We start from the raw sequence: 45,247 nt of genomic DNA on the forward strand, positions 1-45,247 counted from the left end.
TAGGAGTCGACCTGTCAGACAGGGGCCGCCCGCATCCGCCCGCCGGCTCCACCACCCCGAGAGGCTGTCGCAGGGCCGGCGGACAGAACGAGGAGGCCGCGATGGACGTCACAGCCACATATATCCCCGCCGCAGCCCTCCACACCCGAGCGCTCAACGCGGGTGTCCACGGACGTTCACCCCTCTTGCACCACGGACTAGCCGGAGCCAGAGGTATTCGACACGCCCACGCCCCTTGCTCCTTCACCGGCTTTGGCTTCACCGTACTCCCCGCCTGACTCAACGATGGAGGCCCTGCACCGCCTGGCTGCCATGGGCTTGCGGTCCAGCTCACGCCCGCAGCCGCCGTCGCCCAGACGACCGTGATCACCACCGTGCGCAGCATCACCGCCCGTCGACGCCCCAGTGACGCTTCCCCGCCGGCCAGACGAACGCGCCGGGATGCAGCGCTGTCCGGCTCCCGACCGGCCTGCCCGACCACCGAGTCGTCACTCCGTCAGCCTCGGATACCTGCCTGCCGCAACAGCAGGCAGGCCGAGCATCAGGCCCCCTCCATACGGCCGGCCCGGGTTCTTCGCCTGCCCGGGCCGACTCACGAGGTCTTCGTACGCCCCCACCACCGACTCGCCAAAGCGCCACGGCGCCCAGCGCGCCCACATCATCCGGTTGCCGGTGCGGTACCGCGGCGTGCCCGCCGACTCCACGCGGCTCACCGTCCTGCCAGGGCACGCCTGGAGAAGACGGCCGCAGTAGTCGTATCCAGTCGGGTACAGGGCACTCGGGCTGTACCGAAGTGCCACGCACGAGTTGCACGGGAACAGCCGGGAGGACCCGCGGGCGCTCCACGTGCTGGGCCGGCCGGGGGGCGGGGAGCTGCTGGCGGCCAGGGTGATCCGGCGGGCCATGCGGCCGGGGACGACTCACTTCTTGGTGGGCGACGGCTGCAAGGCGGACGTTCGCGTCACAGGGCGCCGTGCTGGCCGCGCTACAGCTCGGCCAAGCGGCTGACGTGCCGTTTCCTCCAGGCCGCTGCGGGCACTGAAGATCCATGCGCGAATACCGCCGACCACTCGCCGACCGCACCGCATCGCTGCTGTTCGAGGGTTACGCCTGGCTCCCGGACCGGATGCGGCGTGCTGCGGGCCCCGTCGTCCGCGCCCGCGTCCTCGGCCGTCATGCGGTGGCTCTGCGGGGACCGGACGCGGTGCGATTCTTCTACGACGAACGCCATGTACGGCGTCACAAGGCCATCCCGGAGCCGGTCCTCAGCACCCTCTTCGGCCACAAAGCGATCCACACACTCGATGGTGAGGCGCACCGTGTCCGCAAGGCGATGTTCCTGTCGCTCCTCACCCCGCCGGCCCGTATCGCCGACTTGGTGGAGGAGGTGACCTCGGCGTGGGACAAGGCGGTGAGGTCATGGAAGGACCGACAGGCCGTGGTGCTCTTCGACGAAGCCGCAAAGGTCCTCACCGCCGGAGTGTGCCGCTGGGCCGGTGTGCCGCTGGAGCCGGCCACGACGCAGACGGTGTCTCGCGATCTGGTGGCGCTGGTCGACGGTTTCGCCACACCGGGGCCGCGCCACTGGCGTGCCCGCAAGGCACGCGGTCGCTGCGAGGCGACGTTGGCCGGCCTGGTGGACGACGTGCGCGCCGGCGCCACCAAGGTTTCCGAGGGTTCGGTCGTGGCTACGGTGGCACAGCACCGTGACGCCGATGGGCGACTCCTCGACGCGCGGACGGCCGCGGTGGAACTGCTCAACATCATCCGCCCCACGGTCGCGGTCAGCTGGTTCGTCGCCTTCGCCGGACACGCCCTGCACCAGTGGCCCGAGAATCGCGAGCGGCTGAAGGCGGGCGACGCGGCGTACACGGCGGCTTTCGTCCACGAGATTCGACGCTTCTACCCCTTCGCTCCGGTCACCGGAGGCCGCGCGGCCGCCGACCTGACCTGGCGGGGCGAGCACATCCCTGCTGGGGGCCTGGTCCTGCTCGACCTGTACGGGCAGAACCACGACCTGGAACTGTGGGGCGACCCCTATGCCTTCCGTCCCCAGCGCTTCCTGGAACGCCCCGTCGAACGTGACGAGCTGATCCCCCAAGGCGGCGGGGACCCGTCCACCGGCCACCGCTGCCCCGGCGAAGCCGTCACGATCGCGCTGCTGGAAGCCCTGAGCATCCGGCTCGCCCGCCTGCAGTACGAGGTGCCCGCCCAGGACCTGACCATCCCCCTGCGACGCATCCCCACCCGGCCACGCAGCGGCTTGCGCATCACCGAAGTACGTCACGCCGATACGTGACGCATCCCGCACACGGGCGCCAGGCGACGCCGGGCGATTTACCGATGCGGATTACCCGCAACGGCCGGCTTACTTCCGGGGGCCGGTTGTCTTCAGGCTGTGGCTGCGCAGTTGGTGGCCTGGCGCCAGGTGGTGAAACGGTGGGTCGTTTCGGTGCGGTAGTCACGGGTTGTGAGCAGGTGGTGTCGAGGGCGGAAGCGGGGTGGGATGCCGCTGAAGGCGGACGGGGATCTCTGCGCGTGCCCTGGTGAGGTGAAGCGCCGTATGGCGCGTTCCCGCCGCCTCGTTGGCTGGTGGCTGTTCTCGGCCCGCTTGTTCAGGTATTTCGAGGACCGGTGCTCGGCCGAGGGCATGACCTCGCGGTGGGCGGCGCCGTAGGAGCGCAGCTTGTCGGTCACGATCACCCGGGGCACGTACTCGTACTCCTTGAGCAGCCGGCGGAAGAACCGCTTGGCCGCCTGCGTGTTCCGCTTGGACTGGACAAGAATGTCGAGGACGTTGCCGTCCTGGTCGACCGCGCGCCAGAGGTACTGGAGCCTCCCGTTGATCTTGAGGAAGACCCGTCCGTGTACCACTTGTCGCCCGGCCGCGGACGCCGGCGCCGCAGCTGGTTGGCGTAGGCCTGGCCGGAACCTGGCGCACCACTGCCGGACCGTCTCGCTCGTACGAGACCGTGACGCCCCGCTCGAACATGAGTTCCTCGACCTCCCGGAACGAGAGGGGGAAACGGTGGTACACCGCACACCGCGAGCACTGACCTCGCCCGGATACCGAAACCCTTGTACGACGGTGGCATTCCATCCACGAACAGACCCTCCCCAAGCCGATCGACCCGAAGACCACCTCACGGAGCCCGACCGCCAAGTCGACGGTGCCCTTCGGTGTTCTTCGGGAGGATCGGCAGGTCGAGTGCCGCGGACAGGTCGCGGGCCCGCATCGGACGACCGGCGTCGGCGAGGGCAGTGAGAATCTGCTGGCAGGCCGGATGGTCCGGCACGTCGGAGCGGGGTGTCTCCTCGACGGGATCAGGTCGGGGAATGAGGTGGCCCCTTGAGCGTGGACACCCTGACAACCGGATTGAAGGATGGTCACGCGGAGGTTCCGGTGAGCCGGGGATTGCCCCAGATGAAGTTTCTGACCTTGCAGTACAGCGGGTCGCCGACCAGGTCGACGCTCTGCAGCGTCAGCCGCTCCCCGCCGGTGATCCACATCGACCTTGACGACGCGGTCGCGGGTCGCGGTCCAGGTACCAGCCAGTTTCCCGTCGACGCGCACACCGAAGGTCCCCACAGCGTCCGGATCGTCGGGGCCCGCGATGATGCCCAGCGTGGCGGTGAACTTGGTGTACTGGCCCTTCAGGGCGTATTCCGTCCCGCCGTCCAGAGCGTCTCCCGACAGCCGGCAGCCACCTGCGAGGCTGTCGGGATAGTCACGTCCGTCCAGGCGGAACGATCCCGGCTCCAGCTGCTCGGAGCCTTCCTCGGCAACCATCGCCGACAACAGCCGGGCGGCGGGCCGCGGGGGCGCGGTGCTGCGGGAGGCGGAAGGTGCTGCGGGTGGCGTCTGCTGGGGTGCGCCGGCAAACGGCCTGGTGGGCCGGACGGTTTTGGGTGCACCGTCTTTGGCCGCGGGGGAGTCGTTGTTCTGCGTGCCCAGCCACACGCCGAACGCCAGGATGATCACAGCGGCGAGGAAGGCACCCAGCACCGCCGCCCCCCGACGGCGCGGGCCGCCTGCGGACTGGGCTGCCGGGGGTTGGTGCGGTCCCCCACCGGCAGCCCCGGCCCCCCTGGCCGGGGCTGCCGGGCAGGTGGTGCGTGCTCTCACCGGCCTGCCCGGAAGGCAGCGCATGCTTATCGGCGTGGGCTTGGCGCAGCGCCTGGAGATAGCGGGCCTGGCAGGCATCCAGCTCTTTGACCGTCGCCTTGCGGCGCCGGACCAGCTGGTCCCTCCTTGTGGCCAGTTCGGTGCTCTGGGCGCGCAGGCGCTGTTCCTCGGTGCGGTTGGCCGACAGGGCGGTTCAGTTCCCCCATGCGGGCGCGGATGTGCGTTTCCTGCTCGCGTACGTGCGCCAGCTCCCCGGTGACGGCCCGCAGCCGCATCTCCAGGTCATACAGGCGCAGCAGCAGCGAGTTCTGGTCACTGCCGCTGGGGGTGCCCAGCAGGCCCAACCTGTGGCGGTAGTCCTGGAGGGTGCCCGCGGTGACGGTGTGCAGGGCCTGCGGAGTCAGATCACTGCGCCGGGCGACTTCCTGCAGGAGTGCTTCGACCACATTGAGCGGAGGCATCGTCCGCCCGGTGGTGTAGCTGCGGATGCTTTCCGCATAGGCCGGATACTGGCGGCCGAACTCACGCGCCCCTATACCGGCCAGGCCGAGCAGGTGCTTGAGGCGCTCGCCGAACTCTTTCCTCAGCCGGGCCTTCTCCTCCAGCCCCAGCCCGCCCGAGGGAGCATCACCCGGCAGAGATCTGTCATCACTTGACACCGTGTGCTCACCCTTACCACCGAACCATGCCCAAGAGGCCGGACCTTGGGAATTGTGGTGCACTCGCGCACAGCCCCGCACCCCCTTCACAGTTACTCCCACGCGCCCCGCCACCGGGGCACCCCGCCTGCCTTCAGGCCGGCGACGGGAGAACCGGGGCCGGCCGTATGCGCCCCTGGAACGACGCACACGGCCGGTTACCTGCGTCAGACGAGAGAAGACCCTTCATGAACGACCACACCAACCCAGACACCGTCACCCTGATCGTCCTGGCCCTGGAAGGCATGCCCGTGGACTTCTCCGGCTGCCCCTACGGTCGGCCGTTCGCCTATCACCGCCTGGACAGCATCGGCGTACGCATCGAACTCGTCGATATCAGCCGACAGGTCGGCTTTCTCAACAGGTGGCATCCGGGCGGAGAGCCGATGCCTGCCATCGACGAGATATCCAGAGGCTAGGGCCGATCCGGCGAATCATGTGACCAGCCGGCGTTGTCTCGTTGGGGGCGGGGCCTTGTCCCTGTCGACCCCTCACGCAGAGGCTGCGCCGACGCAGAACTCGTTACCCTCCGAGTCGGCCATCACAACATGGTGCCCGTAGAACTTCTCCAAGATGGTCCCACCCGCCCGCACCAGGCGTTCGGACTCCGACTTGATCCGCGCCCATCGCTCGTTGGAGCTGCCGTGCCCTGGCGCCCGGACGTCGGTGTGGAGCCGGTTTTTTGCCGTCTTGGGTTCGGGGACCTTGCGGCGAGGCGGTTTCACGAGAGGAAGCAAAAGTCCGGCGCCAGCGCCTGCCCACACCAAGGAGGGTGGCGCCGAATGCCCGAGGACCTTCACTCCAGCCACCCTGACCTGCCGTTTTACGCCCGCGCCCCGGACGTGACCACTACCGCCTCGCCCCTTCATGACGCCAGTGAGGGGCTCATAGAGCCAGAGGAACCCAGGGCCCGATGAGCGAAGAGTAAAAAAGGCGACGGAGCATACATGTGCTCTTTGGCGCCTGCAGCCTACGGCGCCACAGAGGAATCACCGGAAACCTTTCGCTGTGGTGGGGCACGATGCCTCACCCTCGCCCTGCCGGACGGGAACTACCGATGCACGGCAAGGGTGGTGCTGGCCAGCTGCGACGTGGCCGTTTGTGCCCGGCGTCCGCGGAGGGGAATACGGTTCGCTCGGGATCTGTAAGGGGGCGCAGCGCTCAAGGGCGCCTTTCCCCACTGCCTCTCCGCCGCGGGGCCTGTGCGGCGAGGCCCGCCCACCTCGGGAGCACCTCCACCCCTGCCCGTGATCCGGAGGGGTTTTTGCCCGGTTTCTTGGGGAAATCGAAGCGCCGTGGACCATTCACAGGCACCCGTGCTCGACGCGCTGGCCGCGTACCACGCAGAGAACCAGACCCCCTTCACCCCGCCCGGCCACAAGCAGGGGCGCGGGGCTGACCCACGCGTGCGCGCGGTCCTCGGTGACGCCGTGTTCCGCTCCGACGTGCTCGCCACCAGTGGCCTGGACGACCGGACCTCTTCAAAGGGTGTCCTGGCCAAGGCCCAGGAACTCATGGCCGATGCCGTCGGGGCGCAGCACACCTTCTTCTCGACCTGCGGCAGTTCCCTGTCGGTGAAGGCGGCCATGCTGTCCGTGGCCGGGCCGCACGAGAAGCTGCTCATGGGGCGTGACGCCCACAAGTCGGTGGTGTCCGGCCTCGTACTAGCCGGGATCGTGCCGATCTGGGTGGACCCCCAATGGGATGCGGAACGCCACCTCGCCCACCCGCCGTCCGCCGATGCCTTCCGCGCAGCCTTCGCCGAGCACCCCGACGCGCGGGGTGCCCTGGTCACGACACCGACGCCGTACGGCACCTGCTCCGACCTGCCCGCCATCGCCGAGGCATGTCACGAACACGACGTGCCGCTCATCGTCGACGAGGCGTGGGGCGCCCACCTGCCGTTCCACCCGGACCTGCCGACCTGGGCCATGGACGCCGGCGCGGACGTGTGCGTCACCTCCGTCCACAAGATGGGCTCCGGGCTGGAACAGAGCTCGGTCTTCCATCTCCAGGGCGACCTGGTCGAACCCGAGGTTCTTAAAAACCGCGAGGACCTGCTGGGCACCACCAGCCCCTCCGTGCTCGTCTACGCGGCCCTCGACGGCTGGCGCCGTCAGATGGTGGAGCACGGCCACGCGCTCTACGACGACACGCTCGCCCTGGCCAAGACCGTACGGGCACAGATCGCCGAGATCGACGGCATGCACGTCCACGGTCGCGACGACTTCTGCGGGCCCGGTCGCGCGGCCGACCTCGACCCCCTCCAGGTCATCGTCGACATCAGCCGTCTCGGCACCACGGGCTACCGTATCGCCGACTGGATCCGTGAACACCATCAGATCAACCTGCACCTGTCCGACCACCGCCGCACCAGTGCCCAGCTCAGCCACGCGGATGACGCCCGCAGCGCCGACGCCCTGGTCGCCGCACTGAGCGACGTCGCCGACCACGCCGACGGGCTGCGGCCCACACCCCGGGTGGAGGTACCCGACCCGGCCGGGTTGCGCCTGGAGCAGGTGATGTTGCCGCGTGACGCCTTCTTCGGCCGGGTGGAGCAGGTGCCGTGGGAGAAGGCCGTCGGCCGTGTCAGCGCCGAGATGCTCACGCCCTACCCGCCCGGTATCCCGGCCGCGCTTCCCGGCGAGAAGCTCAACTCCGAGATCCTGCACTACCTGCGCAGCGGCGTCGATGCCGGCATGGTCGTACCCGACGCGGCCGACACCGAGGTCAAGACCGTACGTGTGAGTGTCGAGGACTGACGCCCGGCCACCGCCGCCCCGTTGCGACTCCAAGGACCGCCGGGCGTTATACCGGGCCGTCACAACCCTGCGGCAGCCTTCTGCCGGAAGGACGCCCAGGCCCGCTCCGGCACGTCCGTACGCAACAGGACGTCGGCCGCCGTGCACGCCAGTGCCTCGGCCGCGGCCAACATCACTTGCCGCCCGCGCGGTCCGGCGGCCGCCTGCGCGAACTGGGGCGTGTGGTCCGAGGCGTCCGAACCCATAATGGCGACGAACGGGTGGATCGCGGGCACCTTCGTGCTGACGTTGCCGATGTCCGACGACCCCAGGTACACGCCCGCCGCGGGCCCCGACAACCGGATGCCCGCCCGGCCCAGGTGGCGGGCGAAGAGCCCGGACAGCACGTCGTTGTCCCGGAAGTGCTCGTAGCGGCCGCCCACATCGGTCACCTCCGCCCTCGTACGGGTGGCCAGCGCCACGCCCTGTGCGCACGAGCGCAACTCCTCCACCAGCTCCTCCAGCGCCGAGCTCGTCCCCCCGCGCAGCCCGAACAGGCCCTCCGCGTACTCGGGGACGATGTTGGTGGCCCGGCCCCCGTCCGTCACGATGCCCTGGATGTGCGATCCGGCGGGCAGCCGCCTGCCCAGTACGCCGAGCGTGTTGAAGAGTTGGATCAGCGCCCCCAGCGCGTCGATCCCCTCCGTGGGGCTGCCGGTCGGGTGCGCGGCCCGCCCGTGGAACCCCACCCGGACCTGCGCGCTGGCCGTCAGCGGCGCCCACGCCCAGTCGTAGACGCCCGGGTGGAACATCAGCGCTGCGTCCACCCCGTCGAACAGGCCCGCCTCCACCTCCGCGACCTTGCCGCCGCCGCTCTCCTCCGCCGGCGTCCCCACAGCCAGCAGGGTCCCCTCGATCTCACCGAGCGCGGCCCGCACGGCGAGTGCCGCACCGAGACCGGCCGACGCGATCAGGTTGTGGCCGCACGCGTGCCCGAGCAGCGGCAGCGCGTCGTACTCCATCAGCAGGGCCACACAGGGCCCTTCGCCCCTCGCGGCAGCCCGGCCCGTACGCGCGACGAAGGCGGTCGGCAGCCCGGCCGCCCCGCGCTCCACCCCGAAGCCCTCCCGTTCGAACTCGCCCGCAAGCAGGCCGGCCGCCCGGTGCTCCTCGTAGGCCGTCTCCGGTTCGCGGTGCAGCGCGAGGCTCACCTCCCACAGCCGGTCCGCGCGAGCGGCCAGCTCCTGCCTGATGCGGACGTACAGGCAATCCATGGTGCGTGACACGTAAGCCTCCTCGAGCCGGGGCGGTCGCTGCGCATCCACACGTATGCCACCAACTCCGGCGCCTGATGCCTTGAAGTGGCCGCAGATCGCACGCCGCCACGCCCGGCCGCTGCCCCGCCGCCGCTGACCTGCCGTGGGTGAGGCTCAGCGCAGCCCGACCGACCCACACCACGCCGCCAGGGCTACCTCAGGAGCTATTTCCTGGTCAGCTCCAGCACCTCCGCTCGGCTGCGATTGCCGTGGTCGGCGGCGATGAAATGGTCGCCGATCCGCAGTGAGAACGTGATCATGCAGCGGACCTCGACAATGTCCTCATCGGGGCAGAAGGAGGCGGACGTGACGGCCTTCGTGGTACGCCGGTTCGTCGACCGCGGGCTCCTGGCCGACCTGAGCGCGAACCCGGACGGGACGCTGCGCCACCCCGGCCAGGTCGCGGAGGTCTGCCGGCGCGAGGATCTGGCACACCTGGTCGCCGCCGGCACCCCGCTCGGACCGGAGCAGGCCGCCGCCCGGCTCCGGATGCGCCGTGCGGACTTCGACCACATGGTGGTGCGGCTCGGATGGGTCTGCTCTCCGCAGTCGATCGAGGTCCGTTTCGGTACGAGCCGGGCCGGGGCCCTCGACGTCGCGCTCTGCACCACGGCGTCCGTCGACGCGGCCGTCCCCGCCCACCCCGAGGTCGAGACCCAGAGGCCGGCGGCCATTACCCCGAGACCCTCACCTCCTCCAGCAGCGAGAAGGTGACCAACGGCTACGACACCTCGGGCAACATGACGTCGCAGATCGACACCACCAGCGGCTCCGACGGCGCCAGATGGACCTACGACTACAACCCCAAGACCGGCACGATGGACTGCTCCGGCCTCCCCGGCCAGCGTTGCTCGGCCACCGGCCCCCGAGAGCAAGGGGCCGGGGCCGACGGACTCTGTGCAATGTCGCTTTCCATGCCCTGTACGACGACACGGCGAGTACCCGGGTTCCCCCTGCGCGCAGGGGCCGCATGGCGTGCTCCGGCCGCACGTGCCCGCTCTGCTCAGAACTCCCCCGCCCCACTCAGCAAAGACCGCGGCAACGGCTACGGCCTGGTCCCTGAGTACCTGGTCGGCCGGGGATGCGACAAGGACGGCTTTACTCGGCAGTAGCGGGTTCCGGCACACATTCCGTGAAACACCTTGCGGGTCCTACGACGGCCGGAGAAACGAGGCGCACGACCAGCACCGATCGGAGGGTGCACCAGCCCGGTGAAACCACACCCAAGACCACGTCACGAAATGCGTACCAGAACTGAGAACGGGGTTCTGGCTCACTTTCCGTGGAGGGCTGACTGAGTGTGAGAAATCGTTGCCATACCGATCATGGAGTCTGTCGATCGAACGGGAGTCTCGATCGGGTGATCGCGGGCCTTGCCCGGCATGAGAGCAGAGCCTGGCGGTATGCGGGGAAAATCCAGGGGAGCGGACGGCCGCGCGCTGCTACGGTCGGGCGCCATGAGCTGGCTTCCCGATGACTTCGTCCACCCCGTCCTGGTACCGCTGCCGGGCGGTGGTCATCACCTGCGGCCGATCCGGGAGGTGGACACCCCGCTCGACTATCCGGCTGTGATGGGTTCGCGCGAGCGGCTGTGGACCATTTTCGGCCCGGCCTGGGGCTGGCCCGCGGACACCATGACCTACGAGGCCGACCAGGCCGACCTTTTGCGGCACGAGAAGGAGATCGCCGCGCACCAGTCCTTCAACTACGCGCTGTTCGACGCGGCGGAGACAGTTCTGCTCGGCTGTGTCTACATCGACCCGCCGGAGAGGGCCGGCGCGGACGGCGAGATCTCCTGGTGGGTGGTGGACGAGCTGGTGGGCAGCAAGGTCGAGCAGGCCCTCGACGCGCTGGTGCCGCAGTGGATCGCCGCCGACTGGCCGTTCGAGCAGCCGCGCTTCCTCGGCCGTGAGATCTCCTGGTCGGACTGGCTCGCCCTGCCGCAGCATCCCGACACGTAAGTGGTTGTTACCCGTACCGATCTCGAAGGCTGTCGGTCGAACGGGAGTCTCGATCGGGTGACTGCGGCGGTTTCCGCGCGTGGAAGCAGGGCCTCCTGGTAGCTCGGGGGTGCGATCCCATTCCGAGTGGTTCCCGGAGGCCCTGTTGTCTTTGTTGTACGTGCCCGGGCACGTTGACTTCAACTTGCCCGCCGTGTCGTGCGATTGCCTCGCGCATGTGTACGGCAACGCGGCCGACCATCCGGACCGGGTGCGCCGGTATCCGTCGGACATGACGGACGCGGAGTGGGCGGCCGTCCGGCCGTTGCTGCCGGTGCCTGCCTGGTTCCAGGGGCGGGGTGAACGGCCCGAGGGCTACTGTCATCGGCAGTTGTTGGACGCGATCCGCTACCTGGTCGCGGGCGGGATCTCGTGGCGGGCGATGCCCGCGGACTTCCCCGATTGGGGCCGGGTCTACGCCTTCTTCCGCCGCTGGCGCGAGCACGGGCTGATCGCCGAGTTCCACGACCGGCTGCACGGGACGGTCCGTGAGCGCGAGGGCCGCGAGGCCGAGCCCACGGCGGGGATCATCGACGCGCAGTCAGTGAAGGCCGCGGCCTCGGTGCCGGCCGCCTCACGCGGCTACGACGGCGGGAAGAAGGTGCCGGGCCGCAAGCGGCACATTGTGACCGACACCCTCGGCCTGCTCCTGGTCGTCGCGGTCACGGCTGCGAACATCGGCGACCGGGACGCCGCGGCGGGCCTGCTGATGCGGCTGCGCCGTATGCACCGCGACATCACCCTCGTGTGGGCCGACGGCGGCTACACCGGCGGCCTTGTCGGCTGGTGCCGGGACAAGCTCGCTCTGACCCTGGAGATCGTCAAGCGCACCGACGACATGGCAGGGTTCGTGGTGCTGCCGAGGCGGTGGGTGGCAGAGCGCACGTTCGCGTGGCTGATGCATTCACGCCGCCTGGCCCGGGACTACGAGACCCTGCCCGCCACCAGCGAAGCGATGATCCGGTGGTCGATGGTCACGCGGATGAGCCGGCGTCTGGCGCGGCCTCGGGCCACCGACCGGCACTGAATGCCCCCGACGCCTCCAGGAGGAGCCACCCGCGCTCCGCCAGGCGCCGGGCTTTCGACCGCAGCCCCTCGACCTTCGCCGACGTCGCGTCAAGGCCCAGCTCCACCGCGATCTCCTTGGCCCGAAGCGGTCCATGACCCGTGGATCGCTGCTGTTCCAGCACGCCCAGAATGCGCTGATAGTCCGGCGCCAGAACCGTCACCGGCAGCCCTTCCCGCCAGGGCGGCACCGTCGAGCCCGGCACCGGCGCGAGCGACAGCACCGCTTTCTTCTCGGCCTCGGTCCCGGCGGTGGTCTCGGCAGCCGAGGCTGCCAGGGCCTCGACCAGCTCTTCCCGCGCGATCACCCGCCGGTCCAGCTCGATCTCGGCGGCCTCCAACACCTCAGCCAACCGGGCGACTTCCTCCCGTAGTCCTTCCACCCGCACACGGGCCGCTGTCTCCCGCTCCTCCAGCATTCCCAGCACCGACGCCATCGCGCACCCCTCGCTCACGGAGCGGAAACAAGACGCCGGATGCCTCTCTCATTCCGAGCTACACCATGCCTGACCAGCAGAAATCAACGGATCACGTTCGGTTGAGATACGGCTTCTGAAGTCAGTGGCGGAGCTGACCCGGCCGAACATCTGAGCCGAGGCGTACTCGGTCGGCCCCGGCCGTCGGGCATGATCTGCTGGACGGGACGGCGCGGGGGGCGCGCCCTTCCGGAACACCGACTGGGGGGACACGTTATGGAGTGGGGAACGCTGGTCGCCACACTGGGTGGCGGTCTGATCGCGATAGCGGGCACGGTTCTGGCCGACCGCCTGCGCACCCGTCAGGAACACCGCCGCGGCCTTCAGGCGCGCCGCCGGGACGTCTACACGGATTTCATCGCGGCGGCGGGCGCGGCCCACACCGAGCTGCGCCGCCTCGCGCAGAGCGGCGCCGAGGCGACCGGCCTGGAGGAAGCAAGCCGCCTGGCGCTGACGGACGCCCGCATCTACGAGGTGCGCGAGCGCCTCTTCCTCGAGGCCAGCGCCCGGATCGCGGGAACGGGCCAGACCATGTTCGAACGCCTCCGCGCCCTCCGAAGGACGGTCGCCGCGGGCGCCGGTGTCTCGACCCCCGCATTCCACGACATCTACCACCCCTACCTGGACGCCGTCTGGGCCTACCGCGAGGCCGTCCGCAACGAGCTGGAGGGCCACGCCCTCACCCCGACCGACTTCGGCTGGTCCGCATGGGACGGCCGCGAGCGCTGCCCACACTGCGGGCAGCGCGGGACGGACACGGCGCCCGAGCAGCGCTGACCCCGCCCCAGCCACGATCGCCGGGAACAGCAGCTCCTCCAGCCGGAGCACCCTCGCTTCGGACGGTAGGAGCGGCCTCAACCGTCACCCACGGTGCACGCCTCACGGAAAGTGAGCCAGAACCCGAGAACGGACAGCAGATGTTCACCACTTCGGGAGGCGCCACCGTCTGGCACTGTCCGATTGCAGCACGGTCACCGGACAGGTCGGAGATTGGGCATCGGCGCCTTCTGCCGGACGACTAGAAGAGGCGGGCACGGGCGCGGGCGGGCCGGTCAACTGGAGGGCGATCTGCTCCACGTCGCGGGTCGTGAGCGTGTCCTCGCCGGTCCACGCGAGGACCGCCTTGCGAGGCACTCGTACGGCCTGCGGTCGAGCGGGAGCCCGGCTTCGGCCAAGCCGTCGGGGTCGTACAGGACCGTGTGCGTGCTGGTGCGCAGGGCGGGCCTCGCTGCTGGGTGTCCTCACCGCGGTCGGCCCCGTCGTTCTGGTGCTCGGTCCGCCGGCGGGCGGACCCCGTCTGCGCGCCTACCACCCTTACGCGACGGCCCGGGCTGACCTGCTCACCGCCTCGGCCGCCGTACGAAGGCCGCGACGGCGCAACGGGAAACGCTCGGCCTGGCGGGCACGGAGCCTGAAGGTGCCCATGTGCTGGGGAAGCTGTCCGAACTCGATCCCGGCTGACGGCTGACGGCCCCGCCTCGGTCCGGGAGAGCTCCCCTCGCACCCGATGTCACGTCAGGAGCCGTAAGGGACAGGGCGTCAGGGCCGAAATCCCCGGGCCCCGTCACCGGTTTCGTGTGAAGATCTACAGGCCCTCTCGGGCTCCCCCTGCCGCAGTAACGATTCCTCGGAGAGCCCATGCGCCGCGCCCACCTCCTCCCCGCCGCTGTCCTCCTGCTCTGCACCGCCTGTTCCGGCGGTCCGGAGCGTGACGCGAAGGAGAGGGCGAAGAAGGCCGTGGATCACGGGGCGGCCGTGCGCGCCGCGATCGAGAGGACGAGCGCGGACAGCGCCCGCGTGGACGAGAAGATCGAGCTGCAGTCCGCCGACAGCCCCACGGCGTACGTGTTCGCGATCGCCGGCGCCTTCGACCTGGCGCGCGACAGGGGCCGGCTCACAGTAAAGCTCGAGGACAGCGGCATGGACCGCGTCGAGGAGGTCTTCGTCGGCGACACCGTCTATGTGCGGGGCTCGCGGACGGTGGACGAGGGCAAGTGGGCCTCAGCCGTCCGGAGCAAGGCCCTGACCCGCTATTTTCTGCGGGCGCCGCCGAACGACCCCGAGCACCTGCTCCACCAGATGAAGGTGATGCGGCAGGTGACGAACGAGGGCAAGGAGCAGGTGAACAACGCCCCTGCGGTGCACTACCGGGGCACGATCGACCACGCCACCGCGACGCTCCGGACGACGACGGAGACGAAACAGGAACTGGACGACCTGCGCGAGAAGCTGGGCGAGGACATGCCCGTCCACGCGGACGTGTGGGTCGACGGGAAGGGACGCGCCGTCCAGGCCCGGCTGTCCTACTTCGGCGGCATGAAGGCCATGACGACGATGACGCTGTCGGACTTCGGGACGCCGGTGAAGGCCGAGGCGCCGCCGGCCAGGCAGGTCGTTCCCGCGACGGCGGGCGAGGACGTCCTACTGGCCTGAGCGTGGCCGAGCCCGGCACATGGCCCCTGGGCGACAGCCAGTCCGAAGGGGTCGGCGACGGGGACGACACCACCGGCCTGCGCGGCTGGACGGAGCGGCTCGCCGCGCACCCGGGTTCTCACAGCCCGGATCTGCGGTACGCCAACCCGACCGTACGGGGACGGGCCGCCGCACCGACAAGCCTCTTCGCGCGCACGCCCACCAGATACGGGACACCGAGGAGCGGGTCGAGCAGATGCGGAGGGCGGTCATGAACGTCACCCACCGCAAACCGCCTGCCGGACCAGCATTCCGTACGTGCCGGGCCCGATCACCTCGGACAGATGTGCGCGGCCGCCATGCGCGAGGATCGGGTCCGTCACCGCGACGCCGTGCGGACCGAACCCGGCTCGAACGGCCTTCGCGCCGGTGCCGACCTCCGGAGCGGGCGGCAGCTCGTTGCTGCCAGCCGGAGCCTTCTGCCCCGCCGGGGTCAGATTCCAGATCGGGTGCGTGGCCGCGGCCGGCACCCTGCCGCCCATCTCGTGGTGCAGACGATCAAGGCGTGGAGTCACTCGGGCGCGTGCCCGGGCCGGGCCGTCGCGGAGAAGGCGCGGACTCACGTGGCGGAGCGGGAGTGCACGCTGACGGCGTAGCCGCAGCCTTGGTAGGAGGGATCGCCGCTCCAGGTGGCGTAACGCTGCCGCAAGGCCAGTCCGGCCTGGGTACACCAGTGGTCGAACTCCGTAAGGGTCACCGGCGGTTCCGGCAGCGGCAGGTGTGCTGCATCCAGTCCCATGCCCGTGACCAGCAGACCGCCGGAGCGCAGTGCGGCGGCCAGCTGCCGAACCACAACTGATTCGGTGCCGGGGGCCAGCAGGGGGATGACGTTTCCGGCGGCGAGCACCAGGTCGAAGCCCTGATTCAGGCCGAGGGCATCCAGACGGGCCAGGTCACCGAGGAGCCATTCCTGCGTGGGGGCGTCTCGGCGGGCTACGGCGAGCATCGAGGAGTCGATGTCTACGCCGGTGCAGTAGTGGCCCAGCTGCGCGAGTCGGATGGCGATCCGACCGGTGCCGCAGCCGGCGTCGAGTACCCGGGCGGCAGGCTTCAGCAATGCGGCGCAAAAAGCGGCCTCGCCGTGAATGTCGTGACCTGATTCGGCGAGCCGCGCGAAACGCTGAGCGTACTCCTCTCCAGCTCGTCCGCCGGTCAGTTCCGCCCAACGGTCGGGTTGCCCAGTCATGTTCAGAGTGCCTTCCTGTCAGCCTCACCCAGCAGGAGCGAAGAGGGTGCCCTCACAGCCCTCACACTGTTCACGGCCGTGGGTGCGCACCTCGCGGGATGCTACGAAGGTACGGCAGGGGGAGGCAATGAGGCCCATAGGGCAGTATCTGGCAGCCCGCGGCGCAAGGGCGGCCCGGGCGAGGACCCCGGGCGCGCAAAGACCCGGGCCGCGCAGCTGGCGGCGATCGACAAGGACTGGAACTGCCCGGGCCACTGGACCGGCAGCGGCACCACCACGTCCTCGCCGACCTGGGCGACACCGACGGCCACCTGCCCGACATCGCACCCGGGGTGCTGTCCGAGGGGGACGACCTGGGCAAGTGGCTTCAGCGGCAGAAGAATCCGGGCACCTGGGCGCAGCTGTCGACCGAGCGGCAGGAACGGCTGACCCGACTGGGCGTCAAGCCGCTTGAGGCAGCGTCTCCCGCCCCGGCAGTCGTGGACTCCAGCGGCATCGACGTCCTCGTCGCCGCGAACAACACCGCCCGGTCCGCGGCGGATGGCTGCGTCCGGCCCACACCCCCACACCGGTGCTCGACCTGCTGCGCACCGTCGGCCTCGACACCGTCCTCCCCCTGTACCCCGCCCTCGAGGACGCCCTCGCGCCCCGACCCCGCTGCCTGACTCCTGGTAGGGCATTGTCAGGTGTCTTGTCGGGTCGGAGGAGCTGCGGGACTGCTGACCGGCCCGCCGCGGGTCTGTCGGTATCCTGCTCGCCGACGATCAAGAAAACGCGGTGCGCCCCACACGGACCGCTCTGTCGGAGAGGGACCAGGTCCGTGGACGGAACACCGCAGTCGATAGCCGTCGATCCCGCGTCGGGAATGCTCATGATCCCGGCCGGGAAGGCGAAGTTCGCCCTGGGGGTCGGCCTGTGGGACGACACACTCGAGCCCTTCAACGCCTTCGTCCAGCGCGAACTCTCGGATGCCGGACGGCAGAAGCGGAAAGGGAGCCCGACGCCTGCGCCGGGCTCCCTTGAGGGTGAGCGGCGGCTGCACGTCACGGTGCAGCTCGTCCCCCGCCCCGACAACGACTACAACCCCCACGCCATCAGTGTGGCCGCGCCTCCCGCGCACGGCGGCACGTACATCGACCGGCACCTCGGCTACATGTACGACCGCAATCTGGTGTCCCTGGGCGCAGCCCTGCGCAGCCTGGCGACCCTCACGGACCGGCCGCTCGGATGCCACGCCTTCGTCGGTCTCACGCCGTGTCACCGCGACGAATGCGACGCGGACGCCCCCGAAGACGCCGCCCGCCGTGTGCGGGCCGCCGACGGCACCGAGTATTGGATCGCCGGTCCCCGGCTGATGCTGCCCTGGTGGGAGGACCTTCAGCGGATGGCTGTCAGCTGCGCCCGCACCGTCCGTCCGGAGCGGATTCTCGGGTTCATCGGTCACTGGACGTCCTGGGAGCCCGGGGCCCGTGAGGCACTCGCGGAGCGGACCCGGGACAAAGAGTTCACCGTCACCCTGCGCGCCGAGCGGCAGGTCGTCCGGGTCTGTTACGAGGGTCTGTGCCTCAGCACTCTGAGAACAGGCTTCGGAGGGTACTTCGACCGCACCATCCAGCGGGTCGAGGAACTCGGCGGGACGGCCACGGCGCAGGCGGAGGAGCACCAGGGTGCGCTGAGACTGCTCGTCGAGGACAACACCCCGCTCACCACCGGCTAGGAAACCCCTCCGAGAAATCCCGCCGCCGCCCCCACGAACCCCCCAGCACCGTCCCGCGCACCGGCACCCTCGGTCAAGGGCGCGGACTGGCGGGCTCCCACAGCGCGCGGGCGAACCCGAGTCCTGTCGCAGTGGAAGCACCGGCCGCCCCCTGGTGTGCTGCGGGCGCCGATGGTGCCGGCGGCGTTCTGGAAGAGCCGGGTGAGGCCGGCGGTGTGGTCTGCGGGGAGCGGGAGCTCCTGGCGTTTGCCGAGCGTGACTTTCAGTGCGCCGTCAGGGCCGGTGAGGCGGATGTCCCAGGAGAGGCTGTGGGTCAGCGTGCGGAGCGTCTCGCAGGTCTGCCGGCGCGAGGACCTGGCGGGCCTGGTCACCGCCGGCACCCCGCTCGGACCGGAGCAAACCGCTGCCCGGATCCGGGTACACCGTGCGGACTGGGATCACATGGTGCGGCGCGGCCGGTGCCGCCCCGCCCCTACAGCGTCTGCAGGGGCGGGGCGGCACCGGAGGATGGATGTTGCCCTACGGGGGCTGGTCCGGTAATCCCCGCAGGGTCGGTTCAGCAGGGAAGTGTGGACTTTCCGGCGGCGCCGGTAGCGCCGGTGGTGCCGTCCGCGTTGAACGTGGCGGCCGTGCCGTTGCCGCCGGGCTTGCCGGGACACACCGGGCTCGCGGCGCCACCCGCGCCGCCTGTGCCGCCCTTGTGGCCGCCGCCCACCGTGGACGCTCCGCCGTTGCCGCCCTTGCCGCCGGCGATCCCGGTACCCGCGTCGCCGACGCCGCCCACACCACCCTTGCCGCCCTTGCCGCCGAGGGTGGCGCCACCGCCCAGGCCCCCGTTGCCGCCGTTGCCGTTGGCACCCCCGGCGCCACCCGCACCACCCGCGCCGCCCACACTGGCGCTGCCACTCGCGTCGCCGCCGGCGCCACCGGTGCCTCCGTTTCCGTTCGCGCCGGCAGCGCCGCCGGTCCCGCCGAGGCCACCGATCCCGCCACTGGTGCCTGTGCCGTTGGCTCCGTTGGCCCCGGCAAGGCCCAAAAGGCTGAAGCCGCTGAGGGTGCGGGCGTTGCCCGTCTCAGCGAGGGCCGTCGCGGAAGCGAGGGTGGGAGCAGCGGTGAGACCGGCCACGGCGATCGCGGCAACCAGAAGGGTCCGGGGAAGAGCAGTCGTGCGCATGAAGCGCATGAGGAAACCTCTCGAAGTGCGCGGCCGCAGATGCTCCACGGCCGACACCCTCAACCTACGCACGAACACACCACCACATATTTCACATCATGATCCAATGGCTCTAAGCAGACCTTACGGTTGAAATTTGGCTTTAACGCACTGGTGCTGTGCCTCCACAAGCCTTTCTCGCCAGCCTGACGGGCCCTGACCGCGCTTCAAGACGGCCCGGGCCGGCTTCGGCGGCGGAACAGGCCGCCGGCCTTCGGTACCTCGCTGTGCACCTCGCTGTGCACCTCGCTGTGCACCTCGCTGTGCACCTCGCTGTGCACCTCGCTGTGCATGATGGTCTCCGGCCAGCGCCGGTCGGTGAACTTCCGCCCACACCGTTTGCACACCGGCCGCCGTGCCTCCCGCTCAGCTGTCCGGCGCTGCTCCTCTTCCGCTTCGGCGCGGGCGGCCTGGCGGTGGAACAGGGCGTCGCCGTCGGGGTTGTCGAGCGCGGCCGTCAGCGTCTGCGCGCCCCCGCGTCCCAGGCGTCGCCACACCGCCGCGCCCGCCCCGTGCTCCTGAAGCCGCTCCAGGGTGGTGACGAGGACGGGCACGGCCTGGCCGTAGTCGAGGGCCGTGATGCTGTCCCGGCAGTACGTCTCGTACCGGCGCGGCGCCCACTAGCGGCGGCCGGCCCCCTCCAGCACCTTGACGGTGTTGTCGGCCTTGGTCTCCGTGGAGTCCGCGAACACGAACGCGAGCGGTGGCAGACCATCCCGGCCGGTCGGCGGGTAGACCCGGCGCCACAGCCGCTCCTCATGGTCGATGCTCGCAATCGCATCCGGCCGGGAGCGGACCCGCTCCGCGGTGTATTTGTCCGCGTCCGGCGGCAGCAGCAGCCGGCCCCACTTCCCGTACCGCGCAACCTGTGCACCAGGTCGTGGGCGTCCTCGGAGCAGCGGCCGATCTCCAGCAGCACCGGCACCTTCGAGGCCGCCCCCCCATCACCAGGTCCGCCCTCTGCACGTACCGCCTGCGAGCCGGTGCCCGGCCTCGGTCTGGAAGGCAAGCAGGTGCCCGATCCCGGCACGGTGGAGTCCGGCGGCCGTGGAGGTGACCGCCGCGGCATGATCGTCGCAGTCACCTACGAGCAGTTCCCGGTGACCGGGTCGTACTTCTCCTTGCGCAGCACCGAGACCCGTACGTTCTTCGGTTCCAGCAGCTTCTTCGCCTCGCGGTGCCCTCGGGCGGTGAGTACCCACACCTGTCGCTGGTCGTCCTGAACCGATTCGATCCTCACCAGACAGGGGTCCTTAAGATCCGGGAGGTTGTCCCGCGTGAGCTTGTCGTGCCGGTTGTCCGGGCGGGTCAGCTTCCACAACTGATCGGGCGTCACCCCCTGAAAGATCCCCGGCGCTTGCGGCAACTCCCCCTTCGCGGCCCTGTCACGTGGTATCTGCCGCACACGAACAGGTTTGATCGCGACAGCACCGGGCGCCGGCTGGTGGAACGGCCGCTGGTGCGACCTGCGAGACTGGGCCGGGATTGGTTGCGGTCCCGCTCCGGAGTACCGGAGCTCGATTTGATATGTCGTATGGGGTGGGGAATGCCGAAACACCGGTTGTCCAGGAAGAACCGTTACATCGCCTTGGCGGCGACGGGTGTCGTCGTCGTGGCCGGTGCCGGGGTCGCGGCGCAGACCTCGGTGGCCGCCCCGGCGTGGCCGGCGCAGAAGACCTACACGGGCCGGGCGTTCGACGCCTGCACGGCGCCCTCGCTCACCGCGATGAAGGCATGGAAGAGGAACGCCTACTACGGCGGCGTCGCGGTCTACGTCGGCGGCAAGAACCGCGGCTGCGCCCAGCCCAACCTGACCAAGTCCTGGGTGAAGTCGGTCCACACGCTCGGCTGGCGGGTCATCCCCCTGTATGTCGGCGCCCAGCCGCCCTGCCAGAAGAGCAGGAACAAGGAGAGGTTCACCGCGGCCACCGCGGCCTCGGTCGGAGTGAGCAACGCCAACGACGCGATCGTCAAGGCCTCGGCGCTCGGCATGAAGGCCGGCAGCCCCATCTACCTCAACATGGAGTCGTACGACATCGCCGACAAGGCGTGCAACGACGCCACCCTTACCTACGTGCGGTCTTTCACCAAGACCCTGCGCGCCAAGACCTACCGCGCCGGCCTCTACGGCTTCAGCAGCTCCAGCGCCAAGGCGATCGCCACCGCCAAGGACCGCACGGACCTGCCAGGCAACCTCTGGTACGCCCTGTGGAACGGCCAGGAGACCACCACCAAGGACTGGCCGTGGAACCCGAAGCTGTACACCGACCACAGCCGCGGCCACCAGTACAAGGCCAACAGCAAGGAGACCCGCGGCGGTCACACCATCACCGTCGACCGCAACGCCTGGGACGCCCCGGTCGCCATCATCGGCTGACCGGTCGGCACGACGGCCTGATCGGAGGCTGAAACGGGGGCTGTCAAGGGGACATGTGCCAGGTAGCGAACCTGGTCAAGGGGGCGAGTGCGGCCGGCGTGGACGCTGTGAAGACCCTACGGATCGGCAGCTCCTCGTCCAGAGCCGGTGCGTCCACGGGCTTCACACTGAACGGGGAGGTCTGCGCCTGACCGAGGACGCTCCACCGCTGCCCCACGCGGGTGGGGCAGCGGTATCACGGCGTCCTCAGAGAGGTGAGACGTCGAGGCCGGGCAGGTCGGCCGGTGCCGGGCAGATCCTGCGGCCGTAGTGATCGAAGACGTACAGATGCGCGAGGTCGACGAGGAGCGGAACCTGCGTGCCGCTCCGCAGCCGCATGTCCGGACCGGTGCGGACGACCAGGTCGCTCGCCCCGAGCATGGGGCGTTCCGAGTCGTGCGCGATGCCTCCGGGCGGCGGCGCGGGGTCCGGCTCGTCGATCACCACGACCGGTCCCGCGACTTGCTGTGCAGCCCGCTCCCTCAGCCGGGACAGCAGGCCCGGCGCCGGAGCGCCCCGGCGGCGGCGTACGGCAGGTTGCGGCCGCGACGACTCCAGATCCGGTACGACGGCGGGCTGTGAGCCGGTGTTGAGGTGCACGAGTGCCTCGTGCCCCTGGTACTCCACGTGCTCGACCAGACCGCTGATCGCGACCTCACCGGGGCGGGCCTCACTTGGCGTGGCGATCCGTACGGCCTCCGAGCGCAGCCCGACGACGATCCGTCTGCCCTGCTGGATGCGGAGCAACTGGTGGTCGGGGGTGAGGGGCTCGGGAAGGCGCAGCCGCTGCGCGCCGAGAGCGATCGACATCGCGCCCTCCAGCGGCGCGTGCACGACGGCCTGGAGCAGGTTGATGCGCGGGGTTCCGATGAACGCGGCGACGAAGATGTTCTCCGGCAGTCCGTAGGCGTCCCGGGGCGGGCCGAGCTGCTGGAGCACTCCGCCGCGCATGACCGCGACCCGGTCGCCGAGTGACATCGCCTCGGACTGATCGTGCGTGACGTACACGGTTGTTACGCCCATTTCGCGGGTGAGATGCGCGATCTCGGAGCGCAGACGGCTGCGCAGTTCGGCGTCGAGATTGGACAGCGGCTCGTCCATCAGGAAGACGGAGGGCCGCCGGGAGACGGCCCGTCCCATGGCGACGCGCTGCCGTTCACCGCCGGAGAGCTGCCCGGGGTAGCGGTCGAGGAGGTCCTCGATGCCGAGCATCCGGGCGGTGGCCTCGACGCGTGGCCCGGAGTCCTCTCCGGGGGCCTCGAAACGCAGGGGGAAGCCGATGTTGTCGCGGCTGGTCATGTTCGGATAAAGGGCGAAGTTCTGGAAGACCATGGCCATGCCGCGCTGTCCCGGCGGCAGGTGATTGGCGTACTCGCCGTCGAGGTACAGATCGCCTGCGGTGATCTCCTCAAGTCCGGCGATCATGCGAAGGACAGTTGATTTGCCGCACCCGGAAGGGCCGAGCAGCACGAGGAACTCACCGGGAGCGATGTCGAGGGAGACGCGGTCGACGGCGCGAACGGCCCGGTCGTACGTCTTGGAAACGCTGTGCAGGGAGATTGAGCCAGACATGAGGTTCCGCCCAGGGCAAATCAGCTCGATGGCTGCGGCCAGAAGTGACAACTGGGCACGCAACGTAGCCTGTTACTGATGGGTCGGGAATGGCCTGGACCGAAACACTCATGACGTCGAGCACACGATCCGTCGCGTGGCTGTAGGTGAAGACGACAGTCCTCGCCCGTCGTCTTGACGCGGTATCTGCAACCTCGGATATTGGGAGCGCTCCCAAAGCTACTCCCATCGCACGCGCAACTCCCCCTGTCTCAGGCCCCGCGCACCTCCCTACTCGCCGCTGGAGGACCCGGCGTGTCGCATCACCAGCCTCCCCATTCCCGTACGACTCGGCGCTGTATCCGCCGGGAGCCGTCGGCCTGGCCACTGTCACCGGCCTGCCGGCCGGCACGGTGGTCACCTCACCCGCCGCCTCATCCGCCCCCGCCGTCGAACCGGCCGACGAAGCGCCCGAACTCATTGCCAACGGCGACTTCTCCGAAGGCACCGCCCCCTGGTGGTGGTCCGACAACAGTCCCGCTGCGGTCGTGGACGGGCGCCTGTGCGCGGATGTCCCGGCAGGCACAGCGGACCCGTGGGACGCCGTCATCGGGCAGAACGCGCTCCTCTCGCCGCCGGTGAGGGGTACACGCTCAGGTACACGGCGACCTCGACGGTGCCACTCACCATCCGTACCAACGTGCAGCTGGGGGCCGGCCCCTGGACCACGGAGCTCTCCACGACGCAGCAGGTCGGAGAGAGCTCCGAGCGCGTCAGCCATACCCGCACGGCGGCGGCCGACCACGACGCCGCTCAGCTCGCCTTCCAACTTGGCTGCAGTGACAAGGCGTTCGCCTTCTGCACCGACGAGGTTTCGCTGCGCGGCGGCACCGCACCGCCCCCGCATGAACCGGACACCGGTTCCCCTGTCCGCGTCAACCAGGTCGGCCACCTGACCCACGGCCCGAAGAACGGCACGTACGTCACCGAGGCAACCGAACACCACTTCCCAGGACGCTCAGCGCCGTCGACGGGACCCGGTGGGCCAGTGGCACGACCATCCCGGCGGGCATCGACACCGCCTCACGGCAGAACGTCCACACCTTCGACTTCGGCGCATTCACCACCGCCGGACAGGGCTACACCGTCGCGGCAGCCTGACCAACCCGAAGATCATCACCCGGCCGACCCACATGACAGCGCCGTACAAACGGTTCCGCCCGTGAACCTTGCTCGATGAGCCGTCGCCTTGGAACTCCTACCGGAATGGTCTTCAAGTTGGTTGCACCACTCCGCAACTGATGATCCGGGGATGTGGGGCAGCGCGGCCGAAGCTGTGCGAAGCCGACGACGAGCTGCGGGCGGTGTACGTTGCGCCGAGGAGAGCGACCGCACCACTGCCCCGAGCCGGAGGGTGCCCTGGACGGTCCGTACCGGCTCGCCCCGAACTGTGTGATCGGAGCCGGTGGAGGGTAAATGCGTCGACAGCGACCCTCGGCACCCGGCAAAGTGGCCGCCCGTGACGAGCAGTGAACTGTGGACCCGTGAGACCGCCGACCGCTACGACGCCGAGGAGACCGAAACGTCCTCGGCTGCCGTTCTGGAACCGACTCTCGCCTTCCTCGCCGAACTCGCCGGAGATGGCCGGGCACTGGAGTTCGCCATCGGGACCGGACGAGTGGGCGTCCCGCTCCGGGAACGCGGCGTGCCGGTGGTGGGCATCGAACTGTCCGAGCACATGGCAGCGGTGCTGCGGCGCAAGATCGACGAGGGCACGCTCCCGGTGGCCATCGGGGACATGGCCACCACCGTCGTCCCCGGCGAGTTCGCCCTGGTCTATCTCGTCTACAACACCATCACGAACCTGCTCACGCAGGACGAGCAGGTCGAGTGCTTCCGCAACGCCGCACGTCATCTGGAGCCCGGTGGCCGATTCGTCCTCGAGCTGGGCGTGCCGCCGCTGCGGTTCCTGCCGCCCGGCCAGGTCGCGGTGCCGTTCGACGTCTCTGAGCAGCATCTCGGCTTCGACACCTTCGACCTGGTCGAGCAGATTCTCGTCTCGCACCACTTCACCCGCGACGGCGACGACGGCCGCTACCGTCGCGGCAACTCCCGGCACCGGTATGCCTGGCCGGCAGAGCTCGACCTGATGGCACGGATCGCTGGTCTCGAGCTGGAACGTCGCGTCGCGGACTGGGACGGGGCGCCGTTCACCCAGGACTCCGCGAAGCACATCTCCGTGTGGCGCAAGCCCACCTGAGGTCGGCCACCGGGCTGTCGATGTAGGCCGTGCCTGCCCTGGAACTCCTATCGGGAGTTCAGGCGTCGCCAGCAGATCAGTGCGCATCCGGGGGTGAGGAACGCTTCGTGGATGTCGTCACGTATCTCCCGGCGGATACCCAGGCGGCGGAACCAGTACAGGTGAGCGCGAAGGCGCGTTCCACAACCCAGGGCTGGGTACCCAGGCCGGAGCCGTGCCCGGTGCCCCGGCGGGCGATCAGCGGCTTCACGCCGAGATCCCGGACGAGGCGGCGGTACTTGGCCGTGTTCGTAGCCGCGGTCGCCCAGCACCACGTCCGGGCGGCGCCGGGGCCGGCCGCGCTTGCCCCGTACCGGCGGGATCGCCTCCAGCAGTGGGATCAGCTGGGTGACGTCGTTGCGGTTGTCGCCGGTCAAGGTGGCGGCGAGCGGAATACCGGTGGCATCGGTGATCAGGTGATGCTTGCTGCCCGTCCTGCCCCGGTCAACAGGGCTTCGTCCCGTCTTGGATCCTCCTTTTGATGCCCGTATGTGGGAGCCGTCGACGGCCGCCCGGGAGGATTCCAGGGCGTTCGCGCTGCGAAGCTCGGCCAGGAGGACCTCGTGCAGCCGGGGCCGGACTCCGGCCTCGGTCCACCCGGCCAGGCGGCGCCAGCAGGTCATGCCCGAGCCGAAGCCGAGTTCCTGCGGCAGATGTTCCCAGGCGATCCCGGTGTGCAGGACGAACAGCACGCCCCGGAACACCAGCCGGTCCGGATGCCGCTTGCGCCCGGGATGCCGGGGTCGACGCTCCCCCTTCGGCAGCAGCGGCTCGATCACCGCCCGCAGCTTGCCGTCGGCTTCCCACCGCTTCGGCCGAGCCACCCCACACCCCCGGATCATCAGTTGCGGAGTGATCCAGCCACCTAGAAGGTCATTTCGTCAGGAGTTCCAAGAGCTCCCCGGAGCTCTACCAGTTCCCCACCGCCTTGCTGAGTTGGCACAACAGGCGCGAAGATACGCGGGTTGCCGAAACCAGGGGAGGCGCAGTGAGTCTGGGAGCGGTGGCGATAACGGGGCGGCGGGCACCATCGGCTCCGTGGTGCGGGAGGCGCTGCGAGGCGCGGCGGCACGGTTGATCCTGCTCGACCGCGTGCCGCTCCGCCGAGAGGCCGAGAACGAGGACGTACACACCGTGGATCTGCGGGACGCCGCTGCTGTGGAGTCGGCCCTTGCGGGAGCCGACCGGGTGCTGCACCTGGGCGGCGTGCCCGACGAGGCGCCCCTCCCCGATCTGCTCGAAGCCAATGTGCTTGGCACGCACCATGTTCTGGAGGCTGCGCGGCGCACAGGAATCAAGCGGGTGGTGCTGGCCAGCAGCAACCGTGTGACCGGCTTCTACCCCGCCTCGCACCTCACCGGTCCCCAGGAGCCGGTACGTCCCGACGGCCTCTACGGGGTGAGCAAAGCCGCCGTCGAGGCGCTCGGGCGGCTGTACGCCGACAAGTTCGGTCTGTCTGTCGTCTGTCTGCGCATCGGCAGCTTCGAGCGTCTGCCCACCGAGCCCCGGCACCTGGCGACCTGGCTGAGCCCGCGCGACGCCGTCGGCTACATCCGGGCCGCCCTGACCGCACCGCCCTCCATCCGCTTCGCCACCGCGTACGCGGTCTCCGACAACACCCGCCGTTTCTGGGAACTCCCCGACCCGGCGGAACTGGCCTACACCCCCGTCGACAACGCCGAGCTCCATGCCGCGGCCATTCCCGCGGCGGACTCCCCTGCCGACCCGACCGTGCCCCAGGCCGGCCCCTACTCCCTGCCCGAATTCACCCTCAAGCACCTTCGACCCTGATGCTCGTATCCATCGCCGGAACGCGTGCCGGCAGCATGTTCCGCTGAAGAACGGCGGCAAGGCTCTGGTGCCTGCCGCCCCGTGCCTCGACGTCAGTGGAAACCGCCAGGTCACAGCGGTCCGACTTCAGTGGCAAACGATCCAGCTTCAGTGTCGGAGGACAGTGGCACAGAAGTCGGTGACGATCGCGAACGAGGCGGTCACCATCCCCGCCGCCATGGCCGGCGGCATCACCGCGTGCATGGTGTGGCCGTGCACCATGCCGTCGCGGATCTTGCGGCCGTCGTTGAGGTACTCCGCCTGTTGGATCGTCAGGATCCATTGGCAGCACCCTGCTTGATGAGTCCGTGCAGCGGCTTCTTGCCCGCGCCCGGGATGCGGTCGCGCAGCACGATCTCCACCGCGATCAGGGAGTGCATGACCGCCACGGTGGAGAACCCGTAGCAGTAGTACGACTGGCGCAGCAGCTCCCGGGCCGTGCGCAGGACCGCCGCCGCGGCCTCGCGACGTGCCGGACGTACCGGGAATGCTCCCATGGGGGCACCTGCCCGCACCCTGGGCACTCCCGAGGCGCATCATCCCTGCTCAACGCCGTACTGCGCAGCACATCCCCGCCGGCCTCCACTTGCTCGACCCGCACCGCGGCCGGCTGCGGCAACAGGCCCTCCAACTCGACAACACACACCACCGGCCTGGCAGGGCAGACCACACCGCGTCACGGGACCGGCGGAACGATCAACGCCTGCGAAAATCTTGGAAGACCCGAACGTTTACAGCCCCAGCGCCCACCCACGCCCCCTCTTAAGCGGTGAATTCCGGAACGATGAAAGCTGCCTTGGGTTCCGTTGCGGCTAGGCGGGCGTTGAGGAGGTCCCGGTAAGCATCCGAGCCGTACACCGCATACGCGTGCTCCACGTCGCGAAACCTCAGCATGACTGTATAAGTTCCACCCTCAGGAGCCTCAGCCAAGTGGACAGTGTCGTCTGTGCTGACCATCAGTTCGCCTGCGTCCGGTCCAAGTAGCACAGGAGTCGCGGCAACTCGATAGGCCGCCAGCCGGTCGGTATCGACGACGTCATAGTTCAAGATCAGAAACGCAGCCATAGTTCATCCCTTTGACAATGAGGTTTTCTCAGTGAATTGATCCATGCGAAGGCGGGTAGACCGCTCGACCGGGGTGGAGTGGACGGCGCGGCTCGGTGCGAGACAGGTGTGAAACCTCTGGCAGGACAGGTCTCTCTCGCGAAATCGTCCGCTGAACCAGAGGCTTCATGTTGGTCACCATGTTGCCATGCTCGACGTCCCGCGCCATGTGGTCGAGTTCCTCGCCCGGCTGCCGGCCGTACATCGGCGTCGGCTCGGTACTCCGAAGGGCTCCCGGGCGCTGAGACCGTTCCGGCAGGCGGTGTTGGTGCTGTGCTGGTTCCGCGAGCAGGGTTGTGTGCACTGTCTGGCCCGCGACACGGGCATCTCACAGGCCACCGGTTACCGGTTACCGGTACCTCCATGAGGGCATCGATGCCCTTGCGAGCCAGGCCCCCGGCCTGCACCAAGTGCTGAAGGAGTGCCTGGCCCAGGGATTGAGCCACGGGGTCCTGGACAGGACGCTCATCGCCACGGACCGCGTCGCCGGCGTCCACCTGAACGGCGAAGGCAGGGAGGTGGGCACGTGGTATTCCGGCAAGCACAAGGCGTTCGGGGGGACGCGCAGTTCCTGTCCGCGCCGGACGGCACCCCTCTGTGGGTGAGCGACGCCGAGCCGGGCTCCTTGAATGACATCACCGCCGTACGTATCCACGTGCTGCCCGCGCTGTACAAGGCTGCCGCTGACGGACCGCCCACTCTCACCGACTGCGGATACCAGGGTGCCGGTATCGGCGTGCACCGCCCCTTCAAGAAGTCGCGCGGCAGCTCCCGCCATCGTCTTCACCCCGGCGCCCAGACCCACAACGTGCTGCTGCGAGGAGTACGGGCCCCTGCGAGCGTACCGCCGCTGGACTGAAGGAACGCCGGCGCGGCCTCGAACGGGTCACTCTGAGCCCCTGTCGGATCGGCGATATCGCCCGCGGCGCCCTCGTCCTCAACGGAACCGGGAAGTGATCGCCGCTGGGAAACCCTCCATACGACTGTTCTGTCAGACCCCTCAGCGGGCGGAAGAATTCGCGGATGTCGGCCGCGACGAGCCCGGGCTCCTCGTTGCCTACGAAGTGGCCGCCTGCGGGCAGGTCGTTCCAGTAGCGGATGTCCGTGTAGGTACGCTCGGCGAGGGACTTGGGCATGCCGAGGTCACCGACGCCGATCGTGATCCCGGCAGGCACGGTGAGCACGGGCAGCGGCAGCGGCAGCAGCAGCAGCAGCAGTCTGCGGTCCCCCGCTGGTGGAGGTAAGGACGGAAAGACGACCCGATCGTGCCGGTCGTCCGCACCGGATCATGCTTCGACAACGCCGCCGCGGAGAGCTTCTGGGCCCTGCCCAAGGAAGAGACCGGCACCCGCACCCGGCCGGGCCACCGCCCGCGCTGAGGTTTTCGCCTTCATCAAAACGTTCTACAACCGGCGCCGTCTGCGCAAGCCCAAGGTCTTCGGCTACCTCACACCGGCCGAGACCGGGCAGCGCCACCAGCACGCCCTCGCGGCATGGAGATCGAGTGTCCGAGACCACGGGAAACTTCACTTGCGCGGCTTGCCTGTTGCTCGGACAAGCCGGCCCTTCTCCGCTGACCTGCACTTCCGAATTTTATTCGACAGATTGGTGTTCACGGGGTTGTCAGAGGTATCACCGGACTCCTACAGTCGCAGTCGTATCCGATGAGTGGGAGCGCTCCCATTAATGGGGGATGGGAGCGCTCCCGAACCCGCGCAGCATCCCCTGTCGGCTCCGATTCCCTCGGAGAGAGGCCCTCGCATGCGATCGTCACGGCACCCTCTCTGCAACGTCCGCACCCCATCCGGCACGCTGCTCACCACGGATATCCCGAACGACGAGGGCAAGCGTGCGAACCCGAGGCGCCCCTCGAACTGCACAGCGCCGGAGGCGGGCAACAATCCGACTGGAGCGATGCCGGACGCGCCGCTCGTCGGGCACTGGTTCCACGACCAGTTCTCCATGATCATACGCAAGCCCCACCCGGCCGTGCCGATCGACGGCCGTGGCGATCCCGACCCGAACGGCACCACCGCACCGGCCGCGCCGACCGGACCGAGGACCACCGCGAAGACCACGTCCAGCGTTTCGCCGGCCTTGACCGCGGCCACCGAGAAGGCGGACGTCACGGGCCATGACGTCTGCGGCGGCGACACCGTCGCCTCGTGTGCCGATGCCTCAAGGATCCCCGTCTGCGTGAGCAGCGACCTGACGTGGAGCACTCCGCCCGCCCGGCCGGCCCGGCGACTGCCGAGGAGAAAGACACAGCCCCACCCATCAGAGGAGACATCATGGCTCGAAGCAAGAGACGATCACTGTCCTTACTGGCGGTGCTGGCCACCCTGCTCAGCGGGGTAGGTCTGGTCCTGCTCGGCCAGAACAGCGCGCAGGCGCACGGTGTGACGATGACGCCCGGTTCGCGGACCTACCTCTGCTATCTGGACGCCAAGACCAGCACTGGCGGGCTCGACCCGACGAACCCTGCGTGCAAGGCCGCGCTCGCGGAGAGCGGCTCGACCGCGCTGTACAACTGGTTCGCCGTGCTCGACTCCAACGCGGGCGGACGCGGCCCGGGTTACGTCCCGGACGGCAAGCTGTGCAGCGCCGGCGACCGCTCCCCGTACAACTTCACCGGCTACAACGCCGCCCGCGCCGACTGGCCCCGGACGCACCTCACCTCCGGGGCGACGATCGGGATCAAACACAGCAACTGGGCGGCGCACCCCGGCGACTTCCGGGTGTACATCTCCAAGCCCGGCTACTCGCCCACGAAGCCGCTGGGCTGGGGTGACCTGGAGCTCATCCAGACCGTCACCAACCCGCCGCAGTCCGGCTCGGTGGGCAGCGAGTCCGGTCACTACCGCTGGGACCTGAAGCTGCCCTCGGGCCGCTCCGGCGACGCGATGATGTTCATCCAGTGGGTGCGCTCGGACAGCCAGGAGAACTTCTTCTCCTGCTCCGACATCGCCTTCGACGGCGGCAACGGCGAGGTGACCGGCATCCGCGGCTCGGGGAGCACCCCGACCCCGACCCCGACGTCCACCCCCACGCCGACCCCGACCCCGACGTCCACCCCCACGCCGACGCCCACCCCGACCGGTCCGCACACCGGGTGCATGGCCCTCTACAAGGTGACCAACTACTGGAACGGCGGCTTCCAGGGTTCCGTCGAGGTGATGAACCACAACACATCCGCACGTGAGGGATGGGCCGTGCGCTGGCAGCCGGGCGCCGGAACCAAGATCAACCAAGCCTGGAACGGTGCCCTCAGCACCGGTTCCGACGGCACGGTCACGGTCAAGAACGTGGACCACAATCGCACCATCCCGCCGGACGGCACCGTGACGTTCGGCTTCACCGCTACCTCGACCGGGAACAACCTGCCGGTCGGCTCGGTCACCTGCGTCAATCCGTAACACCGGCAACGACGACGCCGGCCTTCACCTCCGCGCTGTGGTGCGACGCGCATTCGGCGAATGCGCGTCGCACCTCCCAGCCGTCGTCCCCCCTCCCCCGCACAAGGCGACATTCCCCCACGGAAAGAAGGAGCTCATGGATCGTCACATACGTGCCCACAAGACGCGGCGTCGTCTGACGCTCGTCCTCAGCACACTCGTCACGGTGCTGCTCAGCCTCATCCCTTGGAGCGGCACCGCTGTGGCCCATGGATCGGTCGTCGATCCGGCGTCGCGCAGCTACGGCTGCTGGCAGCGCTGGGGCAGCGACTTCCAGAACCCGGCCATGGCGCAGCAGGACCCCATGTGCTGGCAGGCGTGGCAGGCCAACCCCAACGCCATGTGGAACTGGAACGGTCTGTACCGCAACGGCTCCGGCGGCAACTTCCAGGCAGCCGTCCCGGACGGGCAGCTGTGCAGCGGCGGCCGGACCGAGGGCGGTCGCTACAACTCGATGGATGCCGTGGGTCCGTGGAAGACCACGGATATCGGCGCCAACTTCAACATCAAGCTGTACGACCAGGCCAGCCACGGCGCGGACTACTTCCTGGTCTACGTCACCCGGCAGGGCTTCGACCCCGCCACCCAGCCGCTGCGCTGGAGCGATCTCCAGCTGGTGGCCCGCACCGGCAAGTACGCGCCCAGCCAGAACTACTCGATCCCCGTGAGTACGTCCGGCTACAGCGGTCGCCACGTCGTCTACACGATCTGGCAGGCCTCGCACATGGACCAGGCGTATTTCCTCTGCAGTGACGTGAACTTCCGCTGACCTCACCGGTCATCGGACCGTCCCGCCGAGCGGGCACCGCTTCCACCGTCCGGCGGGCGGTCCGGCACGTTCCGCTGTCCCGCACAGACACGCCCCGTCACGGCGGAGCCGCCAGTTCCGGCCAGCGGGCAGGCCGTCGGGTGACGCCGACGGCCTGCCCGCGAAGCGGGGCGCCAGAACACGGACCCAGCCTGCCGGGCGAGGCACCGCGTCGTCTGCGGCGCATACAGGCCGGGCCGGCCGTCGGCCCCGGAGCCGACGGGACGAAGCCCCCTCGCGCTCGCTGTCCGCAGAGGCGCCGTCCGCGCACCCGTGCAAGTGCCACCGCCGTGCAAGCGTCCACGTTTCCGGAGCCGACATGTCACGATGCCTCTCGACCGGGTCCCTTCTGCTGACCCTTCTGCTGACCGCCCTCACTCTGTTGCCCGTCGCCGCGGCCCCGTCCTTCGCGGCGACCGCCCCCACGGCAGCGGATGCTGTGCCGCTCCGGACGGGGGCGGCGCAGGACACCCCGCCGGTGCCCCTGCCGTCGCTCAGTGCGACCACCACCCAGGTCGCCTCCGGACTGAGACGGCCCACCGCCCTCGTCGCCCCCGACGACGGCACGGGCCGGCTGTTCATCACCGAGAAGCCCGGCACCGTCCGCGTCTACCACCCGGACACCGGTCTGGCCCGGACCCCGCTCATCGACATCACCTCGGCCGTGGACGAATCGGGCAACGAGCGCGGCCTGCTCGGCATCGCCCTCCCACCCGACTTCGCCGACAGCCAGGACCTGTACCTGGCCTACACGGCACTGCCCGAGGGCGCGGTCACTCTCGCCCGCTACCGGCTCGACGAGTCCCGCCTGGAGGTCCTGCTCTCCCAGGAGCACGCCGAACACAGCAATCACAACGGCGGCCAGCTCGCGTTCGGCCCCGACGGCAACCTGTACTGGAGCATCGGCGACGGTGGCGGCTCCGCGGATCCCCTGCGCGCCGGACAGCGGCTGGACACCCTGCTGGGCAAGATCCTGCGCATCGACGTGAGCCGCACCTGCGGCCCGCTCGCTTACTGCGTCCCCGGCGACAACCCCTTCGTGGACACCCCCGGCGCCCGCGAGGAGATCTGGCTGTACGGACTGCGCAACCCGTGGCGGTTCTCCTTCGACCGCGCCGACGGCTCGATGTGGATCGGCGACGTCGGCCAGGGCCGGTGGGAGGAGATAGACCACCTCGCCCCCGGACAAGGCGGGCTGAACCTCGGCTGGTCCTGCTACGAGGGTCTGGAGAAGTTCGACGGCGGCCACTGCGAGCCCGGCGAGAGATACACCAAGCCGGTCTTCACCTACTCCCCCTACACCGGCGGCTGCTCGGTCATCGGCGGCCACGTCTACCGGGGACAGAAGTACGCGAACCTGGTCGGCGGCACGTACATCGCCACCGACTACTGCTCGTCCACAGTCTGGGCGCTGCGCCCCGACGGCAGGGGCGGCTACGAGCAGGCCGAGATCGGGGAGATGCCCACCCAGGTCACATCGATCGGCACGACCGCCGACGGGGAGTTCTACGTGGTCAACGACCTGCCCGGCGGCCTGCACCGCGTGTCGTTCGCGCGAGAGGAACCCACCTGCAGGGTGGACCGCACCGTGAAGACCTGGGGAACCGGCACGACAGTCGACCTCACCCTCACCAACACCGGCAGCACCCCCGTGAACGGCTGGACGCTCGAGTTCCCGCTGGCCCTCGGACAGACCGTCGTCTCCGACTGGAACACCGACCTGACCCAGGGAAGCAACACGATCTCGGCGACCAACGCCGCGCACAACGCCACGATCACCCCGGGCTCGAACATCACCCTCGGCTACCTCGCCGGCCACACCGGCGACTCGTCGCCACCGCCGCGGTTCACACTCAACGGAGACGCCTGCGCCATCGGCCGCTGAGCCGTCGGCACGCCCATCGGTGAGCCGGAAGCGCTGGACGACGGTCCGGAACGTCCCCGTCGGCCGGGCCGTCCTTTCCAGGGCGCGCCCGGCCTCGCGGCCTCCCGACCTGACTGCGGGAAGCCGACCGTACACGCTGCCGCTTCCGGTGCCGCTTCGTGGCCGCGCCGAGCCTTCGGCCTTCGGGGCCGGCACGACCTCGCCCTTTGCCGCAACCCCGGGGGCCGGCCGCACCGGCCCCCGAGGCATCGACGGACTGCCGGTGAGGGGCTCGGGCACCGGCGACACGCGAGCCCGTCACCACCGCCGGCGCCGGCATGCGGTCCCGGACATGCTCAGTCCCGCGGGGAGCGGTGCCGTCGCGTCCTTCGCTCATCGACGGCCACGGCGAGGCACGCTGCGACCAGCACCACGTTCTTGATGATGTACTGCCCCTCGAGCGTGGGGGCGGGTACGGCGCCGTTCCACATTTCGGCGGGCAGGATGAACAGGGCCGAAAATACACCGGCCATATGGGCGAAGAACGCCGTCAGCGCCAGCCGCAGAAACACCCCGGTGACCAATCCGGCGCCGATCGCGGTCTCCAGGAACGCCAGCATCAGGTAAGAAACCTTCGTCGACAAAAGGTCGAACGTCAGAACGTCCATGGTTCTGATGGCGACACTTTCGGCCGGGCTGGTCCCAGGAAAGAATTTCATCACGCCGAACCAGACGAATACCAACCCCACAGAGACTCTGAGGACCGTCGTACTGTGCGGACGGTAGCCATCCCGCATGACGTCCAGTGCGGCCCGCGCTCCGCGGCGGCCGACGGGCGGAGCAGCCGGGTCCGGCGGCCCGATGTCAGCGTCGGGGTGGGAAGAAGGCGGTTGTTGCCCAGCGGAACTGGTCATAGGACATCTCCCGTCGAGGTGGCCTCACTCCTGAGCCCTGGGGCCCGCCGTCGTGAGTCGGGCATCCGCCCTCGTGGTGTCAGGCATTCGGTCTGCGCCTCATGCCCTCTGCGGTGCGGATATCAACGGACGCGAAATCATGCTGTGGGCACAGGACATCAGCCAGGGGCAGCATAGGAATGCTGACGCGGTCCGAGCCAAGAGGAGTGGAGTCAGCACATTCACGTGGTGGCACATGAAAAAATACAGGCTTCGTCGCCCTGGGTAAAGTTCTGGGTCGATATCACATTCCTTGCGACGTAGGCAATTTTCGCCTGGCGCGTCTATCTGTTTTCACGTCGTGATGCGACATGATTTCCTTGTATGCCGAACGGAAGACGAACGACCCCGGGGGCCCGGAAGGGCGAAAAGGGAATCGGTCCCTCCCTCCCGTCCGCTGTCGGCGGTGGTCGGGTCCGCGAGGATGGTGCGGTGTCTGGGCAGCCATCCGGCCCTTCCGGTCCGGCGCAGGATGCCGCCGTCGTCCTGTGGTGGACGTACCTGCCAGGACGGCCCGGTGTCTTCCCGCTTCGCCGTCTCCTGCTTCCGGCCCCGCGGGACCGGAGGTCCGATGGGGACTCCACGGGCGTTTGACGTCCCCCCTGCCGAGGGCGACGGACAGGGCGGGGAATGCGACCACTGGGTGCTGTTCGCCGCCGAGGCGGCAGGTGTCGCAGGTGAACGACCGGCCGTCGAGCGTGAGGCGTGAGTGTTGTCCTGCGCAGGACGGAGGCATACCAGCGACGCCCACGGCGGGAGACGGTCACCGGCCGCACCACGGCTTCGCCGCGCAGAGCCGGCGCTGGAGGCGCTTGGCCGACTCGTGCAACCGGGTCCTCCCCGGACGCGGACAGGCACAGGCACAGGCACAGGCACAGGCACAGGCACAGGTAAGTGGTGAGGCGGACCCCGGGTTTCTTCACGTCGTGGTGAAGACGGAAACTGTCCCGGGACCGCCCGCGTTTCTTGAACCGCGGATAACACCCGACGGCCGGCCCGGGCTCGGGAGAAGAGCTGCAGCCAGTTGTTCCACGCCGTGTCCGCGTTCAGGAACGCCGACTGGAACACGTAGGTGTTCCCCTCGTGCCACCACGGACACGTCCCCGCAACACCCGTGCGGATTGACCGCGCTCCGCGACGAACGCCCGGTACACCGCCGGCTTGCCAGGCACAGGCGCGCGGACCGGTTTCCGCGTCTGCGCCCCGGGCAGGCCCTGCTCCACGAGCGTGTTCACCTGCTCCCGCCAGGAGTGGTGGGCGCGCTGCCTGGCCGTCAGCGCGTAGTCGAACGCCAGGCGCGTTCCCACACCACCGCTACAGCCGCTGCTCCTGAGCAGAGGTGGGGTCAAGTGCGAACCGGAACGCACGAAGGATCTCCGTCTGCACGCTGCCATCCCCGATCGCCCTTCAGTGGCATGAGGTGGCGCGTCGTCCCGACCGGCGGCACAAGTCGCAGATCTCCGCGGCGCCCGGATCACCGCGATGCCCACGCCGCCAACTCACTGACAGTTGCCGCCGTCGCGCTGCCGCCGATGGCGTTCGAGGCTTCACGGCTGCCGGGTGGCCCGTGCGCGAAGAGACCGGCCGTGGACACGGTCGGCGGTCGACGGGGCTCCGGCTGAGCCGGAGCCCCGTCGACCGCGGAGGCGGTCAGCTGGTCGGGAAGCTGTCCGAGGTGCTGATCCGGCTCTTGAGCAGCGCCCCGGACTCGGTCAGCACACCGCTGGTGCTGTAGTCGCTGCCGTTGCAGGTGCCCGGCTTGAACGCCGCGCTGCTCTCGGAGGCGTCGGAGTAGGTCCAGTTCGCGTAGCCGATCTTCAGCTGGTCGAGCAGGTCCAGCCAGGCCGTGGTGCTGGCCCGGTCCATGGCTCCCCCACCGGTGGCGCTCACCGTTCCGAACTCGGTGACGAACAGCGGCAGTTGTGAGGCAGCGCGACTGAGCGTGGCGCGGTAGTTGTCCTTGTGGCTCGCGGCGTAGAAGTGGAACGCGTACATGATGTTGGTGGCCTTGACGGGGTTGTTGACGATCTCGCTCTCGTTGGAGCCGTCGGAGACTCCCAGCGAGGACCAGCCGCGGGTGCCGACGATGATCACGGCGTCCGGGTCGGCCGCCCGGATGACCGGGATGACCTGGTCCGCGTAGTTCTTGATGGCCGTCCAGCTCACGCCGTTGGGCTCATTGGCGATCTCGTAGATCACGTTCTTCTTGCCGGCGTTGCGGGCGGCGACGGACGCGAAGAACGTCTTCGCCCGTTCGAGGTTGAAGTTCGGGTCGCCCGGTGTCAGCGTGTGGAAATCGATCATCGCGTACATGCCGCGCGCCTCGGCCATGTCGACGAGGCTGTTCACCCGGTTGGTGAATTTGGCCGGATCGGTCTCGTACCCGCCCTCCTGCACGTACATGGCGATGCGCAGCAGATCCGACTTCCAGTCCTTCGCCAGCGCGTCCACGGAAGCGGTGTTGTAGCACTTGTCGAACCACTGGAGGCCGTGCGTGCTCATGCCCCGCAGCTGAATGGGTCGGTTGTACTGGTTGCACAGGTTCACGCCGCAGACGTGGAGCTGTCCGTTGACGCCGACGGGAGTGCCGCTGTCGCCCGGACCGGGCGGCGTGGGCGTAGGCGTAGGTGTGGGCGTGGGTTCGCCGGTGGAGCCCGTGCAGGCGACGCCGTTGAGAGTGAACGCCGTGGGCTTCGGGTTGGCACCCGTGGTGGAACCCGTGAAGCCCATGTCGGCCGTCGCGCCGGTGGCCAGCGTGCGGTTCCAGTCGGCACTGACGGCGGTGACCGTGGAGCCGGACTGCGACCATGTGCCGCTCCAGCCCTGGACGACCTTCTGGCCCGCGTCCGGCATCGTGAACTTCAACGTCCACCCGGAGAGGGGATCACCCAGGTTGGTGACCTTCACCCCGGCTTGGAAACCGCCCTGCCACTGGTTGGTGACCGTGTAGTCGACACGGCAGCCGGTCGCGGCGGTCGCCACCGGACTGAACAGGGACATGAGCCCGAGCGCCATCACGCCCGTGACCAGTAAAGCCATAAGACGTCTCACGGTGTTCCTCCTGATGCGGGCAGAGTGGGGCATATGAGGCTGAGTTGCCGATGGGAGCGCTCCCATAAGAGACTGCGGGATCCCGTCGGGCCGAGACGGTACACCGCGTGCCGGAACGCGTACAGGGATCTGACAACACGAGCGATTGATGGCATGAAACGAGTTCCGGGTGCCGACCTCCACAGTCCGGCGCTCGAACCGGAAGCGCGGGTCGACAGGGACGCACCCGCGCGGCCCCGCCCCACCGGCGGAGGGTGCCCCCCAGCAGGTGCAGTGGTGTCCGCACCCCGCCGACCGTCCGAAGTGACGACCACGACATGTTCCGCCGTCATGTGCGGGACCACGAGGCAAAGCCGGTGGGGACGCTTTACGGCACTGGGCACGGAACGGAGTCGGCGGGTCGCGGAACACGCCGTCGCCGCCTGCGAGCTGAGCGTCCAGGAGCGCTTCCGTACGAGAACCGGGTTTCTGCGCCGCGCTTTTGACCTGCTCCTTCGAAACTTCTTCGACAGTTCGGCGCGCAGCCTCTTGTCAGGAACATGGGAGCCTCCTACAGTCCCACTCGAATCGGCAACTGGGAGCGCTCCCATCCGCGAGGACGGCGAGAGCACTCCCACCGGTTCGTCCCTTCCACTCCGACGAAAGGGTCTCGATGCATGTGCTACCTCGCCGCATCGGTATTGCGGCGACGACGTGTTGCTCTCCGTCGCCGCGACGGCAGTCACCGGCTGAAGCACCGTCCCTCCACGGAAAACCTTCGAAAAACAGTTACCTGACGTAGCATCAGAGAGGTTTGTGTCCCGGCAGAGCGGCGGGAGCCGTCGGTCAACACCTTCTCGCGAACCGCCGGCACTCATGTTCCCGGCACAGGTGACTCCGGCAACCCGGTTGCGGACGAGGTGTCACACCGCTCGAACGTCCGACCGGGCGGTTTCAGGACCGACGTCACTGCGAGCAGCATCGCCTCGGCAGCCGTCGGCCACTGAAAACTCGCCCTCACCCCGCCTCCGGTCATCAACCCATCGACGCCGACGAAACGTTCGTGACCCCGTCTTCGGGGGCGGTCACAGCGAGCGGACCGTCCCCACACGCTCAGATCACGTCCGGCGGCGACCGGCCGTTCGGGTTGCGGGCGATACCACCGCGCCCTCGCCGGACCGCCGCCCCGAGCCTTGTACGGCACCGACCGCACCGTCGCGCAATTCGGCCGGCGGGTCACTGACACCGCCGTGCCTCCCTGCTCCGGGGCCCGCTCTCCCGATCCCACGCCGACAGAGCGGGCCCCGGACCCAGCCCTCGAAGGACCCGTCCCGGAAGGCTTTTCCGCATGAGCCGCTCGCCGTCTCCCCCGCCGCCCGGCGGTCGTCGCCGCGCTGTGTGCCGTGGCGCTGTCCCTGGCCGGGCTGGCCGCCGCCCCGCCCCCGGGCCTTCGGCCGCCGCCGCTCTGCCCTACCAGGACCCGTCCCCGGCGGTGTCGGACCGCGTCACCGACCTGCTGTCCCGAATGACACCGGACGACAAGATCGGCCAGATGACACAGATCGAGAAGGACGCGCTCATCCCGCAGTCCGACCCACCGAGGGCAACGGGGTGTCGGACGTGCTGTTCGGAGACTGCCTTCCGACCGGCAAGCTGCCGGTGACCTGGATGGACAGCGCCTCCCAGCAGCCCATCAACGACGGCGACGGCAGAACCCCACTCTTTCCGTACGGCTACGGCCTGTCCTACGGCACGACGCCGGAACCGGAGCCCACACCGACCCCCACGCCCCCTGCGCCCAAGGCGTGCAGCACCCAGTTCCGGGTGGCCCCCTCCTGGTCAGGCGGCTACCAGGCGGAGATCACCGTGAAGAACACCGGGACCGCCTCCCCGACCGGCTGATCGGCCGAATGGGACCTGGAGGGGCGACCGTCACCAACCTCTGGAGCGGCTCGCTCCATGTGACACCGGGCCGGACCACCGTCCGCAACACCACCCGCAACGGCGCACTGGCACCAGGCGGCACCGCATCGTTCGGCTTCACCGCGAACGGCACCGCGGGCACGCCGCCCCCGCAGTGCGCCGGCTCCTGACCGTACGACCGGTACCACCCGCACCGTACCCACGAGGAGAAACGATGACCGATCGGACCAGCCTTGCCGGCATGCGCCTGCGGCGCGTGCGTCGAAGAGGATCAGCGCTACTGGCCACCGCGCTGGCCACCGCGCTGCTCGGGCTGGCAGGCCAGGCCACGGGACAGCCCGCGGCCGCCGCGGAAGCACACGTCGGCAATCCGTTCGCCGGCGCGAGCTTCTACGTCAACCCGGACTACGCGACCAGCGTCGACGGATCCATCGCCAAGACCTCCGACACCGCCCTCAAGGCCAAGATGGAGAAGGTGAAGGGCTACCCCACCGCCGTCTGGCTGGACCGGATCGCGGCGATCCACGGCGGCGCCGCCAACGCCGGCCGCAAGAGCCTGGCCGACCACCTCGACCTCGCGTTGGCCCAGAAGAAGCCCGGACAGCCGATCACAGCGACGTTCGTCGTGTACGACCTGCCCGGCCGGGACTGCGCCGCCCTGGCCTCCAACGGCGAACTGCCGCTCACCCAGGCCGGCCTGGACCGCTACAAGAGTGACTACATCGACGCCATCTCGAGCGTCTTCAGCAACCCCAAGTACCAGGACATCCGCATCACCACGGTCATCGAGCCGGACGGTCTGCCCAACCTGGTGACCAACACCGCCGACCCCGAGTGTGCCCAGGCGAAGAGCAGCGGCCTCTATGTCAAGGCCGTCCAGTACGCCCTCGACAAGCTGCACGCCATCCCCAACGTCTACACCTACATGGACTTCGCCCACTCCGGCTGGCTCGGCTGGGACACGAACATCACCCAGACCGCGCAGCTGTACACCGACGTCGCCAAGGGCACCGCGGCCGGGTTGAACAGCGTCGACGGGCTGATCACCAACGTCTCCAACTACACGCCGCTGGAGGAGCCGTTCCTGACCAACCCCGACAAGACGGTCGGCGGGAACATGGTCAAGTCGGGCAAGTTCTACGAGTGGAACCCGAACTTCGACGAGTCGGACTTCACCAAGAACCTGCACAGGACCCTGGTCGCCGCCGGCTGGCCCGCCTCCACCGGCATGGTGATCGACACCTCCCGCAACGGCTGGGGAGGCTCCGGACGGCCGACTGCCGAAAGCACCAGCACCACCCTTGACACCTACGTCGCCGAGTCCAAGGCCGACCGGCGTGCGCACCGCGGTCTGTGGTGCAACCTCAGTGGCGCGGGTCTCGGGCAGCCTCCGCAGGGTGCGCCGTCCGGCTACCCGGACGCGCACCTGGACGCCTTCCTGTGGATCAAGCCGCCGGGTGAGTCCGACGGGGCCAGCGAGGACATCCCGAACGACGAGGGCAAGCGCCAGGACCCGATGTGCGACCCGGCCTACACCGCGCCCACCGCCGGTAACAGCAAGACCGGCGCGCTGCCCAACGCACCACTGGCCGGGCACTGGTTCCACGACCAGTTCGCCATGCTGGTGAAGAACGCCCACCCGGCCGTGCCCACCGGCGGCACCGACCCCGGCGACCCGGGTGACACCACCGCGCCGACCGCGCCGACCGGCCTGAAGGCCACGGCGAAGACCGCGAGCAGCGTCTCGCTGGCCTGGACGGCGGCCACCGACAACGTGGGCGTGAGCGGTTACGACGTCTACCGCAACGGCACCAAGGTCACTGCCTCGGCGCTGTCGGGCACCGTGTACACGGACACCGGGCTGAGCCCGAGCACGGCCTACAGCTACACCGTCCGGGCCCGGGACGCCGCGGGCAACACGTCCCCGGCCTCGGCCGCGTTGAGCGTCACCACGGAAGCGGGCGGGGGGAACCCCGACCCGACAGGGGGCGTGAAGGTCCGGTACAGGAACAACGACTCCTCCGCCACGGACAACGGCATCCGTCCCGGCTTGCAGATCCTCAACACCGGCAGCGGTTCACTCGACCTGACCAAGACCACGGCCCGCTACTACTTCACGCGGGACGGCGGTTCGTCCACGGTCAACGCCGTGTGTGATCACGCAGCCCTCGGATGCTCGCAGCTCAAGCTGAAGGTCGTCCCGCTGAGCACCCCGGTCGCGGGTGCCGACGCCTACCTGGAGGTCGGCTTCAGCGGCGGTTCCCTCGCTGCCGGCAAGGACACCGGCGACATCCAGCTCAGGATGAACAAGTCCGACTGGTCGGCGTTCAACGAGGTCGGCGACTACAGCCGCTCCGCTGGAACCTCCTACGCCGACGCCCCGGCGGTTCCCGCCTACCTCGGTGCCACATTGGCCTGGGGCACGCCGCCCGCGTAGTCCCCGCCGCCCGCACAAGCTCCCCGCCCGTCCGGTGGACATGTGCCCGGACGGGCGGGGGTGTGAGCATCACCGGGTTCTCCTCATCCTCAGACCAGGTGATCTCGGGGGAACGTCGCCACCCCCGCCATCGTCCCGAGTGAGCCGGGGCGCCCACGAGGAGATGAGGGTGGGCACCGGCGCCCCCACCCCGCGGGCGGGCCCGGGGGCTCACCCGGTCGACTCCTCATCGGCCGGCCGGCCTCAGCAGTCCGCGAGAGATTCAAGATCGAATCGTTGCCCCTTTGCCGCGTTCCTCGGGGTCACAGCCCCTGTGGGTGCGGCCCACGACGCGGGCTCTGCGATCGCGGTGGAGGGGATGCCGGCGTGTGTGGCGAAGCAGGTGACAAGACCGGTCAGGAAACGAGAAGCCCCGGCCGCCGAACACCCCTAGCGTGATGGCCATGGCAATCACCACTTCCACCGCATCCGACACGTCGATCGCATCCGTCATCCTCGGGGTGGCCGACCCCGTGGCTGCCCACCGCTTCTACACCGCCTTCGGAGTGGAGACGCACATACGCCTGCGGGCGTCCGAGGCACACTCCACCGGATTCCGCGGTTTCGCCCTGGCGCTCACGGTGTCCCGGCCGGCCACTGTCGACAGCTTCGTCGACGCCGCCGTGGACGCCGGCGCCACAGTGCTGAAGCCCGCCGCGAGGTCGCTGTGGGGCTACGGCGGTGTCGTACAGGCCCCGGACGGGACGGTCTGGAAGGTCGCGACCTCGGCGAAGAAGGACACCGGCCCGGCCACCCGCGAGATCGACGAGATCGTCCTCCTGCTCGGCGTCGAGGACGTGAAGGCCAGCAAGCAGTTCTACGTCGGCCGGGGCCTGACCGTGGCCAGAAGCTTCGGCAGCAAGTACGCCGAGTTCACCTCCGGCGAGGCCGGCCCCGTCAAGCTGGCGCTGTACAAGCGCCGCGGCCTGGCCGAGGACCTCGGTATCCCCGCCGACGGCACCGGCTCGCACCGCATCGCCCTCGGCAGCGCCGCCGGCCCCTTCACCGACCCGGACGGATTCACCTGGGAGGCCACCGGGCCATTCGCCCCCGCACCGTCCACGGCGCCTGCACTGTCCTGACTCACGGCCCCACACTCCCGCCCCGACCCGCCTCATCCCTGTACGGGAGGAAACCTGCCACGCAGTCCACGAAGCCGTCCGCCGAGAACTCCGGCACGACCGCGTGGCGTGGAAGTTCTTGCCGGTGGGGTAGGGGCGGTCGCCGGGCCGGACGGTCTCGCCGCCGCCCGGCTACTGCGTTCCCGCTCAAGGACATGCTCCCGCGCGCGAGGGGCGAGGCCGGGCGGAAGGGGGCCGCGGGAGACCCGGTGCTGTCCCCGTCCGCGATCCGTCAGCTGATCACGACGGTCACCGCAGAGTCGGACACGGACGAGCGCCGCCGCGTCGCCCGGGAACGGCTCGCGGTCCTCGGCGCATGGAAGCACGAGGTCGCCCTCACGGTCGGCCGGGGCCTGGCCGACGTGGAGGCGGCTGCCGAACTCTCCACCGACGTACCGACGGTCAAGACCCACGTCTCGAGCATCCTGACGAAGTTCGGCCTCGACAACCGCGCGCAGATCGCCCTCCTGAGGCACGACGCGGGCGAACGCTGAGCGGTGCGGCACCGCTTCCACGACCGTCGCAGCGCACACCGGAGCCCGCCAGGATCGCCGGACGCCGAGCGGGGCGCGGCCATTGGGCGGAGCCGGTGTCACACCCGGGGGGGTGGCCCGACCACCGCGCCGCACCGGGGCGGACCGCGGTGGATCTACGCCCCTTGTACCCGCCCCTGCTCACTCCCCGGACTTCCGGACGGGGCTCCCCGTCCGGCCGTGCCGCTGTGCGTAGCGCTCCGGCAGCGGGGCGGCCGGAACGTGGTGTCGGGTGAGGCGGAAGCTGCGCTGCCAGGTATCGAACAGGGCGGGCGTACAGGGAGACCGGCAACCATCGCCAGGACGCCGGAACCCCGCTCTGGAGTTTGCGTACGACCTGGGTACCGCTTCAGAACGGGCACCCGTACGAGCGAACGGAGCTGAAACGCTCGTCGCCCGTCCGCGGACACATCGGCCACCGTCCGCAGCCGTCAACCGTCAACCGTGCACAGGACCGGACGGCGCCCTGTGGCTCGGGCACGGCACCGGAACCTGCGGTGTCCGTGCCCGCACCAGAATCAGCTCGCCCTCATCAACCACACTCTCGACGACCAGCGGGGACAGCCTCGAGAACACCACGTTCACAAGCTCCCTGACGCCACGCACGCCGTATCAGCGGCCTACCGGTACGCTGCGTCACCACCGAAAGTGAGCCAGATCCGTTCGCCTGACAGACCCGTACTGAGCCACGGTGCACGCGGTTCCGTTGAGGGTGAACTGCGTCGGCTTGGTGAAGGTCCCCGTGTAGGTGCCCTGGAAGCCGAAGGGCTGGCTGCCGCCCGGCGTGATCAGTGCGTTGGAGGCGGTGTTCGTCGCGGTCACCGTCCCGGAGGACGGGCTGACGGTGGCGTTCCAGGCGTTGGTGAGGGTCTGT

Annotated in this window: 39 protein-coding genes and 3 pseudogenes; 24 read left to right on the top strand and 18 right to left on the bottom strand. The window is 69.3% G+C overall.

The features are described 5' to 3' along the window. The first annotated feature begins 1,048 nt into the window (after positions 1–1,048). Positions 1,049–2,299, top strand: coding sequence for a cytochrome P450 (locus tag ACWDZ4_RS31155; protein ID WP_451511737.1), 1,251 nt, complete (start codon positions 1,049–1,051; stop codon positions 2,297–2,299). Between the two features lie 92 nt (positions 2,300–2,391). On the opposite strand, the gene ACWDZ4_RS31160 is transcribed toward ACWDZ4_RS31155, so the two are convergent. From ACWDZ4_RS31160 to ACWDZ4_RS31170, 3 genes are all read right to left on the bottom strand, one after another. After that, the gene (locus ACWDZ4_RS31160; protein ID WP_451511738.1) at positions 2,392–3,147 is read right to left on the bottom strand and encodes an IS6 family transposase; all 756 of its coding nucleotides are present in this window, start codon (positions 3,145–3,147) and stop codon (positions 2,392–2,394) included. Positions 3,148–3,387: 240 nt separating this feature from the next. Next, positions 3,388–3,510, bottom strand: coding sequence for a hypothetical protein (locus tag ACWDZ4_RS31165; protein ID WP_451511739.1), 123 nt, complete (start codon positions 3,508–3,510; stop codon positions 3,388–3,390). Positions 3,511–4,152: 642 nt separating this feature from the next. Continuing rightward, the gene (locus ACWDZ4_RS31170; protein ID WP_451511740.1) at positions 4,153–4,785 is read right to left on the bottom strand and encodes a hypothetical protein; all 633 of its coding nucleotides are present in this window, start codon (positions 4,783–4,785) and stop codon (positions 4,153–4,155) included. Between the two features lie 227 nt (positions 4,786–5,012). Here ACWDZ4_RS31170 and ACWDZ4_RS31175 point away from each other — a divergent pair, with 227 nt between their 5' ends. After that, complete coding sequence (locus ACWDZ4_RS31175; RefSeq protein WP_451511741.1) at positions 5,013–5,243, top strand: hypothetical protein; 231 nt, start codon at positions 5,013–5,015, stop codon at positions 5,241–5,243. 72 nt (positions 5,244–5,315) lie between these two features. Here the strand turns inward: ACWDZ4_RS31175 and ACWDZ4_RS31180 are convergent. Continuing rightward, positions 5,316–5,531: pseudogene (locus ACWDZ4_RS31180) on the bottom strand (VOC family protein); the annotation flags it as partial. Between the two features lie 588 nt (positions 5,532–6,119). Between ACWDZ4_RS31180 and ACWDZ4_RS31185 the strand changes: the two are divergent. Beyond that, positions 6,120–7,586: an aminotransferase class I/II-fold pyridoxal phosphate-dependent enzyme gene (locus ACWDZ4_RS31185; protein ID WP_451511742.1), complete on the top strand. Its 1,467-nt coding sequence runs from the start codon at positions 6,120–6,122 to the stop codon at positions 7,584–7,586. Between the two features lie 59 nt (positions 7,587–7,645). On the opposite strand, the gene ACWDZ4_RS31190 is transcribed toward ACWDZ4_RS31185, so the two are convergent. Further along, complete coding sequence (locus tag ACWDZ4_RS31190) at positions 7,646–8,839, bottom strand: amidohydrolase (protein ID WP_451511772.1); 1,194 nt, start codon at positions 8,837–8,839, stop codon at positions 7,646–7,648. 348 nt (positions 8,840–9,187) lie between these two features. Here ACWDZ4_RS31190 and ACWDZ4_RS31195 point away from each other — a divergent pair, with 348 nt between their 5' ends. The 3 genes from ACWDZ4_RS31195 to ACWDZ4_RS31205 all read left to right on the top strand — a co-directional run bounded on the left by ACWDZ4_RS31195 (position 9,188) and on the right by ACWDZ4_RS31205 (position 11,908). Then, complete coding sequence (locus tag ACWDZ4_RS31195; protein ID WP_451511743.1) at positions 9,188–9,595, top strand: hypothetical protein; 408 nt, start codon at positions 9,188–9,190, stop codon at positions 9,593–9,595. 743 nt (positions 9,596–10,338) lie between these two features. Continuing rightward, positions 10,339–10,842, top strand: coding sequence for a GNAT family N-acetyltransferase (locus tag ACWDZ4_RS31200; protein WP_283461651.1), 504 nt, complete (start codon positions 10,339–10,341; stop codon positions 10,840–10,842). Between the two features lie 271 nt (positions 10,843–11,113). Beyond that, entirely contained in the window at positions 11,114–11,908 is a 795-nt protein-coding gene (locus ACWDZ4_RS31205; RefSeq protein WP_451511773.1) for an IS5 family transposase, read from the top strand. Here the strand turns inward: ACWDZ4_RS31205 and ACWDZ4_RS31210 are convergent. Continuing rightward, complete coding sequence (locus ACWDZ4_RS31210) at positions 11,856–12,383, bottom strand: hypothetical protein (RefSeq protein WP_451511744.1); 528 nt, start codon at positions 12,381–12,383, stop codon at positions 11,856–11,858. The genes ACWDZ4_RS31205 and ACWDZ4_RS31210 overlap by 53 nt on opposite strands. 255 nt (positions 12,384–12,638) lie before the next feature. On the opposite strand from ACWDZ4_RS31210, the gene ACWDZ4_RS31215 reads away from it, so the two are divergent. Together ACWDZ4_RS31215 and ACWDZ4_RS31220 are read left to right on the top strand one after the other, a co-directional pair. Continuing rightward, positions 12,639–13,199: a CchlQ gene (locus ACWDZ4_RS31215; RefSeq protein WP_451511745.1), complete on the top strand. Its 561-nt coding sequence runs from the start codon at positions 12,639–12,641 to the stop codon at positions 13,197–13,199. 861 nt (positions 13,200–14,060) lie between these two features. After that, entirely contained in the window at positions 14,061–14,855 is a 795-nt protein-coding gene (locus tag ACWDZ4_RS31220) for a hypothetical protein (protein WP_451511746.1), read from the top strand. Between the two features lie 257 nt (positions 14,856–15,112). Here ACWDZ4_RS31220 and ACWDZ4_RS31225 read toward each other — a convergent pair whose 3' ends face one another. Together ACWDZ4_RS31225 and ACWDZ4_RS31230 are read right to left on the bottom strand one after the other, a co-directional pair. After that, positions 15,113–15,376: a hypothetical protein gene (locus ACWDZ4_RS31225; protein ID WP_451511747.1), complete on the bottom strand. Its 264-nt coding sequence runs from the start codon at positions 15,374–15,376 to the stop codon at positions 15,113–15,115. 77 nt (positions 15,377–15,453) lie between these two features. Further along, positions 15,454–16,080: a class I SAM-dependent methyltransferase gene (locus ACWDZ4_RS31230; protein WP_451511748.1), complete on the bottom strand. Its 627-nt coding sequence runs from the start codon at positions 16,078–16,080 to the stop codon at positions 15,454–15,456. Between the two features lie 332 nt (positions 16,081–16,412). Between ACWDZ4_RS31230 and ACWDZ4_RS31235 the strand changes: the two genes are divergently transcribed. Beyond that, positions 16,413–16,745, top strand: a complete 333-nt coding sequence (locus ACWDZ4_RS31235; protein WP_451511749.1) for a helicase associated domain-containing protein — start codon at positions 16,413–16,415, stop codon at positions 16,743–16,745. A gap of 155 nt (positions 16,746–16,900) precedes the next feature. Further along, complete coding sequence (locus tag ACWDZ4_RS31240) at positions 16,901–17,797, top strand: hypothetical protein (RefSeq protein WP_451511750.1); 897 nt, start codon at positions 16,901–16,903, stop codon at positions 17,795–17,797. A 556-nt stretch (positions 17,798–18,353) separates the two neighbouring features. Here the strand turns inward: ACWDZ4_RS31240 and ACWDZ4_RS31245 are convergent. From ACWDZ4_RS31245 to ACWDZ4_RS31255, 3 genes are all read right to left on the bottom strand, one after another. Further along, on the bottom strand, positions 18,354–18,971 hold the full coding sequence (locus tag ACWDZ4_RS31245) for a hypothetical protein (protein WP_451511751.1): 618 nt from the start codon (positions 18,969–18,971) through the stop codon (positions 18,354–18,356). A 206-nt stretch (positions 18,972–19,177) separates the two neighbouring features. Beyond that, complete coding sequence (locus tag ACWDZ4_RS31250; RefSeq protein WP_451511752.1) at positions 19,178–19,564, bottom strand: hypothetical protein; 387 nt, start codon at positions 19,562–19,564, stop codon at positions 19,178–19,180. A gap of 530 nt (positions 19,565–20,094) precedes the next feature. After that, complete coding sequence (locus ACWDZ4_RS31255; protein WP_451511753.1) at positions 20,095–20,346, bottom strand: hypothetical protein; 252 nt, start codon at positions 20,344–20,346, stop codon at positions 20,095–20,097. Positions 20,347–20,556: 210 nt separating this feature from the next. Here ACWDZ4_RS31255 and ACWDZ4_RS31260 point away from each other — a divergent pair, with 210 nt between their 5' ends. Next, entirely contained in the window at positions 20,557–21,387 is an 831-nt protein-coding gene (locus ACWDZ4_RS31260) for a glycoside hydrolase domain-containing protein (RefSeq protein ID WP_451511754.1), read from the top strand. A 246-nt stretch (positions 21,388–21,633) separates the two neighbouring features. Here ACWDZ4_RS31260 and ACWDZ4_RS31265 read toward each other — a convergent pair whose 3' ends face one another. Beyond that, positions 21,634–22,998: an ABC transporter ATP-binding protein gene (locus ACWDZ4_RS31265; RefSeq protein WP_451511755.1), complete on the bottom strand. Its 1,365-nt coding sequence runs from the start codon at positions 22,996–22,998 to the stop codon at positions 21,634–21,636. A gap of 1,050 nt (positions 22,999–24,048) precedes the next feature. Here ACWDZ4_RS31265 and ACWDZ4_RS31270 point away from each other — a divergent pair. Continuing rightward, entirely contained in the window at positions 24,049–24,138 is a 90-nt protein-coding gene (locus ACWDZ4_RS31270; RefSeq protein WP_451511774.1) for a cellulase N-terminal Ig-like domain-containing protein, read from the top strand. Between the two features lie 358 nt (positions 24,139–24,496). Next, positions 24,497–25,237 carry a class I SAM-dependent DNA methyltransferase gene (locus ACWDZ4_RS31275; RefSeq protein WP_451511756.1) on the top strand — a complete coding sequence of 247 codons (741 nt, stop codon included), beginning with the start codon at positions 24,497–24,499 and terminating at the stop codon, positions 25,235–25,237. A gap of 47 nt (positions 25,238–25,284) precedes the next feature. Here ACWDZ4_RS31275 and ACWDZ4_RS31280 read toward each other — a convergent pair whose 3' ends face one another. After that, positions 25,285–26,100 carry an IS5 family transposase gene (locus tag ACWDZ4_RS31280; protein WP_451511757.1) on the bottom strand — a complete coding sequence of 272 codons (816 nt, stop codon included), beginning with the start codon at positions 26,098–26,100 and terminating at the stop codon, positions 25,285–25,287. A 214-nt stretch (positions 26,101–26,314) separates the two neighbouring features. On the opposite strand from ACWDZ4_RS31280, the gene ACWDZ4_RS31285 reads away from it, so the two are divergent. After that, positions 26,315–27,067 carry an NAD-dependent epimerase/dehydratase family protein gene (locus ACWDZ4_RS31285; protein ID WP_451511758.1) on the top strand — a complete coding sequence of 251 codons (753 nt, stop codon included), beginning with the start codon at positions 26,315–26,317 and terminating at the stop codon, positions 27,065–27,067. A gap of 311 nt (positions 27,068–27,378) precedes the next feature. On the opposite strand, the gene ACWDZ4_RS31290 is transcribed toward ACWDZ4_RS31285, so the two are convergent. Together ACWDZ4_RS31290 and ACWDZ4_RS31295 are read right to left on the bottom strand one after the other, a co-directional pair. Continuing rightward, a complete protein-coding gene (locus tag ACWDZ4_RS31290) occupies positions 27,379–27,603 on the bottom strand; it encodes a hypothetical protein (protein ID WP_451511759.1) in 225 nt (74 codons plus the stop codon). A 265-nt stretch (positions 27,604–27,868) separates the two neighbouring features. Beyond that, the gene (locus ACWDZ4_RS31295) at positions 27,869–28,171 is read right to left on the bottom strand and encodes a DUF1330 domain-containing protein (RefSeq protein ID WP_451511760.1); all 303 of its coding nucleotides are present in this window, start codon (positions 28,169–28,171) and stop codon (positions 27,869–27,871) included. A 187-nt stretch (positions 28,172–28,358) separates the two neighbouring features. Between ACWDZ4_RS31295 and ACWDZ4_RS31300 the strand changes: the two are divergent. The 4 genes and pseudogenes from ACWDZ4_RS31300 (at position 28,359) to ACWDZ4_RS31315 (ending at position 34,358) form a co-directional block, all read left to right on the top strand. Continuing rightward, positions 28,359–29,167, top strand: a pseudogene (locus ACWDZ4_RS31300) (transposase family protein). Positions 29,168–30,501: 1,334 nt separating this feature from the next. Further along, on the top strand, positions 30,502–31,626 hold the full coding sequence (locus tag ACWDZ4_RS31305) for a lytic polysaccharide monooxygenase (protein ID WP_451511761.1): 1,125 nt from the start codon (positions 30,502–30,504) through the stop codon (positions 31,624–31,626). Positions 31,627–31,762: 136 nt separating this feature from the next. Then, entirely contained in the window at positions 31,763–32,434 is a 672-nt protein-coding gene (locus ACWDZ4_RS31310) for a lytic polysaccharide monooxygenase auxiliary activity family 9 protein (protein ID WP_451511762.1), read from the top strand. 358 nt (positions 32,435–32,792) lie between these two features. Beyond that, positions 32,793–34,358 (top strand): PQQ-dependent sugar dehydrogenase, encoded by a 1,566-nt coding sequence (locus ACWDZ4_RS31315; RefSeq protein ID WP_451511763.1) that lies wholly within the window; start codon positions 32,793–32,795, stop codon positions 34,356–34,358. A gap of 335 nt (positions 34,359–34,693) precedes the next feature. On the opposite strand, the gene ACWDZ4_RS31320 is transcribed toward ACWDZ4_RS31315, so the two are convergent. Next, positions 34,694–35,251, bottom strand: coding sequence for a DoxX family protein (locus tag ACWDZ4_RS31320; RefSeq protein WP_451511764.1), 558 nt, complete (start codon positions 35,249–35,251; stop codon positions 34,694–34,696). A 1,689-nt stretch (positions 35,252–36,940) separates the two neighbouring features. Next, positions 36,941–38,341 carry a cellulase family glycosylhydrolase gene (locus ACWDZ4_RS31325; RefSeq protein ID WP_451511765.1) on the bottom strand — a complete coding sequence of 467 codons (1,401 nt, stop codon included), beginning with the start codon at positions 38,339–38,341 and terminating at the stop codon, positions 36,941–36,943. Positions 38,342–39,940: 1,599 nt separating this feature from the next. On the opposite strand from ACWDZ4_RS31325, the gene ACWDZ4_RS31330 reads away from it, so the two are divergent. From ACWDZ4_RS31330 to ACWDZ4_RS31355, 6 genes and pseudogenes are all read left to right on the top strand, one after another. Next, positions 39,941–40,222 carry a hypothetical protein gene (locus ACWDZ4_RS31330; RefSeq protein ID WP_451511766.1) on the top strand — a complete coding sequence of 94 codons (282 nt, stop codon included), beginning with the start codon at positions 39,941–39,943 and terminating at the stop codon, positions 40,220–40,222. Positions 40,223–40,230: 8 nt separating this feature from the next. Next, entirely contained in the window at positions 40,231–40,413 is a 183-nt protein-coding gene (locus ACWDZ4_RS31335; RefSeq protein ID WP_451511767.1) for a cellulose binding domain-containing protein, read from the top strand. A 44-nt stretch (positions 40,414–40,457) separates the two neighbouring features. Continuing rightward, positions 40,458–42,680: a glycoside hydrolase family 6 protein gene (locus tag ACWDZ4_RS31340; RefSeq protein WP_451511768.1), complete on the top strand. Its 2,223-nt coding sequence runs from the start codon at positions 40,458–40,460 to the stop codon at positions 42,678–42,680. A gap of 340 nt (positions 42,681–43,020) precedes the next feature. Then, positions 43,021–43,113 (top strand): annotated as a pseudogene (locus tag ACWDZ4_RS31345) (AraC family transcriptional regulator); the annotation flags it as partial. A gap of 4 nt (positions 43,114–43,117) precedes the next feature. Continuing rightward, the gene (locus tag ACWDZ4_RS31350) at positions 43,118–43,801 is read left to right on the top strand and encodes a glyoxalase (protein WP_451511769.1); all 684 of its coding nucleotides are present in this window, start codon (positions 43,118–43,120) and stop codon (positions 43,799–43,801) included. 194 nt (positions 43,802–43,995) lie between these two features. Beyond that, positions 43,996–44,334, top strand: coding sequence for a hypothetical protein (locus tag ACWDZ4_RS31355; protein ID WP_451511770.1), 339 nt, complete (start codon positions 43,996–43,998; stop codon positions 44,332–44,334). A gap of 675 nt (positions 44,335–45,009) precedes the next feature. Here ACWDZ4_RS31355 and ACWDZ4_RS31360 read toward each other — a convergent pair. Further along, a partial coding sequence (locus ACWDZ4_RS31360; protein ID WP_451511771.1) for a cellulose binding domain-containing protein occupies positions 45,010–45,247 on the bottom strand: 238 nt, incomplete at its 5' end.

The organism is Streptomyces sp. NPDC003016, assembly GCF_053591455.1.

Excerpts from the sequence above, each read along its gene's own strand:
- ACWDZ4_RS31155 (WP_451511737.1), top strand. The coding sequence starts at position 1,049 with ATGCGCGAATACCGCCGACCACTCGCCGACCGCACCGCATCGCTGCTG.
- ACWDZ4_RS31165 (WP_451511739.1), bottom strand. The coding sequence starts at position 3,510 with ATGTGGATCACCGGCGGGGAGCGGCTGACGCTGCAGAGCGTCGACCTG.
- ACWDZ4_RS31175 (WP_451511741.1), top strand. The coding sequence starts at position 5,013 with ATGAACGACCACACCAACCCAGACACCGTCACCCTGATCGTCCTGGCC.
- ACWDZ4_RS31190 (WP_451511772.1), bottom strand. The coding sequence starts at position 8,839 with ATGGATTGCCTGTACGTCCGCATCAGGCAGGAGCTGGCCGCTCGCGCG.
- ACWDZ4_RS31200 (WP_283461651.1), top strand. The coding sequence starts at position 10,339 with ATGAGCTGGCTTCCCGATGACTTCGTCCACCCCGTCCTGGTACCGCTG.
- ACWDZ4_RS31205 (WP_451511773.1), top strand. The coding sequence starts at position 11,114 with ATGACGGACGCGGAGTGGGCGGCCGTCCGGCCGTTGCTGCCGGTGCCT.
- ACWDZ4_RS31210 (WP_451511744.1), bottom strand. The coding sequence starts at position 12,383 with ATGGCGTCGGTGCTGGGAATGCTGGAGGAGCGGGAGACAGCGGCCCGT.
- ACWDZ4_RS31215 (WP_451511745.1), top strand. The coding sequence starts at position 12,639 with ATGGAGTGGGGAACGCTGGTCGCCACACTGGGTGGCGGTCTGATCGCG.
- ACWDZ4_RS31220 (WP_451511746.1), top strand. The coding sequence starts at position 14,061 with ATGCGCCGCGCCCACCTCCTCCCCGCCGCTGTCCTCCTGCTCTGCACC.
- ACWDZ4_RS31225 (WP_451511747.1), bottom strand. The coding sequence starts at position 15,376 with ATGGGCGGCAGGGTGCCGGCCGCGGCCACGCACCCGATCTGGAATCTG.
- ACWDZ4_RS31230 (WP_451511748.1), bottom strand. The coding sequence starts at position 16,080 with ATGACTGGGCAACCCGACCGTTGGGCGGAACTGACCGGCGGACGAGCT.
- ACWDZ4_RS31245 (WP_451511751.1), bottom strand. The coding sequence starts at position 18,971 with ATGCGCACGACTGCTCTTCCCCGGACCCTTCTGGTTGCCGCGATCGCC.
- ACWDZ4_RS31260 (WP_451511754.1), top strand. The coding sequence starts at position 20,557 with ATGCCGAAACACCGGTTGTCCAGGAAGAACCGTTACATCGCCTTGGCG.
- ACWDZ4_RS31265 (WP_451511755.1), bottom strand. The coding sequence starts at position 22,998 with ATGTCTGGCTCAATCTCCCTGCACAGCGTTTCCAAGACGTACGACCGG.
- ACWDZ4_RS31290 (WP_451511759.1), bottom strand. The coding sequence starts at position 27,603 with ATGGGAGCATTCCCGGTACGTCCGGCACGTCGCGAGGCCGCGGCGGCG.
- ACWDZ4_RS31295 (WP_451511760.1), bottom strand. The coding sequence starts at position 28,171 with ATGGCTGCGTTTCTGATCTTGAACTATGACGTCGTCGATACCGACCGG.
- ACWDZ4_RS31305 (WP_451511761.1), top strand. The coding sequence starts at position 30,502 with ATGGCTCGAAGCAAGAGACGATCACTGTCCTTACTGGCGGTGCTGGCC.
- ACWDZ4_RS31310 (WP_451511762.1), top strand. The coding sequence starts at position 31,763 with ATGGATCGTCACATACGTGCCCACAAGACGCGGCGTCGTCTGACGCTC.
- ACWDZ4_RS31315 (WP_451511763.1), top strand. The coding sequence starts at position 32,793 with ATGTCACGATGCCTCTCGACCGGGTCCCTTCTGCTGACCCTTCTGCTG.
- ACWDZ4_RS31320 (WP_451511764.1), bottom strand. The coding sequence starts at position 35,251 with ATGACCAGTTCCGCTGGGCAACAACCGCCTTCTTCCCACCCCGACGCT.
- ACWDZ4_RS31335 (WP_451511767.1), top strand. The coding sequence starts at position 40,231 with ATGGGACCTGGAGGGGCGACCGTCACCAACCTCTGGAGCGGCTCGCTC.
- ACWDZ4_RS31340 (WP_451511768.1), top strand. The coding sequence starts at position 40,458 with ATGACCGATCGGACCAGCCTTGCCGGCATGCGCCTGCGGCGCGTGCGT.
- ACWDZ4_RS31350 (WP_451511769.1), top strand. The coding sequence starts at position 43,118 with ATGGCCATGGCAATCACCACTTCCACCGCATCCGACACGTCGATCGCA.
- ACWDZ4_RS31355 (WP_451511770.1), top strand. The coding sequence starts at position 43,996 with ATGCTCCCGCGCGCGAGGGGCGAGGCCGGGCGGAAGGGGGCCGCGGGA.